Annotated in this window: 40 protein-coding genes and 1 tRNA gene; 29 read left to right on the top strand and 12 right to left on the bottom strand. The window is 47.5% G+C overall.

The annotated features are described in order from the left end of the window. Positions 1-415 precede the first annotated feature (415 nt). The 3 genes from EKM89_RS09115 to gnd form a co-directional block, all read right to left on the bottom strand. Entirely contained in the window at positions 416-1,774 is a 1,359-nt protein-coding gene (locus EKM89_RS09115; protein ID WP_125687842.1) for a gluconate:H+ symporter, read from the bottom strand. A gap of 169 nt (positions 1,775-1,943) precedes the next feature. After that, positions 1,944-3,494 (bottom strand): gluconokinase, encoded by a 1,551-nt coding sequence (gene gntK / locus EKM89_RS09110; protein ID WP_125687840.1) that lies wholly within the window; start codon positions 3,492-3,494, stop codon positions 1,944-1,946. Positions 3,495-3,543: 49 nt separating this feature from the next. Then, positions 3,544-4,449 (bottom strand): phosphogluconate dehydrogenase (NAD(+)-dependent, decarboxylating), encoded by a 906-nt coding sequence (gnd, locus tag EKM89_RS09105; protein ID WP_125687838.1) that lies wholly within the window; start codon positions 4,447-4,449, stop codon positions 3,544-3,546. 147 nt (positions 4,450-4,596) lie between these two features. On the opposite strand from gnd, the gene EKM89_RS09100 reads away from it, so the two are divergent. Both EKM89_RS09100 and EKM89_RS09095 read left to right on the top strand, forming a co-directional pair. Next, a complete protein-coding gene (locus EKM89_RS09100; protein WP_125687836.1) occupies positions 4,597-5,457 on the top strand; it encodes a MurR/RpiR family transcriptional regulator in 861 nt (286 codons plus the stop codon). A gap of 79 nt (positions 5,458-5,536) precedes the next feature. Then, entirely contained in the window at positions 5,537-6,295 is a 759-nt protein-coding gene (locus tag EKM89_RS09095; protein ID WP_125687834.1) for a GH25 family lysozyme, read from the top strand. A gap of 500 nt (positions 6,296-6,795) precedes the next feature. On the opposite strand, the gene EKM89_RS09090 is transcribed toward EKM89_RS09095, so the two are convergent. Then, positions 6,796-7,167 (bottom strand): DUF4828 domain-containing protein, encoded by a 372-nt coding sequence (locus EKM89_RS09090; protein ID WP_125687832.1) that lies wholly within the window; start codon positions 7,165-7,167, stop codon positions 6,796-6,798. A gap of 431 nt (positions 7,168-7,598) precedes the next feature. Between EKM89_RS09090 and EKM89_RS09085 the strand changes: the two genes are divergently transcribed. From EKM89_RS09085 to EKM89_RS09065, 5 genes are all read left to right on the top strand, one after another. Then, a complete protein-coding gene (locus EKM89_RS09085) occupies positions 7,599-8,600 on the top strand; it encodes a Gfo/Idh/MocA family protein (RefSeq protein WP_125687830.1) in 1,002 nt (333 codons plus the stop codon). Between the two features lie 15 nt (positions 8,601-8,615). Further along, positions 8,616-9,974, top strand: a complete 1,359-nt coding sequence (locus EKM89_RS09080) for a DEAD/DEAH box helicase (protein ID WP_125687828.1) — start codon at positions 8,616-8,618, stop codon at positions 9,972-9,974. A gap of 51 nt (positions 9,975-10,025) precedes the next feature. Continuing rightward, a tRNA-Arg gene (locus EKM89_RS09075) sits at positions 10,026-10,098 on the top strand. Between the two features lie 307 nt (positions 10,099-10,405). Then, positions 10,406-10,858, top strand: coding sequence for a universal stress protein (locus EKM89_RS09070; RefSeq protein WP_125687826.1), 453 nt, complete (start codon positions 10,406-10,408; stop codon positions 10,856-10,858). Between the two features lie 159 nt (positions 10,859-11,017). After that, the gene (locus tag EKM89_RS09065) at positions 11,018-12,373 is read left to right on the top strand and encodes a gluconate:H+ symporter (RefSeq protein ID WP_125687824.1); all 1,356 of its coding nucleotides are present in this window, start codon (positions 11,018-11,020) and stop codon (positions 12,371-12,373) included. Between the two features lie 126 nt (positions 12,374-12,499). Here the strand turns inward: EKM89_RS09065 and EKM89_RS09060 are convergent, their stop codons facing one another. After that, positions 12,500-13,441 carry a glycosyltransferase family 2 protein gene (locus EKM89_RS09060; RefSeq protein ID WP_125687822.1) on the bottom strand — a complete coding sequence of 314 codons (942 nt, stop codon included), beginning with the start codon at positions 13,439-13,441 and terminating at the stop codon, positions 12,500-12,502. A gap of 689 nt (positions 13,442-14,130) precedes the next feature. Here EKM89_RS09060 and wecB point away from each other — a divergent pair. Genes wecB through EKM89_RS09045 form a run of 3 tightly spaced genes read left to right on the top strand, consistent with a single transcriptional unit; the run spans position 14,131 to position 17,029 of the window. Further along, positions 14,131-15,261, top strand: coding sequence for a non-hydrolyzing UDP-N-acetylglucosamine 2-epimerase (gene wecB / locus EKM89_RS09055; RefSeq protein ID WP_125687820.1), 1,131 nt, complete (start codon positions 14,131-14,133; stop codon positions 15,259-15,261). Continuing rightward, positions 15,254-16,111: a nuclease-related domain-containing protein gene (locus tag EKM89_RS09050; RefSeq protein ID WP_125687818.1), complete on the top strand. Its 858-nt coding sequence runs from the start codon at positions 15,254-15,256 to the stop codon at positions 16,109-16,111. The genes wecB and EKM89_RS09050 overlap by 8 nt, the downstream gene beginning before the upstream one ends. A gap of 21 nt (positions 16,112-16,132) precedes the next feature. Then, positions 16,133-17,029: a YihY/virulence factor BrkB family protein gene (locus EKM89_RS09045; protein ID WP_125687816.1), complete on the top strand. Its 897-nt coding sequence runs from the start codon at positions 16,133-16,135 to the stop codon at positions 17,027-17,029. Between the two features lie 117 nt (positions 17,030-17,146). Here the strand turns inward: EKM89_RS09045 and EKM89_RS09040 are convergent, their stop codons facing one another. After that, positions 17,147-17,611, bottom strand: coding sequence for a flavodoxin (locus EKM89_RS09040; RefSeq protein WP_125687814.1), 465 nt, complete (start codon positions 17,609-17,611; stop codon positions 17,147-17,149). A 415-nt stretch (positions 17,612-18,026) separates the two neighbouring features. Here EKM89_RS09040 and recX point away from each other — a divergent pair, with 415 nt between their 5' ends. Beyond that, positions 18,027-18,824, top strand: a complete 798-nt coding sequence (gene recX / locus EKM89_RS09035; RefSeq protein WP_125687813.1) for a recombination regulator RecX — start codon at positions 18,027-18,029, stop codon at positions 18,822-18,824. Positions 18,825-18,852: 28 nt separating this feature from the next. Then, on the top strand, positions 18,853-20,031 hold the full coding sequence (locus tag EKM89_RS09030; RefSeq protein ID WP_125687811.1) for a serine hydrolase domain-containing protein: 1,179 nt from the start codon (positions 18,853-18,855) through the stop codon (positions 20,029-20,031). Between the two features lie 99 nt (positions 20,032-20,130). Here EKM89_RS09030 and EKM89_RS09025 read toward each other — a convergent pair whose 3' ends face one another. Beyond that, a complete protein-coding gene (locus EKM89_RS09025) occupies positions 20,131-20,376 on the bottom strand; it encodes a YdeI/OmpD-associated family protein (RefSeq protein WP_125687809.1) in 246 nt (81 codons plus the stop codon). A gap of 545 nt (positions 20,377-20,921) precedes the next feature. On the opposite strand from EKM89_RS09025, the gene ntdP reads away from it, so the two are divergent. From ntdP to EKM89_RS09000, 5 genes are all read left to right on the top strand, one after another. Then, positions 20,922-21,479 (top strand): nucleoside tri-diphosphate phosphatase, encoded by a 558-nt coding sequence (gene ntdP / locus EKM89_RS09020; protein WP_125687807.1) that lies wholly within the window; start codon positions 20,922-20,924, stop codon positions 21,477-21,479. Positions 21,480-21,814: 335 nt separating this feature from the next. Then, positions 21,815-22,957, top strand: a complete 1,143-nt coding sequence (locus tag EKM89_RS09015; protein WP_125687805.1) for an AI-2E family transporter — start codon at positions 21,815-21,817, stop codon at positions 22,955-22,957. Between the two features lie 124 nt (positions 22,958-23,081). Further along, entirely contained in the window at positions 23,082-23,498 is a 417-nt protein-coding gene (gene tagD / locus EKM89_RS09010) for a glycerol-3-phosphate cytidylyltransferase (protein WP_048735721.1), read from the top strand. 64 nt (positions 23,499-23,562) lie between these two features. After that, positions 23,563-24,450: a hypothetical protein gene (locus EKM89_RS09005; protein ID WP_125687803.1), complete on the top strand. Its 888-nt coding sequence runs from the start codon at positions 23,563-23,565 to the stop codon at positions 24,448-24,450. 14 nt (positions 24,451-24,464) lie between these two features. After that, positions 24,465-26,489 carry a CDP-glycerol glycerophosphotransferase family protein gene (locus EKM89_RS09000; RefSeq protein WP_125687801.1) on the top strand — a complete coding sequence of 675 codons (2,025 nt, stop codon included), beginning with the start codon at positions 24,465-24,467 and terminating at the stop codon, positions 26,487-26,489. Positions 26,490-26,622: 133 nt separating this feature from the next. Here the strand turns inward: EKM89_RS09000 and EKM89_RS08995 are convergent, their stop codons facing one another. After that, positions 26,623-27,183 carry a hypothetical protein gene (locus EKM89_RS08995; protein WP_125687799.1) on the bottom strand — a complete coding sequence of 187 codons (561 nt, stop codon included), beginning with the start codon at positions 27,181-27,183 and terminating at the stop codon, positions 26,623-26,625. Positions 27,184-27,461: 278 nt separating this feature from the next. On the opposite strand from EKM89_RS08995, the gene EKM89_RS08990 reads away from it, so the two are divergent. Both EKM89_RS08990 and EKM89_RS08985 read left to right on the top strand, forming a co-directional pair. Then, positions 27,462-29,039 carry a peptide chain release factor 3 gene (locus EKM89_RS08990; RefSeq protein ID WP_125687797.1) on the top strand — a complete coding sequence of 526 codons (1,578 nt, stop codon included), beginning with the start codon at positions 27,462-27,464 and terminating at the stop codon, positions 29,037-29,039. 486 nt (positions 29,040-29,525) lie between these two features. Beyond that, positions 29,526-31,652, top strand: a complete 2,127-nt coding sequence (locus EKM89_RS08985) for a lectin-like domain-containing protein (protein WP_125687795.1) — start codon at positions 29,526-29,528, stop codon at positions 31,650-31,652. Positions 31,653-32,475: 823 nt separating this feature from the next. Here the strand turns inward: EKM89_RS08985 and EKM89_RS08980 are convergent. Beyond that, on the bottom strand, positions 32,476-33,834 hold the full coding sequence (locus EKM89_RS08980; protein WP_125687793.1) for an FAD-dependent oxidoreductase: 1,359 nt from the start codon (positions 33,832-33,834) through the stop codon (positions 32,476-32,478). A gap of 343 nt (positions 33,835-34,177) precedes the next feature. Between EKM89_RS08980 and EKM89_RS08975 the strand changes: the two genes are divergently transcribed. Beyond that, positions 34,178-35,611 carry a C69 family dipeptidase gene (locus EKM89_RS08975; RefSeq protein WP_125687791.1) on the top strand — a complete coding sequence of 478 codons (1,434 nt, stop codon included), beginning with the start codon at positions 34,178-34,180 and terminating at the stop codon, positions 35,609-35,611. A 442-nt stretch (positions 35,612-36,053) separates the two neighbouring features. Further along, entirely contained in the window at positions 36,054-38,657 is a 2,604-nt protein-coding gene (locus EKM89_RS08970) for a cation-translocating P-type ATPase (RefSeq protein ID WP_125687789.1), read from the top strand. Between the two features lie 88 nt (positions 38,658-38,745). Here EKM89_RS08970 and EKM89_RS08965 read toward each other — a convergent pair whose 3' ends face one another. The 3 genes from EKM89_RS08965 to EKM89_RS08955 form a co-directional block, all read right to left on the bottom strand. Next, on the bottom strand, positions 38,746-39,819 hold the full coding sequence (locus EKM89_RS08965) for a MucBP domain-containing protein (protein ID WP_125687787.1): 1,074 nt from the start codon (positions 39,817-39,819) through the stop codon (positions 38,746-38,748). A 268-nt stretch (positions 39,820-40,087) separates the two neighbouring features. Then, the gene (locus EKM89_RS08960; protein WP_125687785.1) at positions 40,088-42,322 is read right to left on the bottom strand and encodes an ATP-dependent Clp protease ATP-binding subunit; all 2,235 of its coding nucleotides are present in this window, start codon (positions 42,320-42,322) and stop codon (positions 40,088-40,090) included. Between the two features lie 172 nt (positions 42,323-42,494). Next, positions 42,495-42,677, bottom strand: coding sequence for a hypothetical protein (locus EKM89_RS08955; protein ID WP_164510559.1), 183 nt, complete (start codon positions 42,675-42,677; stop codon positions 42,495-42,497). 225 nt (positions 42,678-42,902) lie between these two features. Here EKM89_RS08955 and EKM89_RS08950 point away from each other — a divergent pair, with 225 nt between their 5' ends. From EKM89_RS08950 to EKM89_RS08915, 8 genes are all read left to right on the top strand, one after another. Next, a complete protein-coding gene (locus tag EKM89_RS08950) occupies positions 42,903-43,103 on the top strand; it encodes a hypothetical protein (RefSeq protein ID WP_125687781.1) in 201 nt (66 codons plus the stop codon). A 169-nt stretch (positions 43,104-43,272) separates the two neighbouring features. Next, positions 43,273-43,539, top strand: a complete 267-nt coding sequence (locus tag EKM89_RS08945) for a phosphocarrier protein HPr (RefSeq protein WP_011668257.1) — start codon at positions 43,273-43,275, stop codon at positions 43,537-43,539. Continuing rightward, positions 43,539-45,272, top strand: coding sequence for a phosphoenolpyruvate--protein phosphotransferase (gene ptsP, locus EKM89_RS08940; RefSeq protein WP_125687779.1), 1,734 nt, complete (start codon positions 43,539-43,541; stop codon positions 45,270-45,272). Before EKM89_RS08945 ends, ptsP begins: the two co-directional genes overlap by 1 nt. Before the next feature lie 267 nt (positions 45,273-45,539). Continuing rightward, a complete protein-coding gene (locus tag EKM89_RS08935) occupies positions 45,540-46,718 on the top strand; it encodes a glycosyltransferase family 4 protein (protein ID WP_125687777.1) in 1,179 nt (392 codons plus the stop codon). A gap of 12 nt (positions 46,719-46,730) precedes the next feature. After that, complete coding sequence (locus EKM89_RS08930) at positions 46,731-47,753, top strand: glycosyltransferase family 4 protein (protein WP_125687775.1); 1,023 nt, start codon at positions 46,731-46,733, stop codon at positions 47,751-47,753. Between the two features lie 4 nt (positions 47,754-47,757). Next, on the top strand, positions 47,758-48,792 hold the full coding sequence (locus EKM89_RS08925; RefSeq protein WP_125687773.1) for a lysylphosphatidylglycerol synthase transmembrane domain-containing protein: 1,035 nt from the start codon (positions 47,758-47,760) through the stop codon (positions 48,790-48,792). Positions 48,793-48,869: 77 nt separating this feature from the next. Continuing rightward, entirely contained in the window at positions 48,870-49,106 is a 237-nt protein-coding gene (locus tag EKM89_RS08920; protein ID WP_048735739.1) for a YkuJ family protein, read from the top strand. Positions 49,107-49,244: 138 nt separating this feature from the next. Continuing rightward, positions 49,245-51,308 carry an LTA synthase family protein gene (locus EKM89_RS08915; RefSeq protein WP_125687771.1) on the top strand — a complete coding sequence of 688 codons (2,064 nt, stop codon included), beginning with the start codon at positions 49,245-49,247 and terminating at the stop codon, positions 51,306-51,308. The last annotated feature ends 778 nt before the right edge of the window (positions 51,309-52,086 follow it).

Genomic DNA, 52,086 nt, shown 5'->3' with positions numbered 1-52,086 from the left:
ACCCCAGTCGAGTATTGTCAGAAGATGCTAGTTGCCTAGGTTAGAAAAGTGTCTAACATTTTGCTTGCACTTCAAAACGCCGACTAACATTGTCGACACGGCTAGCTGCATCCCTGGCCGCCTCCGGTTTTGATTGTGCGCGTCAACTCCAATCACTGAATCCCAAGTGGCGGCTAAAGTTTAAGCATAATTCAACAGCGTTCCTAGCGACATGATCCATGTTACTCAGACTAACTACATCTGCCGGCCGGTAAGGCGATGGTTGGACAACATTGCCTAATTTTAGACCCAGTGTCGTTGTGACAACAGTCATAATGAGTGTTTTGGGACTTTCAACCTTCAGAGACAATAAAAAAAGGTCAGGACCTTTGTCCCAACCCTCATAAACTCGAATTGATTTGTCAGAAATTAGAATTTAATGGAATGCCATGTTCAACAGCAGCACAATCAGTATCCCGACGATGGAAATCACGGTTTCCAGTACCGTCCAAATGCTCAGCGTTTGCTTAACAGTTAAATCAAAATATTCTCTAAACATCCAGAACCCAGCATCGTTTACGTGAGATGCGGCCAAGGAACCAGCACCAATGGCAAGAACCATTAGGGCAGGGTCAACGCCGGACTGTGCCATCAATGGGGCCACAATTCCGGCAGCGGTCAAAGCGGAAACAGTTGCGGAACCCAAGGCAATCCGGAGAACCACAGCGACCAACCACCCTAAGATCAGTGGAGACATGTTGGAGTCGATGAAGAGCTTAGCAACTTCTTTACCAACACCACCGTCGATGAGGACTTGTTTGAAGGCGCCACCACCACCGATAACTAACAGCAGCATCGCGATTGACTTGACGGCATTTTCCAAAGTAGCCATGATGTCTGCAGTCTTCCGATTCCGCCCCCAGCCCATGGTAAACATGGCAACGAGTAATGAAATCAACATCGCAATGGCGGGATCACCAATCAAGGCAACGATTTGGTCTAACAGTGAGGCGTTCTTAGTTGGTGTTGCCCCACCATCGACCGTCATCTTGTAGATGGTCGTGATGGCCATCAAGATAACGGGGAAGAGGGAAGTCAGAACGGACAGACCAAAGCTAGGTGCTTCGGAAGGCTTGAAGGTCTTAACTTCACCCAATGAAGATAAGTTTCCTTTACGTTCAAATGCGGCCGGCGCAAATTTCTGCGCAAGTTTCGTGAACATGGGTCCGGCAACGATAGCTGCAGGAATCGCAACAACTAAACCAAACAGAAGCACCTTCCCATCATTAGCGCCCAGGACTTGTGCAATGGCAACAGGTGCCGGGTGAGGTGGCAAGAAGCCATGGGTAACGGACAAAGCAGCCGCCATGGAAATCCCCAAGTAAAGAATTGGGACTTCAGCTTCAACGGCAATGGCGAAGACGATAGGGATCAACAGAACCATCCCAACTTCGAAGAACAAAGCAATCCCGAGAATGAATGATGCTAACATAATGGCTAATTGCAAACGTTGTTTCCCGAATTTATCAATCAGTGTCGTCGCAATAACGTAGGCCCCACCGGCATCGGCAACTAACCGACCCAGCATGGCACCGAATCCAAAGACTAAGGATAGTTCGCCAAGTTGGCTCCCAATCCCAGCCTCAATCGTCGTGGCAATCTTGGTTAGGTCCATCCCTAACAGCATGGCTGTCAGAACGGAGGTAAGAATCAGGGAAACGAAAGTATTGATCTTGAATTTGATAATGAGGACCAATAAGAAGATAACCCCAATTAAAAGTGCTATAAGCTCCATTTTAAGTAAGCCCTTTCATTGAATGAATTTTGAAAAGCCAGTGTGAAAACACTGGCTTCTCAATGTGATTAAACACATTGTACTTGATTCCTAAAGATTTGTATACGATTTAGTTTCAAAATCCCTAAATTTAACGGGTTAGTTTTCTGAAAGTACTAAGTCCACAGAACTATTTCTTGTCTGATTTGTGAACGTACTTACGCTGATAGTCAGCGATGTTCTTGTATTCAGACTGTAACTGTCGACTTAAGCGAATGTAGATTGGCACCAAGGCCCGGTATGCGGGGAAGGTTTCTGGATTAGGGTGGTGAACGTTAGCCACACCGATGAAGTTCTTCACGGCGGACAAGTCATCGATCATCCCTAAAGCATACATGCCTAACGTGGCAGCACCCAGAGCAGTTCCTTCGGGACTCTCTGGAATCGTAACGTCTTGTTCGAAGATGTCGGCTAACATCTGCCGCCAAAGCGCAGAGCGGGCGAACCCGCCGGTTGCTTGGATGCTAGATGGCTTACCAACGACTTCTTCGAGGGCCAACATCACGGTGTACAGGTTGTAGACGATTCCTTCAAGTGCGGCACGAACCATGTGGGCCCGTGAATGGGTCCGGGTCAAACCGAAGAAGGAACCACGAGCATTGGCGTCCCAGATTGGGGCCCGTTCGCCACCTAAGAATGGGTGGAAAATGAGACCGTCGGAACCAGCAGGAATCTTGGCTGCAATCTCAGTTAAGAGGTCGTAGGAGTCAATTTGCATTTGTTCCGCCGTCAGCTTTTCGGGAGCGAAGAGTTGGTCACGGACCCAACGAAAGACAATTCCACCGTTGTTGACCGGTCCACCAACGACCCAATGATCTTTAGACAGGTAGTAGCAGAAGACCCGGCCCTTAGGATCAATCTTCGGCTTGTCGGTAACGACTCGGACGGCACCGGAAGTCCCAATAGTGACAGCAACGACACCAGGATCGATGGCGTTGACACCCAGGTTGGCCAGGGGACCATCGGAGGCACCCATGATAAATGGCGTTTGGGGGTCGATGCCGATTACACCGGCATAGTCGGTCTTCATCCCAGTAATCTGATCAGTCGTATCAACTAGCTTAGGCAATTGGTCACGGGTAATCCCAGCGACTTCGAGGGCTTGGTCATCCCAGTCCATGCTGAAGATGTTGAACAGCCCAGTTGCGTTGGCAATTGAGTAGTCTTCTTGTAAGACACCAAACAACTTGTAAATAACGTATTCCTTGATACCAACGAACCAACGTGCTTGGTTGAACAGGTCTGGTTGTTCATTACGTAGCCAGATTAATTTGCTCAATGGCGTCATTGGATGAATTGGTGTCCCGGTCTTTTCGTAAAGTTGTTTGCCGACGCCATTTTCGCGCAGTTCATCCGCGTATTTAACAGCTCGGTTGTCGGCCCAAGTGATTGCACGGGTCAAAGGCTTATGATCATCATCTAATAAGATCAAGCTGTGCATGGCAGCAGAGAAAGAAACGCCGTGTAACGTGCCGTTCTTCAAGTCTGCTTTGCGCATTACCGTGGTCATCCCATCGATAATGGCGGAGAAGATTTCATCTGGATCTTCTTCAGCCATGTCGGGCACATCTTGATAGAGGGGATACAGGTTGTTTGAATAGCCTTGCATCTTACCCGCAGTATCGTAAAGTACGGTCTTGACACTGGTTGTCCCAATATCGACCCCAATCATGTAGTCCATAATGCTCTTCCTTTCATGTTACAAGTTACAAGTGGTTTCGTTTAAAGGCTTACTTGTCAGCCTTGTCCATGGCGTGACCACCAAAACCGTTACGTAAAGCAGAAACGACTTTACCGGTGAAGGTGTCATCTTGCATAGAACGGTAACGCATCATTAATGACAAAGCGATAACTGGTGTTGGGACGTGGCTGTCCAAACCTTCTTGAACAGTCCATTGACCTTCACCAGAAGCGTGCATACGACCAGCAATCTTGTCTAACTCTGGGTCGTCAGCGAAGGCTTCTTCGGCAAGTTCCATGAGCCAACCGCGGATAACTGAACCGTGACTCCAAACCTTAGCAACGGCTTCGTTGTCGTAGTCAAAGTCGGAAGCTTCGAGAACTTCGAAACCTTCGGCGATGGCTTGCATTTCACCGTATTCGATCCCGTTGTGGACCATCTTCAAGTAGTGACCGGAACCGGCCTTACCAGTGTAAAGGTAACCATCGGCTTCAGAAATGTCTTCGTATAATGGACGAATCGTTTCGAAGGCTTCTTTACTGTCGCCACCGATCATGAAGTTCCCGTGTGAACGAGCGCCTTCCATACCACCTGAAGTACCACAGTCGAAGAAGTCGATGCCCTTAGCTTTGAGGATTTCATTGTGACGCAGTGAATCCTTGTAGTAGGAGTTCCCACCATCGATTAAAATGTCGCCCTTACTCAGCAAGTTGCTCAATGATTCAATTGTTGCATCAGTAGGCTTGCCGGCAGGTACCATTACCCAAACAATCTTTGGAGAAGGCAACTTAGCAACCATTTCTTCCAAACTGTTGGCACCTTCAGCACCAGCAGCAACAGCTTTGTCAACAAAGTCCTTGTTTAAGTCAAAGCCGACAACTTCGTGCTTGTGGTCCATTGCGTTTTCTGCAAGGCTAAGCCCCATTTTACCTAATCCAATCAATCCGAGTTTCATGAAATTAATCTCCTTTGCAAGATGCGAAATTTTTCTGACAGGGAATATTATATGTAAAAAAGTTTCACATTTCAAGTCATATGATGTAAAATGTTTACAAAAGCTAAAATAAATTGAAATTTAATCTGGAGAAAGGGGGCGGCGACCATCGCACGCTCAACAACGGGGAAGATTCGCGGAACGTATGATCAGTTGTCCCGCACAGAAAAAAAGGTGGCCCAGCTGGCTTTAGACAATCCGGCACTGGTCAGTGAAATGACGATCAAGGAGCTCGCTAGCGCAACCGGGGTGTCTACAGCGACCATTTCAAGGTTCGTTAAACGGATGAACTACGCTAACTACCGGGAGTTTACCATGGCATTGGCGCATACGGCAACCGAGGAGACTCCACAACAACCTAGTTCGTTTCCAGAACTTGCTGAAGGGGATTCACTGGCAACGATTGCGAACAAAACTTTCGGATTTTCTATTAGTTCTTTGCGGGCTACTAATGAAGCTTTGAGCGAGAAAGATCTTGCTCGAGCAGTCTTGAAATTGATCAACTCCCGTAATGTGGCCTTCTTTGGGCTAGGCGGGTCATCTGTGGCAGCTTTGGATGGCTACCATAAGTTTATTCGAACGTCATTAAACGTCATGTATCATCCGGATTATGACATTCAGTTGATGCAAGCCGCTAAAATGACTGATGCCGATTGCGCGATTGTGATTTCCCATTCAGGTCGGAATCGTGAAACACTACATATTGTTAAGGAGCTTCAGCACAGTGGCGTGACAATTATTGCAATTACTAGTTACAGTGGATCTCCGCTAGCCCAGGCCGCAGATGTGACTTTTCTTTCATTAACGGATGAAGTGAAGTACCGTTCGGAAGGCATGTATTCGTTGATTTCACAGTTGACAATCCTCGACAGTCTTTTTATGATGACTATCTTGCGCATTTCTTCACGGACTGACAAGGTCATGACACGGGTCCGCGACGTAATCGAACAGACCCGCCACGAATCCTAATCGGCATGGTATAATGGAAATATTCCGCTATCCGGAGAATGTTGGATGGCAAGCTAGATTAGGGGAACGGTGATCGACGGTGAAACGACGCGACTATCAACCAATATATGAGAACACCTTCCGCCGGCACCATCGACGTCGATGGTGGGCTTTATGCGCTTTCGTCATTGTTTTGCTGGTGGCTGGTTTTGGCTGGTTTCAGTGGCAGGCGCACCAGAAACAACAATTAGCCAATTATCCGGTCCGGGGGGTCATCGTAAATCAAGATAGCGGTTATCTTGATTTTCAGCAGCTGGCCAAGCATCATCAGTTTGTTTACTTGCAAGCAACTTCTGGAGCAACTTATACGGACGATGATTTTAGCGACAACTATTCACGGTCACAGGGGGCCGACATTAAAGTCGGCGTCGTGCATACGTTTAGTTTTACGACGACAGCACAGCATCAGTTCGACCATGTCGTTGAGACGGTTGGGACAAATTCTGGGTCGCTGCCAATTGCCATCAACGTGAGCTACTATGGCGACTATAACAGTGGAAACACGACGATGGCGGCTCAGGGACAGAAGCTAAAGCGACTGGTTACCTTGCTGCAGCAGCACTACCAGCAGGGAATTGTCATCTTGGCTAATCGTCAGGTGTTAAACCAATTCGTCAAACCGGTTTTGCCGCAGCAAGACTACTGGATTGCTGGTGGTCACTTGGTTGGTCATGCGGCTCAGATTCGCTTCATCGAGTACGATCCCAACGCGTCAATCACTCAGAACGGTCAGGAACATGCAGTGGCCGTCTCTGTGTTTAACGGCACCCACCAAAGTTGGTCGAAATATTCGGAATAATTTAATAAATGTAAATGAGGAGAGTGGGACATCAGGCGGTTAGTTTGCGAGCATTAACGTGATAGCAGGGATTATGCCCGATTCTGGCATAGCTTTTGCTATCGGAGTAAGCGCAATAAACTACCTTGTGTCCCACGTTTCGGCACCATAGGGGCGTAAATAAAAGTTGCTTCTTTCAGAATCTAATAATTCTGAAAGAAGCAACTTTTTGAGTTATGTCCCACACGCTTCCTACCTCTAGTCAAGTTGATGTGGCTGAAGCATGAGTTAAAAGGACAATTTAGTCCAATCAGCGCCTTACCAGTCGGTAGATATGGGCTAGAGAACGGTGCGAACACAGGTTGAAGTCTCGAAATTTCCGAGCCTGAGCCCATATCCGCCTTTTATTCCATTCTTCATTTTTGCATGATTGTGAGTTGAAATTTTTGATTGCGCTGTAAGTCGGAGCACAATCATTCAAATTACGCTCAAAATAAAAAAGTTAGAGCATAAGACCCTAACTAATCGTTCTTGTCAGTCAGTGGCTTGACGGCGTAAGTGCAGTCGTCGGCTTCATCGAAGAAAGAAATTGGTTGGCGCTCGTTGGCGTGAATCGTCAAGTGATAGCCAAATTTATCTTGAAATGTCAGCTGTTGCTCGTTAAGGTCTTGAACCCGCACCTGTAACGGATGATCATCGATCTGCACGTCAAGATTAGGACTGATTGCTAACCGGTGACGCCGTTGATTGTGGGGGTCAACAAACTGCCACGTGCCCACATAGAATAGCGGTGACTCGCTTGGCTGTGGCTGTTTCTTTTTCCGTAACGAAAAGCCGCCCGTTAAGCCAGCGACGAGTGAAATGCCAAATAGTGCGATTTCCCGACCTTTCACCGGTAATCCCTCCCTTGAATAGATTTCCACCTTCAATATACCATTTTTAGCTGCGAATGCCTTAACAATTACCCCGGTTTAGCGGAAAATTAATTCTAGAGCTATCGCGACGCCGGTGTGACTGTTAAAATAGAAAAAGACAACTGGTTTTGTGGTTGGTTAGGTTAGTAACTGAAGATTGCAGATTCCAAAACACCGGTTATGACCGTTGTAACAGCGATATTGGGACGAAATTAGGGAATTTAGATCAATCATTGACTTATCAGTCACCAGATATAAGCTGGAACGGGGTGCCCCCAATTCGAGGCCTCGAAAATGTCGAGTCGCCAAGCTTGTTTTTCTATGTAAGCTCGTTGGGAAACCCCGCACTGATCAATGGATGAACTTAAGAAACGTTTATTAAAACAATAATCAATTCTGGAGGGATTATGATGATTCGAATTGGAACGGTAGGAACTAACTGGATTACACAACAATTAGTTGAGGCGTTGGCTTTATCTCAGCAGTTCACGCTAGCGGGCATCTATTCGCGCCACCCGGAGACAGCGGCAGCATTTGCTACCAAGAATCATGCGGAAACTGGCTACACAGATTACAATGAGATGTTGACGCAGGCCAACCTAGACGTCGTGTACATTGCCTCACCAAATAGTCTGCATTTTAACCAAGCCATGGCTGCAATTGCTGAAGATATTTCGGTCATCGTTGAAAAGCCAGCATTCAGCAATCAACGTGAAATGATCGCCTTTAAGGCGGCATTGGCAAAGCATCCAGGTGTGAGATTCTTTGAAGCGGCACGGCACGTGCACACGCCAAATTTCAAGGCAATTGAAACGGCGTTATCAGGATTACCGACCATTCAGGGAGCCAATTTTACCTACATGAAGTATTCTTCACGCTATGACAAGGTTTTAGCGGGCGAGCGGCCAAATATCTTTACTCGAGAATTTTCTGCGGGTGCCTTACAGGATGTTGGGGTTTACCCTATCTACGTGGCGGTGGCCTTGTTTGGTCAGCCAAGTCATGTCGAGCTTTTCCCCACGCTAGTTGAGACTGGTGCGGACGGTAAGGGTATTGCAGTTCTCCGGTACGGCGACTTCGATGTGACCGTCAGCTTTGGGAAGACCAGTAATGCGTACGGCCTTTCTGAAATCTACGGTTTGAAAGAAACCATCACCATTGATAGCGCTGGTGAACTGACGCACGTCGAACAACGTGCTGCGGATGGGCAGGCAAAGGATTTGAGTCAAGGCGACTTGGCCAACCCAATGCTACCAGAGGTCATGGACTTTGCACGGGTCTTAAAGGCCCCAACTGAGCCGCAAAACGCGCGCGACTATCAACGCTGGTTACAGTGGAGTTTGACTGTCAATCAGGTACTTTACAGCTTGCGTGTCTCAGCTAACCTGAGCTTTCCAGCCGATGCGCACTAACAGAAAGGAAACTGTATGTTAAAACAATTTGAAGCTCATTTTAAAGATTTGGGCTACACGGAACAAACGGCCATTCAAGCCGCAGTTTACGAACCAATGGTCGGTGATCACAATGTCTTGGGGTTAGCCCCAACGGGTTCTGGTAAGACCGTAGCGTTTACTTTACCGGCACTAGCGAATCTTTTACCCGGTGATGGGACCCAATTGATCGTATTGGAACCTTCACAGGAATTAGCGATTCAAACTAGCCGAGTCATGCGTGACTGGGCCAAATTATTAGATTTACAGGTGCTTGCCCTAACTGGTGGTGCCAACGTTAAGCGGCAAACGGAGCGGCTGAAAAAGCGGCCAGAAGTCATCGTCGGGACACCCGGTCGGGTCCTAAACCTAGTGAGTGACCGGAAATTGAAGCTCCATTTAGTTTCCTTACTCATCATTGATGAAGCCGACGACTTATTAACGGGTGATACGTTAGACACGGTTCGGTCGATTGCGCAGGCCGCACCGGCGGAAGTGCAGTTGGGCTTCTTCTCAGCCACTGACACGCCAATTTTACACGAACTCGATCAGTGGTTTGGCCAGACTGTGGAACGCATTGACGTTCGGCAACAAGACCAGACGCAGGGAGTCGTTCGTCACGGCCTACTCGAGGTTGGGATGGGCAAACGGAATCAAATGTTAAAGCGGATGTTGGCCATGCCAAATTTCCGGGCGTTGGTCTTCTTCAAGCAGGCGAACACCTTACGACAAACGGCAACGCGTTTTTATCACGAACACATGTCAGCGGCCAGTTTAACCAGCGACCTGCGACAAGTGCAACGGGAAAAGGCGTTACAGGACTTTCGCTTGGGTCGCATTCGGTTGTTATTGACCACCGATGTTGCGGCACGGGGATTGGATATTCCCAAGTTACCAGCCGTGATCAACTATGATTTACCTAGTTCGGTTAACGAATACGTTCACCGGGTCGGCCGGACGGGACGGATGGGTGAGCCGGGTCAGGTTATCAGTTTAGGTGATGACCATGACCTGCGAGACCTGAAGAAAATGTTGAAGGACACGGACTATGAATTAGTTCCCGTCTATTTCAGCGGGCGGACGTTAACGACGGAGCGACCAACGGCACCAGTTAAAGCGCCAGTGGCAACGCAAGCCCCGAGTCAAGAAGGTGTACCGGTAATTTCGAAGAAGGATGACGCAACGGTGCCAGTAGCGATGCAACCGACGGATCAGCCAGCTGCGAAGAAGGCCGCCAAGCCGGTTAAGGACGTTGTCAGCAATCCTAGTAAGAAAAAGAAACATAAAAATCGGCACACTAAAAACAAGGGAATGCGAAAGAAGTGGCGGGACCACGACGAACAGAATCAGAAGTAGTCCTTTACAATTTGAAAGATCCGTGTGAAAATTAGTAGCGGATCTTTTTATGGCCCTATAGCACAACTGGATAGGGCACTCGCCTCCTAAGCGAATGATCCCGGTTCGAGTCCGGGTGGGGCCAATTTTATATGATTTATTCGGTTGAAAAGAGTCTGGGAAACCTCCCAGGCTCTTTTGTTAGTCAATTTTACATGCCCGAAACGTGCGTCAAAAGAGTAGTCGGTGGTGGTCAGGGATGACGTCAACCGTAAAAAAGCCTGAACTTTAGGCGGAAGTGTTCCCACAGCAGGTGTAACCTTTATCAGCTACAGGTCGAAAAGCTTTTAGTCAATCCAACTTTGAAATGTGTCTTTCCAGTATTCAGCTCCCCAATGGAATCGTTTTCCGTTATAATGAAAGTAGTCAAATAAGTGAGGAGGAGTTTCTTAATGGATAACACAGAATCAATGAATCCAAAGAAGTTTACCCGTATCCTAGTTGGGGTGGATGATTCACCTGATGCCCAATTGGCTTTTCGTTATGCGATGAACCGGGCAAAATTTGATGATGCCGACTTGGTCATCTGTTCGATTTTGGAATCGGACAACATGAACATTTATCAGGCGTTGAGTAAGGATTACGTGCATGGACAGCGTGCCGACATGCAGCATCACCTGCAGCAGTACCAAAAGTTGGCCGAACGTTTCGGCATCAATAAGGTTAAGATTATTATTGGTGAGGGGGACCCTGGTGAGACCATTGTTAAAAAGATTATTCCAGAAGTTAAGCCAGACTTATTAGTCGTTGGGTCACTGTCACAATCAGGTGTTCGTAAATATTTTGGGAGCCAGGCGGCCTACATGGCAAAATATTCTCCAATTTCCGTAATGATTGTCCGTTAGCGGTTTCACAACGATTTGACGAACTTATATGAAAATAATGTTCAATTGGCCACTTGCAAGTTGAAAATATTTTTCATACAATGGTTCTTATGCGAGTTGCTAGTTTTGCTACGGCAGGCAAGATTAGTTAGAATCAGCATAAGAAAAGAGAGAATAAGAATGCAGTTCGTGATTTTGTTGTTGGGTATTTTACTATTGCTCTTCTTGATTATCCGAGTGAAGTTAAATACCTTCGTTTCGCTGATTGCTACGTCTATTTTAGTAGCACTTGGTTTAGGCATGAACCCCGCAAACATTGCGGATTCCATCAAAAACGGGATCGGTAGCTCCATGGGCGAACTGATTATCGTCTTTGGCTTTGGAGCGATGATTGGCCGGTTGGTTTCTGACGCCGGTGGATCGTACCGAATTGCCCGGACCTTGATCAGTATCTTTGGGAAGAAACGGTTGCAGGTGGCCATTGTGGTGGCATCCTTCTTAATCGGGATCTCCCTGTTGTTTGAAGTGGGACTGGTTTTGGTGACACCAATCGTGTTCGCGGTTGCTCTGGAAGCCGAAGTACCTTTCCTCTATCTGGGAATCTCAATGGCGGCCGCACTGTCGGCTACACAAGGATTCCTGCCACCCCAACCCTCCCCAACCGCCGTTGCGACCGCTTTGGGCGCTAATGTCGGTGAAATGTTGATGGTCGGGGTTATCGTAGCCATTCCGTGTGTGATCGTTGCTGGTCCAATTTGGACGCGGGTCATTCGTCGGTTTAACCCAGATCTCTTTGTCATTAAGAAGTCCTTACCCGCCTTTGGTGAAGTGAAGGAATTTGACTTAAAGGAAACGCCAGGCTTTGGCTTAGCCGTTTTCACGTCATTATTTCCAGTTGTTTTCATGATCCTGGCAACGATTTATCAAATGGTCGTTAACGGGGGGACTGCGCCGAAAAATCCGCATGGTCTAGATGCCGTGATCACGATGCTGGGGAATCCAGTCATCGCCATGGTCATTGCGTTACTCTTTGCCATTTGGTCCATGGGTTTCCATCGTGGTCGGAGTATGAAGGAAATCAGTGCGACGTTGGAAGATGCCATCAAGTCGATTGCGATGCTGTTAATGGTCATCGCTGGGGGCTCTGCATTTAAGCAGGTCTTGATCGATGGTGGGGTTGGTAAAGCGGTGCAAGAGATGATGATGCATTCCAAGTTCTCACCAATTCTGTTGGCTTGGTTGATCACCGTTATTCTGCGGATCTCATTGGGGTCGGCTACGGTTTCTGGGATGACGGCTTCCGGACTGATTACGCCGTTGATGCATACGTTAGGTGCTGACCCCGTTATGATTGCTTTAGCAATTGGTGCGGGTTCCTTAGCTGCTTCTCACGTGAACGATGCTGGTTTCTGGATGTTCTCCGAGTACTTTGACCTGAGCGTCAAGCAAACGTTCCAAGTTTGGACGACGCTGGAAACGGTTATCTCGGTAGTAGGTCTGCTCATGGTCTTATTAATGAACATGATTATCCACTAATTTAGATGTTTTATTGAAATCATTAGATATTATTACGCACTAAGATTAATTTGGTGCCTAAAAATAGAGCGCTGTGTCCGTTCTCCGATTGGGAGAAGGTGCACGGCGCTCTTTATTTGGTGAGCCTTATTTTTCTTCACGGATGATAAACTTCGGTCGATGCTTGGTTTCGAGGTAGATCTTATTGATATACTGGCCGAGAATTCCCAGGCAAAAAAGCTGGATACCGCCAATCAAAAGCAAGATGACCACCAGAGACGGCCAGCCGGCAACGGCACCACCTACTGTCAGCGCCCGTACGAAGACAAAGATCATGCCAATCAATGACAGAACAAATGAAATGCCGCCGACCCAAGTTGCTAGCCGCAATGGCGCACTTGAAAAGTCGATAATGCCTTCAATCGAATACGAGAATAACTGACGCAGGTTCCAATGCGTCTTGCCAGCCGCTCGGGGCTGACTCTCATAGGTGAGGTAGGTCGTCTTGAAGCCGACCCAACTGAAGATTCCCTTAGAGAAACGGTTGAACTCTGGCAGAGACAGCACCGTGTTGACAAACTGACGCGTCATTAGCCGGTAGTCGCGGGCATTAGGCTCGATGCGGACATCGGATAGCCAGTTGATGACCCGATAAAAACTGGATGACAGAAACGCCCGAATGCGGCTTTGACCGCGGCGTTCCTTTTGAATTGTGCCCACACAGTCATAACCGTCCTGTTCAATCAAGGTGAACATTTTTGGTAAGAGCTCAGGTGGATCTTGTAAATCGACGTCCATGACTGCCACCACGTCCCCAGTCGTGGCTTGCAAGCCGGCAGCGAGCGCCGATTCCTTCCCAAAGTTTCTGGAGAAGGACCGATAATGGACCGTCTCCGAAAACTGTTGATGTAAGGCTTTCATTTCTTCAAGGGTGCGGTCATCAGAGCCGTCATCCACGAAGATATACTCCGGTGTTACCGTCGGGGTAGGGGTGTTCATAGAATCGATCACCTTGCTAACGGTTCGGTAAAACAGTGGAATTGATTCCTCCTCGTTATAGCAAGGAACGACCAGACTAATTTTTTTCATCACAGACATTCCTTTCACAACGGTACTATCTTACCGCATTTTTTGGGAGCTGGCTATTAAGTTCCCCCTATGGTCTGGATGGGATTAACGGTGCGAACACAGTTTGAATCCGTGAAAATACCGAGTCTCCAAGCTTGGTTTTCTACTGAACCAGCAGGGAAAGTTACCCATCAACTAAGCATAACGACGCGCCTGAGGCCATAGTTGCCGACCTCTCGGCTTACATGGGCATATAGATTATGTCTGTAGAAACATTATCGGTTTATACATAAACCGGATTAACTACATGGAATTCAGTGCTTGAAATTGACGGGCACAATCGGAATCGGAGCACGGCCATGGCCATTAATTTCGTAGTGGCAATCTTCACTAGCACAAGAGTCATGTGGACAATTTGGCTTTTAACCACTGGCTTGGTTTGCTTCTATGGATATCCTGGTGACCGTAGGAAAATAGAATTAAGTATACTTGAAATTTAGCATAACCCTCAGAAATGATAACGGGTAAAGTACCCGCCACAATTAGTTAAGGAGGTGGCCTTAGCATGCCACCAGCTATTGTTGGGGACAACTATTTAAGAACGGAAAAGCAAGCGGGGTTATTTTAGGGGATGGATCGGATAGCGTAACACTCGGCGGCGGTATCTGCTATAATTGACCTTAATTAGCATCATCATTGGAGGGAAAATTGTGACGAAACCAATTAAAGTCATGACCATTTTCGGAACACGGCCCGAGGCAATTAAGATGGCCCCGATTATTTTAGCGATGCAACAACGACCGAGTGAATTTACACCGATTACGGTTGTGACGGCGCAGCACCGCGAAATGTTAGACCAAGTGTTGGAAATTTTCCATATTACACCCGATTATGATTTGAATATTATGAAACCTAAACAGACGTTGAGTGAAATTACCACGCGGGTCTTAACGCATTTAGATAGCGTGTTGACTGAGGCCCATCCCGATATTATTTTGGTCCATGGGGATACGACCACGACCTTTGCCGCTAGTGTCAGTGCCTTTTACCACCAAACGCTGCTAGGTCACGTGGAGGCTGGTTTACGGACCTGGGATAAGTACTCGCCCTATCCAGAGGAAATGAACCGACAATTGACGGACATTTTAAGTGATCTATACTTTGCCCCCACGGAATTATCGCGTGCCAACCTGTTGAAGCAGGCACATCCAGACGAGCAGATCTATGTGACGGGAAATACAGCAATCGATGCCTTGAAGCAAACGGTCGATGCAAACTATCATCATGCGGTCTTGGACCAAGTGAAAGCGGGACACCGTTTGATTCTGCTGACCATGCACCGACGCGAGAATCAAGGGGCACCAATGCATGCCGTGTTACACGCTGTGCGGCAAGTGGTAGAGGCTCATCCCGACGTGGAAGTTATTTATCCCGTACACTTGAGTCCGGCTGTCCAGAGCGTAGCCCACGAGGAGCTGGATGGTATGGATCGTATTCACTTGATCGACCCACTGGATGTGGTTGATTTTCATAACCTGTCAGCCCGGAGTTACTTTATCATGACCGACTCCGGTGGTGTGCAGGAAGAAGCCCCGTCATTAAACAAACCAGTCTTGGTTTTACGGGACACCACGGAACGGCCTGAGGGGGTCGACAATGGCACCCTAAAGTTAGTTGGGACCGACCCAAAGCAAGTTACAGCGGCTATGGAAAGTTTACTGACTGATCAGGTAGCCTATGATAAAATGGCGCAAGCCAAGAACCCATATGGTGACGGGCACGCGGCGGAATATATTTTGGATGCGATTCAGAAGACAATTGGAGGCAATGCTAATGGCTGAGACGGCGTATGACCGGGCCGAAATTAAGACCACTGAACAATTATCAGAAATTATGCGAGATATTCATTTGGACGCACAGAAAAAGAACGAACGGTTTGACTATCAGATTCTTCGAAATGTTCACTTTGCCAATAAGGTAAAGAATCCCGTTACCCAGGAGATGAACGATGGGGATTCTTGGCGGGTGATGCAGATCGACAATTTGTTGGTCACCTCATTTGGCGTCATCAACGTGGAAAGCAAGTATTGGCGGGGAATGATCTTCCATGATCTATCGGAAGAGATGTTCTCGTCTAGCTTGGATGATTTTTCTGCGGTGAATTTATCCTCACGAGAGAAGGAGAAGGAAACGTCACAGATGCTCACGAATCGACTGGACCGCTTCTTCCTACCGAATTTATCCGAAGAAAATGAATCTTTAACGCAGGGATACACGATGAGCTTGGAGCAGGAGGGCCGTGGGCAACGGACGATTACCATGCACACAGGGATCAGTAATCCTGCAACCCAGGCCGAGTTATCGTCGAAGCTGTTAGTGCGCTACATTAACAGTGAAATTACGATGCACAAGCAGTTGGAAAATAAAAATGATCGAATCATCGACTTTGTGAAGCCATTGGTTTACTATAATTATTACGACCGTTACGACCATAGCAACTCGTTGGTAGTTGGGAATAAGACGAAATTGAACGCCAGTGACGCTTACAACTGCACGGCGGTTGCCAATTATGAAGACCTAAAGACCTTCATTGAGGCCTTTCGTCAGGCCAAACGGGTCCGCTTCAGCCGAAAAACACTCGAAAAAATGATTGGCACGTTAAAGTTCGCGGAGGACTACGGGTCATTTTAATATGAAAGGAGCCAGATGATCGTGACTAGTCAGTGGCGCAAACGCTTTGCCCCCATCGTGCGGGTGATTCAAACCATCGCTAAGCACTTTCAAATGGCGAATGTTTCTGACTCAGCCGTCGTCTTGGCCTACTATGTCTTGATGTCGCTGTTTCCGGCGTTACTGGTCTTGGCCAGTCTGCTCCCATTTCTACACATTGATACGACGTCCGTCCTCAATAGCATTGAACCAATTGTGCCTGAGAGCATTTTTACCATGTTGAAGCCGATTATCCACTCGTTTTTGAACAATAAGAGTGGGAGTGTCTTGTCCATCGGGGTAATCGTCTCCCTGTGGTCCTCATCACGGGCCGTTGCGGCGTTCCAACGGACGGTCAACGGCGCGTATGGTGTTTCCAAGCAAAATGCTCTTGTTAGTCGTGTGGTGGCATTCTTCTGGATGGTCGCACTGATTGTGTTGCTCTTCGCCCTCATGCTGTTCTTTAGTTTTGGGCAGATTGTTTTGGAACAGTTGACACCATTGCTGCATCTATCAACGCGACTGATTTCTTACGTCAATGCCATCAAATGGCCAGTGACATTTCTGGTCACGTTCTTTGTCTTGATGATTCTGTTTTACTTCGTGCCCAGTGCTAAAATTAAATGGCGCTACGTCTGGCCTGGGGCGTTAACGGCAACGTTGGGTTGGCTGTTCTTATCGCAAGCCTTCTCACTGTACGTGAAGTATTTCGTCCATAACATTGACAGTTATAAGACCATTGGAACTTTTATCGTGTTAATGTTCTGGCTGTATTTTACCGGGATGATCCTGATGTTTGGTGCCGTATTGAACGCAGCTATTCAGGAACTCTGGGAGGGGGACATTGCGGAGCAGTCTGCAATCCCACAATTACTCAAGTATCGAATTAAGAAAAAATAGGCGAACATTTTAGGCTACAGTCTTTAGCTAACGCATTAAAAAACGCACGCAGTCAACTTTGACTGCGTGCGTTGGTGACTCCAGGTAATTTCAATCCTTATTGGTTTAAACGGTTGCTTACTTTTCAGACGATTGTTTTTGAAACGTGGTGACCAGGCCCTGAGCAAATTGATCGAGTTGGTCAATTGCTTCTTGATCGGGTTCCAAATTGATTTTCACGTTGGTCGCGCCACGGGTGGCACCAGTCATTTGGAAGACGTGGTCAAAGTGGTCGACGGTGGTGTTATAGTATTCCCCGTAGAAGGTATCACCGGATCCCGCAACGCCGTAAACTTTACCGGCTAAGTCGAGTTCCTGTAGGTCTTCGTAAAAGTCCATCCCTTCATCGGGGAGGGACCCTTCGTCATAGGTGTACGCGCAAACAACGCAGATGTCGGCGCTTTCAAATTCCGCTGCATCGGTTTGCGAGATCTCCGTTTCGGTGACCTGACAACCCAGATCCTCTAATTTTTCCGTGACAATATCTGCCACATCTTCATTGTTGCCCGTAATTGTGGCAAATACTACGTGTGCCGTTGCCAATTTGACCACTCCCTTGTCAGTATGCCGTTAATTATAGCAGGTTGACCGCTTGGTGGCTAGGCGCCGTGACGACCACACACGATGTGGCTAGGGAAAAGATGATGGCTTAACTAATTACCCGTTAAGTTCAGCATCGCATCTAGAGAACTGGTAAAATAGTTGCGAAGCTTGATTGAAAGCTAGAAACGGTTTTCGTGTAAAATGCTTGCACTGTGGCTGCCAGAAGATGTGACCGTTTTGGAGAGCGCTCCGGACTAAGGAACGACCTGTCAACTAATCGTGTTGGCACAGCTAGCTACAGCTCAGGTCGCCGCTGACTTAGCGTTAGCTAGTCAGGTGAATGAGTATAAGATTGTCAGTATGGTTGATGTTCCATTCAATTTCCATTAAAAAATAACGTAAAGGATGTGACTGCATGGCTGAAATTACCATGATTGAAGCACAAAAGCGCAGTGGCCGGTTTAATATTTACGTTGACGGGCACTATGCTTTTCCAGTCAGTGAGAGCGTGCTGGTCGACTTCCGGCTCTTTAAGGGCATGGAGGTCGATAAAGACCTCGAAAGCCAATTAGCGACTGCTGATGATGTTTCTAAGGCTTATAATCGGGCACTAGATTATTTATCCAACCAGCTACGAACGGAAAAAGAAGTTCGTGATAAATTGGGAACGTTGGAGATTCCACCCGAAACGATTGATCAGACACTCGAGAAGTTGCGAGAAATGTCGCTAGTAGACGATAGTCAGTATGCAGGTAGCTATGTGCGAACTATGATGGCGACCAGTGATAAGGGACCACGCGTGATTCGACAGAACTTGCGCCAAAAGGGTGTGGGTGAGCAAGTCATCGACGACGCGCTAAAGCAATACACGCCAGCAGAACGCATGACCGTGGGGACGGCCATTGCGGAGAAACTAGCTAGACGTTATCACCGTCAGGCTTTTGGCACACAACAGCAGAAAATTCGTCAGGGACTGATGACGCGTGGATTTAACAGTGATGAAGCTGGTGCCATGTTGGCAGCATTAGAATTGACGCCAGACGTTGATGAGCAACAGGACCTGTTGGCTAAGCAGGGTGAAAAAATGTGGCACCGTTATCGCGCGTTGGCTGCATCGGAACGGGCCTACAAAACGAAGCAAGCCTTGTATCGCAAAGGTTTTAAACTCGATGATATTAGTCGTTGGCTGGCCGATTTTGGGGAATCGGATTAAAAATTAAATCAGGTAGGGGGCACCTGTTATGAAAAAAAGAGTATGGGGTACTGTCATTGCAATGGGGATGATTGTGGGCATCGCACTGGGTCTAGCTTGGTGGTTCAACAACCAAACACAGTCACAGGCAGAACAGGAGTCATCATCTAGCAGCAGTTCAGTGGTCAAGCCCAAGCCTAAGCGCGTGGTGACACCGAAGAAAAAGAAGGCGGTCACGCCTAAGTCGACAGCGGCAACGCGAGAGGTCGATGCTATTCTACGGGCTAACCGGTTCGTGGGGACGGCCCTAGTCGTTCACAAGGACAAGGTCATTTATCAAAAGGGCATGGGGTACGCGGATGCGGCGTTGCAAAAGAGAAACGGTGTGAACAGCGTCTATCAACTGGCCTCGGTTCAAAAATCTTTTACTGCTGGTTTGATTATGAAGTTGGCAGCCGAACAGAAGTTGTCTTTGGGAGACACGTTGGCGCAGTACTACCCGCAGATTACTGGGGCAAAGGACATCACGTTACGTGATATGCTGGATATGAAGAGTGGGCTCACGCTAGAGGCCTTTCCGAACAAGCTGAATTCTGAGAATGGCATGTTGAAATTTATCCTGAAGAACGTCATTAGTCGACCGAGTCAAATTGGTAAGTGGGATTACTCGCCGGTCAACTTCATGCTGTTGGCGGGAATCATCCAGCAAGTGACAGGGGAGAGTTACCGTCAGTATTTCACGGAAAATATTATCCAACCGTGGGGGCTGAAACACACGGGCTTTGTCTTCAAAATGGCGCATAGTAAGACTTACTCGCAAGGCTATCAAAATAACAACGACAATAACGTGGCAGCAGACTATACGAGTCGGTATCCAGAGTCACGGGCGTCCATGTATTATCAGTTTGGGACTGGTCAAGTCTACATGTCAGCGCATGACCTCTACGTTGGGGAGCGCAATATGTTATTAGGAAAGTTGTATCCACAAAGTGATGTCAACGTGCTGCTGACACCTGGGTCCTCGTCCATGTATGGTGGTGGTGCGTACGTTTACCCGAACTACATCCGCGTTCACGGATTGGCGTACGGTTATGAGGCTACGGCCATGTTGACTAAGAATGGTCAGGATGGGGTTATCCTGTTGACCAACTATTACCGACCCAACCAATTGGCCCAAACCGCGGCCGTCCAGATTTGGAATCTGTTGATAGCTGGGGAATTGAAATAAAGAGCGTGTGTCCAAAGACACTTAACTCAAATTAAAAACACGTGATCCAGTCACTCCCCAATGAGAGTTGATTGGATCACGTGTTTTTTAGGGCTTCGATTACTTATTAGGTCGACTGCCGTAAGCCCGTTTAGACTTGTAACCAGCTGCTAGGATCTGCCGCATGTCGACGATATGGCGTTGCTTGGTGTCTTCAGCCTTAGCACCGAATATGTAGCGGGCCCACTCCCGTTGATAGCCCACGGTCAAATCGTTAAAGAAGGCCAGCAACGTAGCATCATCAGCCAGCAGCTCGGCCACTTGGGGAATCATTGGTTCAAAGGTACTTAAAGGAGTTTGTGTCATAATTTATTCACCTCATTAGTTAATCTATTGCGTAAATATTGAAAAAATCCGAACTTCCTGTCAGGCTTAGCGGTAGTAGGATTAGACGAACAAGAGGATTGAAAGTTTCCACCCCCTTGTTATCCCTGCTGTAACGGCAATATTGAGGCTGAAGTTAGTTAGGTGGCTTAGTCCAGCCAACGCCTTAACAGCCGACAAATAGGGGCTGGAACCAGGGCAAACATAACTTGAAGCTGCGAGAATGCCAAGTCTACGGGGTGGGTTTTCTACTAAGTCAGTGGAAAGAGTCCTCACTGACAAGTCAGGGCGTTTCCGGTTTTAACGCGCAGTGTTGGCCGCCTTCAATCAAAAGCAAAGCCCGGCCCCTTTTAGCAAGCCGGGTCATACGAAGCAAGGATACAACCTATACTTTACCTTAAGTTTTGTTACAGACCTAGTACTTTGTTGAGGAATCGGTCTGAACCTATTCATTAATAGCGCCTAATCTGGTATAATATTGAGTGAATTTTTATAGTTACCCGTTACTTAGAAAGTAGGGTTTATACATGACGCGCGAAGCTAGAGGACCTAAGGAAGGCGACTTCATTACGATCAAAAGCTACAAGCACGACGGAAGTTTGCATCGAACTTGGCGCGACACTATGGTACTCAAAACAAGCGAAAACGCCCTCATCGGCGTCAATGACCACACATTGGTCACCGAAGACGATGGACGGCGGTGGGTGACTCGTGAGCCCGCAATCGTTTATTTTCATAAGCATTATTGGTTCAACATTGTTGCGATGATTCGAGACAATGGGGTCAGCTATTACTGTAATCTGGCTTCTCCCTATGTTTTGGATAAGGAAGCACTCAAGTATATTGATTATGATCTCGACGTGAAGGTCTTTCCGGATGGTGAAAAACGCCTGCTCGACGTTGACGAATATGAAGATTTCAGTCAACGGTGGCACTATGGCCCAGAAACCGACCGGATATTGAAGGCCAACGTGTTAACCCTCGTCGATTGGATTAACCATAAAAAGGGTCCCTTTTCTCAAGCCTATGTTGACCTCTGGTATCAACGGTATCAGGAGTTACTGCGGCGCTCGAATGATCAGTAAGAGTTGTCTTCCGCACCACCAGGAGCAAGTCCATTCGTGGCTGGCTCCTTTTTTTAAAATCATATGGGGGAGTAAATGACCGTATATGAAATGATGACATGCGGCTTCAGGCTGTATTCGTCCCGTTTCCAGCCCCTGTCTGCTGGCCGGTAAGGCGATGATTGGCCAATGTTGCCTAATTTTAGTCTTAGTATTGTTGCCACATCAATCATAAACTCAATTTTTAGCTGACAACCAAACAAGCCAGGTGCGGACTTATTTGGTTGTTAGGATTAATGTCAATCGCCGCTTAGTGTACGCTTAAAACGTTGCAAGCAAAGAAGGGGGAAGTGCCGATGAAATGGGTTGCCAATTCGCGCGTCATGTTCTGGTCACTGGAACTGTTGATTGTTGCTGGCTTGATTTGGGTTTGTACGCAAATTAGTTTCTTATTTTCACCGATTGGGGTGTTTCTTTCTACGATTTTTGCGCCACTGTTACTCTCAGGAGTCTTGTTCTATCTGTTGAACCCCATCGTGAAGTTACTAGAGAAGGTTCGTTGGAAAAAGTTTCACATCAACCGGACGGCGGCCGTGGCCATCGTCTTTCTCTTGTTGATCGTTCTCCTGGTTGCTGGTGGCATGTGGCTCGTGCCGCGGTTGATAACGCAGGTCTCTAACTTGATCGGTAACATTCCGGACTTCGCTAAGTCTAGTGAAGCCGTATTAGCCAAGCTGATTAACCATCCAATCTTTAAGGATATTGATTTTTCCAAGTACCTAACCCAGATTCAGAGTGCCTTTTCCAAGTATGCCGAGAGCTTCATGAGCGGTTTGACTAGTGGAATCGGCACCGTCATTGGTACTGTGACGACGGTAACCGTAACGGCTGTGACCGTTCCCGTGATGTTATTCTACATGTTAAAGGATGGCGAACGATTCATGCCGGCCGTTCGCCGGTGGTTGCCCGAGAAACATGGCGCCCAGACAGCGGAACTGTTGAGCCGAATGAACAGCACGATTGCACGTTACGTGGGTGGTCAGATTCTCGAATGCCTGTTTGTGGGGACGTTTACGGCGGTCGGCTACATGGTGATCGGTGAGAAATACGCACTGTTACTCGGCGTCTTTGCCGGTCTGTGCAACCTAATTCCTTACGTTGGCCCTTACATTGGGATTCTGCCCGCAATGATCGTGGCCTTTACCATCAGTACGAACATGGTTATCTATGTGATCATCGTGGTCGTTGTCGTTCAACAGATTGATGGCAACTTGGTTTATCCAAACATCATTGGCAAGAGCTTACAGATTCATCCCCTGACCATCATTATTATTTTGTTGGCGGCCGGAAATATTGCCGGACTATTGGGGATGATCTTAGCGGTACCGTTGTATGCTGTGGTTAAGACGGTGGTGCAGTACTTGTACAGCATTTGGCAGTTGGAACATCCAGATAAACCAACCCCCAAATTGGACTCAAATTTATCAAGAAAAGACTAACGTTTGCGGTTTGAAGTTGACGTGACCGCTGAATATGCTACTATTTAGATTGTTATTGGATTTTTTAGCGCCCCTGACTGGAAGACGGTGGGGGAAATTAACCAGATAAAGTAGGAGATTCTACATGAAAAAAGTAATTACGTACGGGACGTTTGACCTGTTACATAAAGGTCACATCCGGTTATTAAAGCGGGCTAAGGCCTTGGGTGACGATTTGACGGTTTGTGTTTCCTCCGACGAATTCAACGCCGAAAAGGGAAAGCGGGCTTACACGTCTTACGAAGATCGAAAGTACATTTTGGAAGCCATTAAATATGTGGATCACGTGATTCCCGAAACGACTTGGGACCAAAAGATTCGTGACGTCCAAGAAAACGACATCGATATCTTTGTGATGGGTGATGACTGGAAGGGCAAGTTTGACTTCTTGAAGGATTACTGTGAAGTTATTTACTTACCACGGACTGAAGGTATTTCCACGACCAAAATCAAGCACGACCTCGGCCTGTCAGAAGAAGACGACTGGAAGGAAGAAGAGTAGTGTTGGCAATGATCCTTAGTCGCAGACTAGGGATTTTTTTTAGAGCGGAGACGGAGGCAAACGCATGCAGCAACAGATTATTTTCTTAGTGACGTCCTTAGACGGGATGCACAAGCCCAATTTTTCGACCCAATTGATTAAAGCTTTACGGCAAGGCCATCGCGTGAGCGTGTTGGTTGCTATGGTGAACTTTGAAGCGGTGTGGACGGTGCGTGAGTACCTTAATCGGCTTGCTGAGAAGGAGGACCGCGTGGCAAACTTAAACCTCGTTACGTTGGCGGATCTCTTTGAAGAGGAATCCGGGTTGGCACTGACTGAAGATGAACGCCATGCTGTTGATCTAACGCAGTTTGATGAGCGCTTATTCGCTGACAACCAAGAGCAGGTCAAACGTTATTTAGATGCCGGCCACCTGGTGGCTGAACTACGGCAATTAGACGATGAAACGCCTATGGTTTTGCGTCAGTATCATAGTGACCAATTGGCCCAGGTCGATACCTATGGGTTGAATGGCCAGGTCGTTAGCGTGGCAAAGATTCAGGGTGAAGTCGCCCAGACCAGTTATCTCTTGAATAAAAAAGGGGAAGCCGTCTTGCGTTTTGTCCGTCACGAACGGCCGATTGAACAAGTCTTGAACCTAAGCACCTCATCGGCCATGATTGCGACGAAATTTGCCGACGCCAAGCTGAGTGCTGAGGCCGCTAATATGACCAAACGAGAACTCACCAAGGCTGAAGCAGCTGCAGTTGATCACACGCAAATCGTGACAACGACAGAAACTTACTATGGTGTGCTGGCGTATTCCAACTACCGCCGTTTCGATGACGTGTATGCCTTCTATCAGGCCGTCATTGGTCGGTTGTTGACCCCTGACACACGTCTTTACGTGGATTTGGCGGTCAATGCCGTCTTTTCACCACAAATGCCGAACCAGCTGATTTTTAACTACTAAGGAGTTTTTCCATCGTGCGTGCGATTTTATCTGGATTACATCATAAAAAGAATTTACAAGAACTCGAACTCGAATTGATCGACGTGCCGGAACCGTTTGACGATTTAGCGGTCACCTTCCTGGAAAAACAGACGAAGGCGTCATTGACGGTCCCGATTAGCAAGGTCGTCAGCTCAGAGGTTGTCCGGTTACGTATTAATGCCGCCGACCTGCAGTTTGCTGCGGAAGGCCAGAGCGAGTTTAGCTGGGAACTTTACTTAAATATTCAGCAACAGACTACCCGGGGCCTCATTCAGGTTGAAAGTGAATACTTGAGTGATCGGCACCAGTTCACGTTGACTAGTTACTATCAGTTAAACAGCGATGCGAATGGCATGGCGCTTTTCAATATGCATACGCAACAGGCTGAAGACGAGTTCTCAATCAATGCAATTAACTTGCAGGACGACCAATTACAGATCATTGGGCCAAGTCACATTAATAATCAGCCCATCACTAATCAACGACTGGTTTTGAAAAATGTCACGGAAGATAGTTCTGCGGAGTGGCCCATCACTAAAATGAGCCTCCACGGCTTGTTCACGGCGGCGATTCCACTATCCGATTTGGCGGCCAATACGACGCAGCAACTCTTCATTCGCTCAACCGTTGCGGATGAGGAACTCGAACAGCGCGTGGTCTTGTCGAAATCATTGGCTGGTCAAGTAACACAAGCCGTTACTGGCAATCACCGGCTGATTTTAATTGAAAAACGGTTCGACAACGGAATCCGAGTTCAAGAAATGGCAGCGCCAACCTTACCACAACGCTTAGCTGGTGTTCCGGCCAAGTTGGGAAGTGCATCTAAGCTGGTTAGCTTGCTGATGGATAAGATCAACCTGGTCTACATGCGGCGGCTATTTAAGCGCGGGCACCGGCCATTTGAACAGCCAACGCTGATTTTTGAAAGTTTTGGTGGGCGGCAAGTCAGTGATTCTCCGTATGCGATTTACCAGTTGTTTACGCAACTCTACCCCGGGTTTACTTTTATTTGGTCGATCGACCGGTCACAGAAGAGATTCTGTAAGGAAAACGGAATTCCGTTTGTTGTGCGTCGAACGGCTAAGTGGGTTCGGACGTTGGAAAAGGCTAGTTTCTGGATCAGTAATGCGCGGTTCCCTGCTTGGGTTCGCAAGCCAAATTACGTGACTTATATTCAGACTTGGCACGGGACACCGCTGAAGAAGCTGGGTCTGGACATTGAAAATGTCTCCATGCCTGGAACGACGACGGTCAAGTATCACGCCAACTTCGTCAAGGAAGCCAATCGCTGGGATGCGTTGGTTTCGCCTAACGATTACTCCACACGGATCTTCCGGTCGGCCTTTGGCTTTAACAATCAGATTCTGAAGGTTGGTTACCCCCGGAACGACGAACTGCTCAATAGTACGCCGGACGACATTGTGACCTTGAAGCAGCAATTGGGAATTCCGTTGGACAAGAAGGTCGTTTTGTACGCGCCGACTTATCGGGATAATCAGTTTGCCGAGAAGGGAAAGTATACCTTCGAACTGCCATTCTCACTGGATGAATTCCGAGAAAAATTCGGTCAGGATGCCGTGCTGGTCTTACGGATGCATTACTTGATCTCCAATGCGTTGGATATCAGTGGGTATGAAGGGGTCGTCTTTGACTTCTCCAACCATCCCAATATTTCGGATCTGTACCTGATCAGTGACATGCTGATTACGGACTATTCCTCCGTCTTCTTCGACTTTGCCTACCTCAAGCGGCCAATTCTGTTCTATCCGTACGATTACCACATGTACAAGGACGAACTGCGGGGTTTCTACCTCGACTACGAGAAGGACTTACCAGGCGAGATTGCGCATAACGAGCAGCAACTGTTAGAACAAATTGGCGAAAAGCTACAGACACCAGATATGAGCGACAACCAGAAGTTCATGGACTTCTATCGACGTTTTTGTGCGATCGACGATGGGCTGAGTTCTTTGAAAATCGTGAACTATGTGGTTCAACAGATTGAGAAGAATGGGTAGCATAAAATTATGGCACTATGGTTGGTCATACCTGGCCACCGTTAAGGCGTAAGAAATCTCAAAATTCAAGAAGCAGCTACTAATCAAAAACAGGTTTTGCCGTCGTCCCGTACTGGGAAACGGCAAAACCTGTTTATTTTGTAAGGCTGTAAGTGGTGACTTGGTGGTAGGCGTGTTGACTCACACGCTGAGCCGTTGCCGGTTGGCGGATAATGCCCGCAAAGTAACCGGTTAAGATTAGTCGATAGTTGCGGCGAACTAACTTTAAATCGGGTTGCTTTTGCGTGGTCAGTTCGTGTTGTGCCACCTGGGCGCGCTTGACCGCTATCTTGGATTGGTTCAGATGCTTGATCAGGTAAGTCACGTTCTTACTGGCCTTCTTGGACTGCGTGCTGACCGGCTGATTGGCTGTGCGACTGCTAGCCAGTGAGGCCCGCATGTTAGTGGTCAGACTGGTGGCCTCATAATACTGGTTCTTCTTCACGCGGACATGATCGTAAGTTTTAAACACCAAAACGTTCAGGAGAATTGCAATAATGACCAGTCCCGCACCACACAGGACGACGGTCATCGCGGGGCGCATCGATTGGTGGTGGCGCTTCATGACCACCAGACTAAGCAGACCACCAATTACAATTAGCGCTCCTAGACCGAACACAATTTCAATTAAAATGGCTTCAGTAGACGCCGACATAGTTTCACCCGTTTCCAAATCATCGGGTAGCCATAATGAGTCACCCGATTTAAAGTTCTATTTTATTATCATACCACGAAATGCCCCGGGTGCGAACAAACCGTGAATTGTCGACGTAGATGTGTTAAAATTTAATCGCTATGAAAAAAAGACGAAATAAATTGTAACTAAGAACAGAAACCGCTATGAGCGCTAGGATATGTTAAAATCTAAAGGTTACGTTTAAAAACGATAGAGACTGTTACTTAAACTAAAAATGAAATTTGTGAGGAAACCATATGAGTGAAAAAAATTTAGCTGACGCCGTTTCTAAGCGTCGAACGTTTGCCATCATCTCTCACCCCGATGCCGGGAAGACGACGATCACCGAACAGCTCCTGTTATTTGGGGGTGTTGTGCGTGAGGCCGGGACGGTTAAGGCGCGGAAGAGCGGCAACTTCGCCAAGTCCGACTGGATGGAAATCGAACAAAAGCGGGGAATATCCGTGACGAGTTCCGTGATGCAGTTCAATTATCAGGGCAAGCGGATCAACATTTTGGATACGCCAGGCCATGAGGATTTCTCTGAAGATACGTACCGGACATTGATGGCGGTTGACTCCGCCGTCATGGTCATTGACTCCGCTAAGGGGATCGAACCTCAGACCAAGAAGCTGTTCCAAATCTGTAAGATGCGGGGCATTCCTATCTTTACGTTCATGAACAAGTTAGACCGAGATGGCCGTGATCCAATGGACCTCATCGCTGAACTGGAAGATGTCTTGGGCATTGAAGGCTACCCGATGAACTGGCCAATTGGGATGGGCAAGGAATTGAAGGGTCTCTACGACCGTTACCACCAACGTGTGGCTCTATTCCGGCCCGAAGATGAGGATCACCGTTACTTGCCATTGAATGACGATGGGGACTTAGTTGAGCCCAACGCCATTCAAGACGACGATTGGTATCGGGATGCACGTGACAACATGGAGTTGATCGGTGAAGCCGGCAACCAATTTGACGAAGCAAAAATTGCCAGCGGAGATCAAACCCCAGTGTTTTTCGGTTCAGCCTTGGCCAACTTTGGGGTACAAACGTTCCTTGAAACGTATCTCCAATATGCGCCAGAACCTGCTAGTCATCATACCGAAGAAGATATTGATGTGGCGCCAACTGATCCAGAATTCTCTGGTTTCGTTTTCAAAATTCAAGCCAACATGAACCCGAATCACCGTGACCGAATTGCCTTTGTGCGAATCTGTTCCGGCGAATTTGATCGGGGAATGGACGTTATTCAGGAGCGAACGGGCAAAAAGCTTCGGCTCTCAAACGTGACGGAATTCATGGCCGATACACGGGAAACGGTGGAAACTGCCGTTGCCGGAGATATCATCGGTTTGTACGATACTGGTAATTTCCAAATTGGGGATGCGATTTACACGGGTAAGTCCAAAATCAAGTTTGAAAAATTACCGCAATTTACGCCGGAACTCTTCGTACGGGTCGCGGCTAAAAACGTCATGAAGCAGAAGTCCTTCCACAAGGGAATCAATCAGCTGGTGCAAGAAGGGGCCGTACAACTGTACACGTCCTACTCGACCGGGGACTACATTCTTGGTGCTGTGGGTCAACTACAGTTCGAAGTCTTCCAATTCCGGATGCAAAACGAATACAATTCTGAAGTGATCATGGAACCGATGGGCAAGAAGACCGCGCGGTGGATCGATCCAGATCAGTTGGATGAACGCATGTCGTCGTCTCGAAATCTCTTGGTCAAAGACAGCCATGGCGAACCACTATTCCTATTTGAAAACCGATTTGCAGAACGCTGGTTCCAGGACAAGTATCCTGACGTTACGCTAACGTCGAAGCTATAAGCTTAAACTGAAGGTTGAAAATTCTACGATATCACTTATGACTGTTGTAATAACGAGACTGAGCCTAAAATTAGGTAATGCCGGTCAATCATCGCCTTGCTGGTTGGCAGTTATGGGCTGGAACGGGGCAAACACAACTGTAAGCTGCGAGAGTTGAGTCTTCAAGCTTAATTTTCTACTAAGCCAGTGGGAAAGTTACCGTCCTGGTAGCCGAGGTGCGGCAATTGTCATAAGAGTAAAGTGAACATTTTGATTTTCAACTTTTGTTTTTAATCTGCAGGCTTAAATTCAATTCAAAAAGGTCTCAACCCGATCGAATGACTTGGGTGAGGCCTTTTTTCGGTCAAATTTCGAATCGCTCCCGTTATTTTTTGCCTAATTATCATGTGATAGATTAAAGCATGATACGCTAATGCTGAAAAAGAGTTCTAGTCAACGTGATTAAGGGCCAATATTATTTTTGGGGCAGGAGAGGAGCGGATATCGATGAAATTGAAGGTATGGTTGGGACTATTAGTGAGTTTGGGTGTACTGAATATAGAGGCGGTCGGCCGCGCCGATGCGGACTACGACCAGGCGTTGAAAACCGCACCACAGGGGATTTCCTTGGCACAGATCTTTACGCCGGGAACCACCGCTAATAATTCTGCCACCGTGGTTACAACGACGAATCCAAACATTACGGGGACACAGGTAGCACGGATCAATAATGGCAAAAAACAATTTGGTGCGCTCTGGTCGACGAATGAGAACACGTTTGATCTCAATCAAGACCAGGCAGCCTCTATGTGGCTTTACTTCGGGAATGCCGGGAAGAAAGCGGCGGATGGCATGGCCTTTGTGTTGCAAAATGATGACCGTAAGCTTGCGGCCACGCCGACCTTTGGCAAGACGGTTTCCGGTGAAACGCTCGGCGTCTGGGGTGTCGATACCGATAAGCGGCAGACGACACCGACTAAAGTTGCGGAGTCGGCCATTCAGAATAGTTGGGCGCTGGAGTTTGATACGCATCTGAATACGTCGACAAGCTATGGCAATGCGGGCGACGCCGATTCATTTGATGTGGGGCTGAATGGTCCGCACCTAGCAACCAATTACCCAGGTGAAGCAAGCACTTACGAAATGGTGCGAGCGGTCACTTATTTCCCGATTTATAGCTCAGGCTACTACGCCACACAACGACATGAGGGCGTCATCAGTGGAGGAAATACATTCTTGGCAAACGGGACGTGGCACCATTTATCACTTGATTGGGATGCCGGCGCACAGAAAATGACGTATTTGTTTGACGATAAGGACGCTGCTACTGGTGTCGAGCTACCAGGAAATCAAGCAACGGTTGATGTGGATGTAACGAAAATCGATCCGCAGAAGACTGGGCAGGTTCGTTGGGGGTTTACGGGGGCCACCGGTGACAGCTATGAGAACAATTTAGTCGTGATGGAAGAGGTTCCCGGGTTGGTGGATGTCACCGCGCAGACTAAGCTGACCAATCAACGTACGGGTGAGGTCGTGACTGACGGCGACAACTTAAAGGGACGTGATCCTTTTCAACTGGATTATCAGCTCAGTTATGTGGCCGGAAAACAGGATTGGCAGGACGTGACCGCGCAACTAAATCTACCAGAACAACTGGACTATCAGGAGGCGTGGGTGACTTATGCCGATGGTAGTCGTCAGACGATCGACCTGCGAGAATTGGTAGACAATCAGCTCGATGTGGCGTTAAACCAGGGGTTGTCAAAGGAAAATTCGACGGCGACCATTTCTCTCATGGGAGAAACGGCAGATGTAAAATCGCCGGTGATGGTATCCGCAAGTGGGAGTACGTTTAGCGCCGTTAACGGTGTAGTCACTGCAGATACGATAGCTTTTACGATAAACCCAACGTTGGCGTTGCACTTGCTGTCTTTGTCGGGAAGCGGCACGACGGTTAAACCAAATGAAAGCGCTACGATGAAAGGGTTAGTCGTCGTTCCAGACGGTGTTGATTTAGACAACAGCGACATTCAAATTCAACCGCAACTAAATGGAACGGTATTACCCGAATTTACGATTCCAGATGATGGCGATAATAACAGCGGGCAGTTTACGGTGCAGATTCCAGCAGAGAAATTACAGGCGGGCGAAAATAGCTTGACTGTCACGGCGCGTGATCCGTATGGCAATGTCTCTAATCAGGTGAAATTTATAATCACGGTGACACGGCAGTTGACTTTCCACACGGTCGCGGAGAAGAGTTCGTTCGCCCCAACAGTCTTAACGGGGACTACGCAACGGATCAAACGGAAGGCGGATTGGCAACTAAAGGTATTAGATACCCGAGAAGCGGGCGCCAAGTGGTCGTTGCAGGTCACTGGGACCCCGTTTGTATCCACTAAGGGTCAGCAACTGACTGGTGGCGTCTATTACCATAATGGCGACGACCGGACACTCATTTCGAGCACGCCGATTGCGATTCATCAGGGTGAGGCGACGGATGAAGATCAACTAACGGATGTGGTGGATACCTGGGCAGATAACACCGGCTTACTACTTGAGGTAGGTGGCGGTACGGTTGCAGGGACGTATGAAGGGACCCTGACCTGGACATTGAATGATGTTCCGGCGTAGGGAAAAGCTTTTCTGTAAAAAATCAGAGCGGGACATAAAGCGGTTAGTTTGCGAGCATTAACGTGATAGCAGAAATTATGCCTGATTCTGACATGATTTTTGTTATTGGGTTAAGCGTAATAAACTGCCTTATGGCACACGTTTCGGCACCATAGTGGCGTAAACTGAAGGTTGAAAGTCCCGAAACACACATTATGACCGTTGTCACAACGATACTGGGTCTAAAATTAGGCAACGCTGTCCAACTATCGCCTTACCGGCCGGCAGATATGGGCTGGATCGGTGCGAACACAGCTTGAAGCCTCGAAAAGACCGAGGCTCCAAGCTTGGTTTTCTACTAAGCCGGCAGGGAACCCACCTGCTGACTAAGTAGAACGACGCGCCTGAGCCCATATCTGCCGACCTCTCGGCTGACGTAGTTGGTTTGAGGCAACGTGGATTATGCCTACAGAAGCGTTATTGTTTTACGTTTAAACCCTAACAACTACCTGGATTCAATGATTGAAATTGACGAGCACAATCAAAGCCGGAGTGCGGCTGTTTTCACTAATCTAGCCGTGATAATCCCTACTGTCGCAAGAGTAACGCAAACATTTTGGCTTTCAATCTTTAAGCGTAAATAAAAAGTTGCTCCTTTCAGAATCGTTAGACTCTGAAAGAAGCAACTTTTTGAGTTATGTCCCAGCCACATTTTTAAGTTGGTTTGAATGAGATTGAAAATTGAAGGTTACAAAGCACCTAGTATGACTGTTATAGTAACGATACCGTGACAAAAGTTAGGCATCCTAATCTCGCCATCGCCTTAGCGGTTGGCAGATAGGGACTAAGCTTTAACACCAGTTAAACTGTCAGCCTTAGCTTGTGCAGCTTGAGCTAAAATATTGAGATAGTTGAATGGCCGGTCGAAGTTAGGCTGGAATAGCATGTCGACCATAGCTAAATCGTCAATCGTGTTTTCGTTTTGGATGCAAACGGAAAGGGTGTTGGCGGATTGGGACACGTCGTATTTGCTCATCAATGCGCCTCCTAAAATCCGCCGGGTGGTTGGATCAAAGACCAGTGACATCAGGACGGGTTCCGTGGTTGGCATGAACTCTGGCCGGTAGTTGTCCTTGACGATAACTTGTTCGGCGTTGATGCCTTGTTGCTGAGCGGCAGCCAGGGTCAATCCGGTCGAGACAATGGTCCTGCCGTACAGGGCTAAGCCAGAAGAGGATTGTGTACCCATGTACTTAGTGGTTGGTTTAACCAAGTTTTTGCCCACTAGAATACCTTGCCGAACGGCGTTGGTTGCCAACGGAATGTAGGCGTTTTTGTGCGTTGGGTTATAGTGAACGGCGGCACTGTCACCAGCTGCAAAGATGTCGGGGTTGGATGACCGCATGTAATCATCCGTAATGATAGCGCCGTTCTTGGCCATATCGACTTTGCCCTTGAGTAGTGCCGTGTTTGGCCGGAAGCCAATGCACAGAATGGCAAGGTCAGTTTCGTAGTGTCCCTTGTCGGTCGTAATCGTTAAGGCGTCACCACTTTGGTCAAAACTTTGAACGGTTTCACCCATGGCCAATTTGACACCGTTATCACGGTAGTCTTGTTCAATCACATCCGTGAATTCGGCATCAAAGTATTTTGGCATGACCCGATCCATAGCATCGATCAACGTCACGTCGTGGCCAGTTGTAGAGTAGGCTTCGGCCAGTTCAGCGCCGATATAGCCAGCGCCAATGACTGTGATACGCTTGGCACCCTTGGCTTCTTCAATCAGCGTTTGGGCGTGATTCCAGTTTTTGCAGAGCTTGACCTTATCGCCATCGATACCAGGAATCTTGGGGATGATGGGCCAAGAACCAGAAGTCATGACGAGTTTATCGTAGGATTTCGTTACTTGTTCATGAGTAGACAAGTCCGCAACCGTGACCGTCTTTTGGTCAGGGTCGACTGCCAAGACGTTGTGCCCCATTTGAACGTCGGCGCCAAGACGCTTTAATTCCTCAGGACTGGAGTAGAAGAGACCTTGGGGGTCAGCAACTTTGCCACCGAGATAAAGGGCGATCCCACAAGATAGGAACGAGATATTATCATTCTTTTCATAGACGGTGACCTCGGCGTCTGGATGTTCTGCTAAGATTTGTTTAATGGCAAAGGTCCCTGCGTGTGTACAACCAACAACTGTAACTTTCATGGTGTAGCCTCCCAAAACAAGTTTTTAACACATGCTGATGTTTTCACAAATATGAACATGTGAAAAACATCTTAATTGATTACAACTCTATTTTACACAACCTCAGTGGAATGTCAACACATTCGTGAAAGTGTTACCATTGGCCACTGGCTAGGCCAATAGCCTCGGACTAGTGTTTGCAGGCTGAAAGGGGTACACTAATGTTTATAGTCTCTGTACACGGGACGGTTCGTTCATTTTGTTCAGGTCAAAATCTACCTTCGCAAAATAGGGTGAGGGGGATACTGATTAAATGATGAAGCGGACCATTAGCAGATGAATCAATTAAGGAGTGGTTTTAGTTATGAAAGCAGCAAAACACTTATCCGCTTGCACGACCGTTTTAGTCGGCAAGCTAGCAACAGTCGATGGCTCGACCCTCATCGCTAGAAATGACGATACCTTCTTACCCTTGACCCCACAACGGTTCTATGTTCATCCGGCGGAACATGACCAGCCAGAACGGACCTGGACTTCGAATCAAAACGGGTTCACGGCGCCAATTCCTAGCGACGGGTACCGCTACTCAGCAACCCCCAACGTGGAAGTCGACAAGGAAGGCGTTTATGCCGAAAGTGGCTTTAACGAAAAGAACGTGGCGATGAGTGCTACCGAAAGTGTTTATGGTAATCCTGATGCTCTGGCCTTTGACCCGCTAGTTGCTAATGGTCTGGCCGAAGACTCACTTCAAACGATGGTTTTACCATATATTAACTCCGCCCGTGATGGGGTTCGTTACCTGGGTAACTTGATCAAACAATATGGTTCCCCTGAAGGCAATGGGGTGCTGTTCTCCGATCACGACGAGGTTTGGTATATGGAAATCGTCACGGGTCACCATTGGGTGGCACAGCGCATTCCAGATGACGCCTATGCGGTCGCTGCGAACCAGGTCGCCATTCAACAGGTCACGTTCGATGACCCTGACAATTTCATGTACTCCGAAGGAATTCAAGAATTTGTAACCGAAAATCACTTGAATCCCGACCAAAATGGTTGGAATTTCCGCCATATCTTTGGGACCAGTACCGAAAAGGATCGGCATTACAACACGCCACGGGTCTGGTTTGGACAACGCGTTTTGAATCCAGAAATTGAACAAGATCCCCAGTCTAGTGAATTGCCATTTATTTGCCGGACCAGTCACAAAATCAGTGTGGAAGATGTCGAATATATTTTGAGTTCCCACTATAATGAGACCAAGTACGATCCGTTAGGCCAGGGTGCCGATGCAGACCGACTGAAGTTCCGGCCAATTTCAATGAATCGGACGCAAAACTCACATGTATTGCAGATCAGAAACGATGTGCCAGCAGAAAGTTCTGCCATTTTCTGGTTGTGCTTCGGGGTACCAGCCTTCAGTCCATACGTTCCGTTCTTTGCTAACGCCACGGATACCGATGACGCTTACAGTGAAACGCCAGTTCATCTGGACGATAAGAGTGCCTACTGGATGTACCGAAAGCTGTCGATGATTGTTGAATCCCACTACCAAAACTTTATTGAGTTGGATGTGGACTATGTGACGGCGGCTAAGCAAAATCTGCGAACACACGTGGCTAACACGTTGGCCCATGCCAAGAACCTGTCCGGGAATGACCTGACGGCTTACCTGACCGATCAAAATCATAAAGTGGTTGCTGACATGCGGACCAAGACCACGAAGTTTACGAATGACTTGATTGAAAAAGGGTTAACATTATCTAAATTGACTTTTAACATGGATCGTAATCTTTAATCATCCTTTGCGGTGGATAAAAAAACTGTCCCTTCTTGCATATGACGTAAGGCATGTAAAAATAGACTTTAAATGAGAATAGCTGGCATTATCTGATAACCCAGATTGTGCGAGCTATTTTTGTTTGGCCGAATGGTTGAGAATTGTGGAATGAATTTTTATGGCGAATTTTATCGCACTAGGACTAAAGAAAACTCTAAAATACCTAGTATGACTGTTGTAACAGCAATATTGAGATCAAAACTAGGCAACATTGACCAGTCAGCACCTTACTAACCGGCAGAATCGCTGGTCGTCGCAGTTCAGCAGTACGCGCATGAATTAATTTTTTCAGTTTTCCAAGAATCTTCACAATTCTGCCACAGTCTATACAAAACTTTTAGTAATAATAAGATTATAGTAATTGATATGATAATTCATTTATACAGTGGAGGATACGAAGATGACAAGAAAAGAGATGAAAAACGTAACGTTAACGGCCCAAACGGGGTTAACGACACAACAAGCGACGGACCGGTTGGCCCAGCATGGGACGAACGAATTAGTAGCAGCTAAGAAGCCTGCGTTATGGCGACAAGTGGTTCGCCATTTGAGCGACGTGTCTTCAATGGTCCTATTGTTCGCGGTTGGTTTGGCGAGCTACATGGCGTTATTTCAGGGTGGGGGCTGGACAAAGTCAATTGTGATTGGGTCAATCCTAGTCATCAACGTGGTGATTGGCATGTACCAGGAAGCCTCAGCCGAAAAGGCGCTGGCAGCCCTGCAATCGATGAGCCTGCCTACGACAACGGTTCGGCGTGAGGATATCGCCCAAGAAATCAAGGCCAAAGATATCGTGCCGGGCGACCTGGTCTTACTTAAGGCCGGCGACCAAGTTCCGGCTGACGGTATTGTGTTGGAAAGTACAAACTTGTCGGTCGATGAAGCCGTTTTGACCGGGGAAAGCGTGCCGGTAAACAAAGAAAAGGTGACGGCTCTCGACAAGCTAGCGGACGACCAACAAGTCTTCTCCGGTACGGCGGTGACCGCTGGAACGGCCGTGATGCAGGTCATCACGACGGGGATGGCAACGGAACTGGGGCAGATTGCGGGTCTGTTGAACAAGACCAAGAAACGGGCAACGCCGTTACAGGGACGCTTAAACCGTCTTTCTGGCTGGTTGACGACGTTTGCTGTTATCGGGGGTCTGGCCATCTTCGCCCTCAGCATCTGGATGCAAAACCAGGGACTTGCGGACAGCCTCATGATCGGTATCTCATTGGCGGTGGCGGCGGTTCCAGAAACGTTACCAATTATCGTAACAATCAGTTTGGCCCACGGGGTCAAGCGGATGGCGAAGCGCAATGCCATTATGCGACGGGTAAACGCCGTAGAAACAATCGGTGGCGTCGACGTAATTGCATCCGACAAGACTGGGACGTTAACGCAAAACAAAATGACGATTACGCGTTACTGGACGCCGGGTGACCAACCGGTGGCCGCAGAAAAGATGACGCCGGCTGGCAAACAACTGATGCGTTACCTGGGCTTGGCGACGAACGCCGAGATCAAATTGACTGATGGTGAGGAAAAGACGGTTGGGGACCCAACGGAACTCGCAATCGTACGCTGGTTAGGCCAGCACGAGCTGAGTCGGGCACAGTTTGAACAACAGGCACCACGGGTAGCCGAAGATCCATTTGACTCAACGAAAAAGACGATGGCAACGATTCACCGGCTCAAGGACGGTCAGCAGTTAGTTATTGTGAAGGGGGCCTTTGATCGGCTACCCGTGACCTGGACGGCGACAGAACAAGCGGCTGCGAAGCAAGTTCATGATGAGTTTGGTCGTAACGCGCTGCGGGTCCTCTCGGTAGGTTATAAGGTGGTCGGGCCAACGGCAACTGTCGATTGGGACGCGTTAGCAACGGGGTTAACTTTTGCCGGACTGGTGGGAATTATTGACCCACCGCGGCCAGAAGTGATTCCAGCCATTCGTGAGGCTAAACGAGCGGGTATCAAGCCAGTGATGATCACGGGTGACCACATGGTGACGGCAGAGGCCATCGCCAAGGAAATCGGCTTGCTGACACCGGGACAACTGGTGATGTCTGGTGACGAATTACGGACGCTGACGGACGCAGAATTGACGGCGCAGATCGAAAACATTGCGGTCTATGCGCGGGTTTCCCCAGCAGACAAAATTCGAATCGTTCAGGCCTGGCAAAAGCTAGGCAAGACGGTGGCTATGACGGGTGATGGCGTGAACGATGCGCCAGCCTTAAAGGCGGCCGACGTGGGGATTGCCATGGGTATCACGGGGACTGAAGTTTCTAAAGGTGCCGCAGACATGATCTTAACGGATGATAACTTTGCCACAATTATTGCGGCGGTTCGTGAAGGTCGGACGGTTTACCAAAATATTTTAAAAGCAGTAGAGTTTTTAGTGGGTGTCAACTTTGCCCAGATCTTCTTGATGGTGGGAGCGGTCCTCATGGGTTGGGGTGCGCCACTATTGGCAGAACAACTTCTGTTGATCAACGTGTTAGCCGATGGAATTCCAGGCTTCTACATTAGCCGTGAGCCAGGCGAAAAGGAAGCGATGGCGCAACCACCAGTGGCCAACGATGAAAGTTTATTTGCCAGAGGGCTCGGTGGTCGCTTAGCGATTCGTGCCGTGACATTTACGGGACTCACGTTGGGAATTTACGCACTGGGCCGGTTTAGCTTATCAGCTGGTCAGGCGACGGTTGGGATGACGATGGTCTTCTTAGTTCTCGCGATGGGGTCCATGATCGACATTTACGCCATCAAAGACCGCCAGCCACTGACGCTGATGAGTCTAAAACGTAATCCCGTGTTAAATGGGGCAATGTTGTTGGCCATCGGTTTAGTTTTACTGATTGCCATGGTACCGGGAATTCAAGGTATGTTTGGTCTTGTAGCCTTGCCGGCAGTAGCTTGGCTGATTGTGATTCCAGCAGTCTTTGTGCCAACGCTAGTTCTCGAAGTTGCCAAACGCTGGCAGCAACGCGGAACACAGCAATTGATCGGCGAGTTGGACTAAGTATTTCCGCAACGAAAAGAACCGCAACTGGCTATCCCTTGGAGGAGGGAGTCAGCTGCGGTTCTTTGTTTCGTTAAAAGTGATAGGATTAAGCGGATGCGATAGGGACTAATCGGACATAATTAGCATTAATGTAGGCATCGGGGCCAATTTGATACCAGACCAATTGTTGGTCGTCCACGATGCGTCCGCGAACATCTAGTGGTTCACCATGTTCAAGTTGGCCAATGCTCTCGCCATACGGTTCTTTAAAAATCGTCACGGCGGCATGCGGGACATAGTCAACGCTGCCTAGTCGTTCAAATGGCTGGACCGACCACTGATGTCGTTGTGGTAAGGCAGTTGGAAGCGGGTGGTCACGTAAGGCAGTTTCGGTGGCCACAAGCCACTGTTCACCACCGAGGTTGTACCAAACAGTGCCATCGGTCCGAGTTACGACAACGAACAATCGCCAGAGTGAATGTGCTGGGAATTGATAGCCATAGGGTTGCCCCGCTGGCTGATCTAAAACTTGATGGTCCGTCGTAAGCAGGACGTACTGGTGGACGCGCTGGACAGTTTGCCAAGCCTCTCGACGGTAGAAATAAATGACGCGTTGGGCAAGCTGTGAAAACTGACCGCGTTGCGCACCCTGTGCTTGAAAAATGCGATAGTTGGGAACTTCCGGTGGGGTTAAGTGATAGCGCCCGTCGAGACGTCCACGGTGAATTGTCGGTAAGGTTAAAAGCTGACCGTTGTCGAAATCAATCAAATAGGTAACGACAGGTTGGCCCCATTGTCGTTGATAGGTGAGGGTCGTTAACCCATATTCGGTGATGAAATCCTGCGTAAAACCGTGCGTATGGGTCAGCACGTAACCCGGAATTTCTGGAAAGCGGAAGCGAACAGCGTGATTCAGCTGTCCCGTTAAAATTAGAGCGGGCTGCAGGGGATGATTGCTTTCATCGACGAGTCGAACCACTAGGGTAGCGGCTGGGGCAGAAACTGATGGTTTTTCTACGGCAGTCGTTACCGGTGAGACAGTAGCGGTTGGTGCTGGTTGTGGGCGGTCGGAAATGGCAGGTGTCACTTTAGACGGCGTGGGTGTTCGATGCATTGCATGTTTAGGCCCGCGCCGGGGAGTTGGCTCAATCAAGCGTCGCAACCAGTCAAAAAATGCCATTTCGTCTCACCTCCATAAGTTTCCTTTTAAAACCTAGTATACCGCATTCACTGCACCCGTGGCAGGCAATTTTGAAGTGCTAGGTACGTCAAGAGCGTTCTGCGAGAAATGTAAGGGTGATTGTTGGCGGCAATCGTACCGATTCAACCCATATTTGCCGACCGGTAAGGCAATGCCTGGACGACGTAGCCTCATTTAGTCATAAACTTTCTTCAGAAGGGACCATAAAAAAGTGGCCGCACCAACAGGCACGACCACTCAGAAAAAACTAGTTATTATCAGAATCAGGAGTTGCCTTTGACGCAGCATTAGCTTCGGTGTCGGCAGCTAAGACGATCTTACCGTCTTCAATCTTGGCTACGAGGTTCTTAACGTCCGCGTGATCAAGGTAGAAGTCGGCAATCCGGTCTTCAATCTCTTCTTGAATGACTCGTCGTAGCGGCCGCGCACCCATCGCAGGGTTGTAGCCCTTAGTGACAAGCTGTTCTTCAACGGGTTCCGTAACGTGGATGTGGAGACCTTGGCCTGCCAACATCTGGTTAACATCGCCAATCATCAAGTCAACGATCTTCATCAAGTTTTCCTTGGTGAGGGAGTTGAATTCGAGAATATCGTCAAATCGGTTCAGAAATTCTGGCTTGAAGTAGTTGGTTAAGTTACCCAGAACGGAGTGAGTCTTCCCTTCTGCGGCAGCACCAAAGCCAACGTTGGCCTCAGCGTCACCGGTACCGGCGTTACTGGTCATAATGATCAGTGTATCCTTGAAGGACACCGTACGACCCTGTGAATCGGTTAAACGACCGTCGTCAAGAATCTGTAAGAACATATTCATGACGTCGGGGTGAGCTTTTTCAATTTCGTCCAGTAAAATCAGGGTGTAAGGGTGGCGCCGAACTTGTTCGGTCAATTGGCCAGCTTCTTCATAGCCAACATAGCCAGGTGGTGACCCGATCAACTTAGAAATTGAATGCGGCTCCATGTACTCAGACATGTCAAACCGAATCATGGCTTCTTGGGAACCAAAGAGTTCGTTTGCTAATTGCTTAGCCAATTCCGTCTTCCCAACACCAGTAGGACCGACGAAGAGGAAGGAGCCAATTGGACGACCAGTGCCGTTCAAACCAATCCGATTACGGCGAATTGCGCGGGCAACCTTATCAACGGCTTCGTTTTGACCAATAACGTGACCTTCAAGATCACTAGCTAAACTCTGGAGTTGATGTTGTTCCTTAGCTTGTAATTCACCAACTGGAATGTTGGTCTTTTCTTCGACGATGTCTTGCATGTCCTTGACCGTGACTTCAGCCGATTGATTTTGATCGGCGTTTGTGGCAGACGCCTTGGATTTCTCCAATTTCGTCACCTGGTCGCGGTAGTAGGCGGCTTTTTCATAGTCTTCCTGCTTTAGGGCAGCTTGTTTCTGTGTTTCGGCCGACTTGATTTTTTCATCAATGGCCTTAGGATCAGCCACGTTGATTGTTAAATTCTTCCGTGAACCGGCCTCATCCAACAGGTCAATGGCCTTGTCAGGTAAGAAGCGGTCTTGAATGTAACGGTCAGATAACCGAACGGCAGCCTCGATGGCGTCGTCAGTGTAGTGAACGTGGTGGTAATCCTCATACTTCTTTTGAATCCCTTTCAGGATCTCAATGGCTTCATCAGCACTCGGTTCATCAACCGTAACGGGTTGGAACCGTCGAGCTAGGGCTTGGTCCTTTTCAATATCTCTGTATTCATTTAAAGTCGTGGCCCCAATCAGCTGGAAGTCACCTCGGGCTAAAGCTGGTTTTAACACATTACCAGCGTCCATACCACCCTCAGCATTACCGGCACCCATGATTTCATGGATTTCGTCAATGAACAGGATGATGTCTGGACTAGACTGAACTTCCTTCATCAGTTGTTGCATCCGTTGCTCAAATTGACCACGGATACCGGTTCCTTGAACCAGTGAAACAACATCCAACCGAATGATTTGCTTGTTTGTTAACTTCTCGGGAACGTTACCTTCAACTATCCGTTCCGCGAGTCCTTCGACGACCGCCGTCTTCCCAACACCGGCTTCCCCGATTAAAACGGGGTTGTTCTTAGTCCGGCGGTTGAGGATTTCGATGACTTGAGCCGTCTCTTTGTCCCGCCCAATGACGGGATCAATCTTACCATCCTTAGCCAACTGGGTGAGGTTCAGTCCGTACTGATTGAGCAGTCCGTTGCCGGAACCTTGATTGCCAGCTGGTTGTGTTGGTCGATTTTGCTGTGCGGCAGCTTGCCGGTAGTCACCTTGATTGGCGTTACCGTCTTGCATTGCCCGGAAAATATCATCCAGGTTGCCAAAGCCGAATGGATCTTGTGCCATACGGCCACCTCCATTTCCAGAATCGTTTTGTTGCTGCTTAAGCAGTTGGTAACAATTTTGGCATAGGTCAACTTGTTGCCGCTGCCCGTTTACACTCATATATAGGTGTATCGTTGCTTCATTGCGGTGGCAATTTTGACATAGCATCTTGTCGTCTCCTTTCTTGCCTGGATTTCTCGTGAGAGGTCCCACGTGGTCTGTCCGAAAAGGTTTGACCTTTCTTGACCATTGACCACATTATACCGCGTTCCCTTCACCGTGCAAGTATTTTGTTTGGTGATGAAAGTCCCGTGTGTCAGGGGCTCTCTAGCGAACGACTTCATTTTAGCACTCCCGCATAGAGAATGCTAAAATGACTCCCTGAAATAATCAACTTTTTTAATTTTTGGTGGGTGTCATTCTTTGGCCAGTAGATGTAGAAGATCGTGTAGGTATTTTTCGCCTTATCGGTCGGCCGGTAAGGCGAAAATTGACCGCCGCTGTCCAATTTCAGTCTCTGCATCGCTGTGACACCAGTCATAATAGATGTTTTGAGTCGTTCAATCCTTGGTTCTGATCTGAGATTAATCTCTCAGGTGAAGTTTGCTGGCGTGTTTTTAGTGAAAATCTTTTGTATAATGGGTGAGTTAGCTCACTGACGACTAGTACGATGCATGCAGCGTGACGCCATCGTGGCTGGACGTCGTTACTAGCAAAGTGTCATGAACAGTCATGAGGGGGTGAAGAGGTGGCGAAAGACTTTACGGACCTGATGAATCAGTTAAAGGATAAGAAAATTGAGAAGTTTGAAGTGACTCCGGAAGATTTTCCGGCCTTTCAAAAGGCCTTTATGTTGTTTGACACGCGGAAACGGGTGGTTGGTCAAGCCAATAAGAATGGGCAATTGATTTACCACTACGATCACGATGCCGGAAATGACGGCGAATAGGGCTATTTTGATGAAAGCGGTTCACATAGAACTTGTAATTTATCGGCTAGATTGATATTCTTAGTAGGTAGACGTTATTCGTAAAAATGGTTGTTTGGCCAATGCGCAGGTCAAGACGAATGACGTTCAGTAAGGAAATCAACCTAAGCTTAAAGGAGATCGATCAATTATGGAAAAACGCGAATTTCATGTTACAGCAGAAACTGGTATCCACGCACGTCCCGCTACTTTATTAGTACAGGCCGCAAGTAAGTTTAACTCAGAAGTTAGCTTACAGTACCAAGACAAGTCCGTTAACTTAAAGTCTATCATGGGTGTGATGTCATTAGGTGTTGGTCAAAACGCTGAAATCACGATCACAACTGATGGTGACGACGAAGCCGACGCGATGAACGCTGTTGCTGAAACTTTGAAAAAAGAGGGTTTATCTGACTAATGAGGGCGATGCTCAAGGGAATTGCCGCCAGTGATGGTGTGGTTTGCGGTCAGGCTTACCGCCTGGTTGAACCAAATCTGAACGTTGAACGACGGTCAATCACAAATCTTGATTCCGAATTAAATCGATTCCATCAGGCCCTTGAAGCAGCCGTCTCAGACATTGAGACGATTAAAACTCGTGCAACTAAAAACCTGGGCGCTGACAGTGCTCAGGTTTTTAGTGCGCACATTGCGATGCTTCAGGACCCAGAATTGATTGCGGCAGTTGAAGCAAACATTAAAGATAAACGCATCAATGCCGAGTCAGCTTTAGCGGATGTCGCGACCGGGTACGAAACCACCCTGCAGGGACTGACCGATAATCCCTACATGCAAGAACGAATTACAGACTTGCATGACGTGACGAAACGACTGACTGGTCATTTGCTAGGGATCACGTTACCCGACTTGGCCTTGGTCGATCATCCAGTTGTTGTGGTGACACACGACCTAGTTCCCAGTGATACGGTTTCCGTGAATACCAAGTACATCTTGGGATTCATTACGGACGTTGGTGGGCGGACGTCTCACTCCTCAATCTTGGCGCGAAATTTAAACCTACCAGCCGTGGTGGGTACTCAAAATGCGACCGAGCAAATTCCAGATGGCGGAACGGTGATCTTAAATGGCACACGGGGAAACGTAATTGTTCAACCAACGGTAGATGAACTGGCTGCGGCCCGTCGAGACATGCAGGAGCGGGTGGCTAATCAGCAACGGTTAGCGACATTACGGCATCACGAGACGACTTCTAAAGATGGTGTCGGGGTTATGCTGGCGGCTAATATCGGAACGGCCAGTGATTTACCGTCAGTGATAGAAAATGGTGCGGAGGCAATCGGACTCATGCGGACCGAGTTTTTGTATATGGATGCTGATCAGTTGCCAACGGAAGACGAACAGTTTAACGTTTATCGCCAAGTTGTCCAATCCATGGCACCGCGGCCGGTGGTCATTCGGACTCTCGATATTGGCGGGGATAAGCCATTGCCTTATTTAAAGACTAAGCATGAAGACAATCCCTTCATGGGTGAACGCGCCATTCGGCAGAGCTTAGCACATCAGGATATTTTTCGTAGTCAATTGCGGGCCTTGTTACGGGCCTCGGCATTTGGCCATCTACGGATCATGTTTCCTATGATTGCAACATTAGATGAGTTCCGTCAGGCCAAGGCCATTTACGATGATGAGCGGTCGAAACTTACTACCGCGCAGGTCCCAATGGGGAAAGTCAAAGTGGGAATGATGGTCGAGGTACCCGCAGCGGCCATGTTGGCCGATCGATTTGCTCAAGAGGTCGACTTCATGAGTGTGGGGACCAACGACTTGATCGGCTATACTATGGCTGCCGATCGAACCAATCAAGACGTGGCTTATCTGTACCAACCGTATCATCCGGCTATTTTGCGGCTGGTCGATCGAATTATTCACGCCGGTCACGCAGCAGGGATTCCCGTTGCCATGTGTGGTGAAATGGCTGGTGATCCAATCGCTGTGCCCCTCTTGTTAGGCATGGGTTTGGATGAATTCTCGATGAGTGCGGGTGCCGTGTTAAAGACGCGTGAGCTGATCAGTCAGCTCAACGCTCACGATCTCCAGTCGTTGGTTGAAACAGCATTGAACTCGGCTAGCACCAGTCAAGAGGTCATCACTATGGTTCAAGCGGCAGTTCCAGGCGTTCTGCAGAAGTAACCAAAAGATTGGGTTAAATAGAAATTGAATGGCACTAGGAACGGGGATGGACCTGTTGCTGGTGCTTTTTGGGTGTCTAAAATAGAGTCTGATTTTGAAAATAGAGTTATGCTATCATTTAAAACTATTGGCCCAAGAAGTGGACTATTTTTCACCAGTAGCTGGTTGTGGTTTGCAATCACCTAGCCAAACCCATATAATTGTGGTGACTGTACAAAGCGTTATTCCAGAGAACCTAGCCAAACACAGACGCAAGGGGGATTGGCAATGAACATTGGCTTATTTACAGATACCTATTTCCCTCAAGTAAGTGGGGTCGCAACGTCGATTAAGACGCTGCGAGATCAATTAGAAAAACAAGGCCATCAGGTCTATATTTTTACGACGACTGATCCGCACGTTGAACGTAACGTTTACGAGCGGAACGTCTTTCGTTTTTCAAGTATTCCATTCGTTTCGTTTACGGAACGACGGATTGCTGTGCGGGGACTTTTTCAAGCCTACCAAATTGCGAAGGAATTAAATTTAGACATTGTCCACACGCAAACGGAGTTCTCGATGGGGTGGATCGGTAAGTTTGTGGCGCGTAACTTGGAAATTCCGTGCCTGCATACTTATCACACCATGTACGAGGATTATTTACACTATGTGGCTAACGGTAAAATTTTGAAGCCGGTCCACGTGAAGCAGGCGACCTTAGCGTTTTGTTATCACATGACGGGTGTTGTTGCGCCCAGTGATCGCGTGTTAACGACCTTAACGGATTATGGGGTTAAGACCCCTATCCGCGTGATTCCAACTGGCGTCAATTTACATCAATATGAGCAGCCGGACACGGCTAATTTACGGCGGAAGTTGGGTTATCAGCCCGATACCCCCGTCATTCTTTCGCTGAGTCGCTTGGCCTACGAAAAAAACATCAAGGAGAGCATTGCAGCTATGCCACAGATTTTGGCACAGGTGCCCGCAGCGCAACTCTTAATTGTCGGAGATGGTCCAGCACGAGAAGATCTGGAACAACAGGTGAAGGATGCTGGGTTAACGGATCACGTGTCATTTACCGGTGAAGTGAGCAACGATGAAGTCTTCCGATACTATCACATGGCAAATGTCTTTCTATCCTCGTCAGATTCGGAATCACAAGGATTGACCTACATTGAAGCCATGGCGGCTGGAACAAAAATCGTTGTTATGACCAGTCCCTATACCGATGACCTATTGTCGAGTCGGACCTTGGGGGTCACCTTTAAGGAGCCAGCTAAGATGATTGAAAACGTGGTTGATTATCTGCGGCATGGAGACGAAGAGCAGGACCCGGACTTATTAGCAAAAAAATTAGCTGACATTTCTGCCGATACCTTTGGTCAACGTATCATTGGCTTTTATCAGGATGCACAGGCAAACTATGAAGCTGCTCACGAGGATACCCCGGATTTTAGCAATTAGAGGAGTTATTGGATGTTAAAAATCAACATGTTTTCCGCTGCTGATTCTGTCAAAGGACAGGGTGTCGGCAGTGCTTACAATGAGCTCATGAATCTGATGCGCACCCGTCTAGGCGATGATTTTCAGGTGACGGTCAATAAGTATGGTCGCGCGGATTTGACGCATTATCATACGATTAATTTTTCCTATTACTTATCAACATTCTTACCTGGACGCGGCCGAAAAATTGGCTACGTTCATTTCTTGCCGGAAACTTTAGAGGGAAGCTTGAAGATTCCCCAACCCTTCCGGTCGATTTTTTATAAATACGTGATTGCCTTTTATAAGCGGATGGATCACATCGTAGTGGTCAACCCGACGTTTATTCCAAAGCTAGTGGCTTACGGGATTCCTGAAGATAAGGTGACATACATTCCGAATTTTGTGAGTCGTAAGGAATTCTATCCCGTGACAGCTGACAAAAAGCAGGCTTTACGGGATCAGTACGGTTATGACCGGCAAAAGTTTACGGTACTCGGGATTGGTCAGATTCAAGAACGAAAAGGCTTGTTTGACTTTATCAAACTGGCACGGCATAATCCGCAACTTCAGTTTATTTGGGCTGGTGGATTCTCCTTTGGCCGGATGACGGATGGTTATGCTGCCTTGAAGAAAGTCGTTGATAATCCTCCCGCTAATTTGAGCTTCCCTGGGATTGTGGATCGTGAGCGATTAGTTGACTACTACAACCTGACAGACTTATTCTTATTACCATCATTTAACGAGTTGTTTCCAATGTCCGTTCTGGAGGCCTTTAGTACCGGAACACCGGTATTGTTGCGTGATTTAGACCTGTATCAGGCCATCATTGCCGGGGATTATCAACCAGCAAAGGACTATGCGGAAATGAACCAGCAACTTCAGCAATTACCACAGGAGCCAGAAGCCATGGAACACTGGCATCAACAGAGTTTGGCGGCTGCTGAGCGCTACTCTGAAGAACACTTGACCACAATTTGGCGGGCGTTCTATCAGCAACAAGCAAAAGAGGGGTAAGTGCATGTCACGTCGAAATAAATGGGTACTCACTTTAATGCTGCTTTTGGGGATTGCAATTTTTGCCTTTTCGCTACGTGACATTAAATTTTCGGTTTTAATCAATGACTTCGTGCACATTAATTTTTGGTGGTTTGGGGTCGCTATTTTGTGTATGGTGTTATATCTCGGCTTGGAAGCTGTTATCGTCAAAGTCTTTATTTCGGATCGAATCGAAGGCTTTACGTTCAAGGATGCCTTACGAATTCCGATGGTGGAACAGCTGTTTAATGGGATCACACCGTTTTCTTCCGGTGGACAACCGGCACAGTTAATTGCGTTGATGCAGACAGGGGTCGATGCCGGTAAGGCCAGTTCGGTACTCCTAATGAAGTTCGTGGTCTACCAATCGATGATTGTGATTAACTTTTTAATTGCTTTGGTCATCGGATTTAACGACATTCAGGATAAACTGCACGCCTTAGTTTGGTTAGTCGTGTTTGGGTTTACGATTCATTTAGCCGTCATTGTTGGTCTGCTGATGGTGATGTTCTGGCATGCTTTCACGAAAAAAATGGTGGGGATCGTTCTGTATCCCTGTCGGTGGTTTATGAAAAAAGACCGCTTCACCCGAATGGAGAGCAATATTAACGGCAAAATCGATTCGTTTTACCATGAAAGTGTCCGGATCAGTGGACAGGGAAAATTGATGTTTAAGATCTTTGTGATCACTTTTTTCCAACTGATGTTTTATTATTTGATCCCGTACTTTATCATGTTAGCGCTGGGATATACGACGGCCAATATTGTTATGGTGACTAGTCTACATGTACTGATTGTCATGGTGATTTCACTGTTTCCTATTCCAGGTGGGTCCGGGGGGGCCGAGTATAGCTTTGAAATGATCTTCCGGAGTTATATTTCATCAAATAGCAAATTAGTTTTAGCAATGATTCTATGGCGCTTACTGACCTATTACTTTGGCATGCTGACGGGGTTAGTTGCGATGGTAATTCCCCCAGATAAGGTCATTGAAAAAAAGGATTTGCCAAATGAGTGAGTTTTTCTGCATTAGGGCGTGCCATACCGCCTCAAGTTTGGTAAAATCATTAGTGAAAGCTAGAAAGGGGACCAACCATGGAAGAATCTCAATTGATTGGCATTATCAATCGCTTAAAGGCGATGCAAGAGGATGCCACCGACGAGCCACAACCCCGTCGATTTGAAAAGGAAGGCGTTGAGCAGGCAACGGTTGTTTACAACCAGTTGAGCCACACCTACACCTTAACCGAACACAACCCGGAAACGACTTTTGAGTTTGATAACATCGATTTAGTAGCTATCGAATTGTTTGATTTGTTGACGGATAACTAACAAAACTATGGGTGCCATAGTTTTGTTTTTTTATACCGGGAAAAAGTTGCATTTTTCCAAAGGTTATGGAATCACATTGATTACCCGTTAATATCAGCTATACTATAGTGATGTTAATTATTTTGTGGAGGCAATCGCATGGCGAACTTTTTTAAGCGGAAGACGAACTGGGTAAACAGCCGAATGGGCTTTTTCCTGTTGATCGTCGTTTTATTTTGGGTAAAAACTTACATTGCCTATCAGACCGAATTTACTTTGGGGGCTAAGGGGAATGTTCAACAGTTCTTATTGTTGATTAATCCGATTCCAGCTGCCTTACTAGTATTCGGTATTGCGCTCTATTTCCGCGGGCGGTTAGCTTATTGGCTGATGTTGATTATTGATGTATTAGAGTCCACATGGATTTTTGCGAATGTACTCTATTACCGAGAGTTCTCTGACTTCCTCTCATTTGGGATTATGAAGGGCTCTAGTGACGTGGGGAATAATCTGGGGAAGAGTTTGGCTCAGATTACGCACGTCTATGATTTCTTTGTTTATATTGATATCGTGATTCTGATCATTTTATTGGTCACCCACGTGATTCGAATCGATGCACGACCGTTCAAACGGCGGTACGCGTTCTCCATTACAGTGTTGTCGTTTGGCCTGATGTTTGCCGAGTTCGGGATGGCCAATGCGGATCGCTCTGGGTTACTGACCCGGACGTTTGACAATAATTATATTGTGAAATACTTGGGACTTAATGAGTACGCTGCCTTCAACGCCTATCAGACGCAGAAGGAAAGTGCGACCCGGGCGAGTGCCAACGCTAGCGATATGAAGAGTGTTTTAAAATACCTGAAACAAAATCGGGTAAGTCCAAACGTTTCCTACTTTGGTAAAGAGAAGGGAAAAAATGTTTTCATTATTCACTTGGAAAGCTTCCAGCAATTTTTGATTGATTATAAGGTGGATGGTAAGGAAGTAACACCAACACTGAATAAGTTCTATCATAGCAAGAATACCTTGGCTTATAAGAACTTCTATAATCAGGTTGCCCAGGGGAAGACCTCTGATGCCGAAATGATGCTGGAAAACTCGTTATTTGGGTTACCACAGGGGTCAGCTATGACGACCTATGGGACACAGAACACGTTCCAAGCGGCACCGGCTATTTTGAGCCAAGAAGCCGGATATACCACGGCAGCATTCCATGGGGATGTGCCTAGCTTCTGGAACCGAGATAATACGTATAAGTCATGGGGCTACCAGTACTTCTTTAGTTCCAGCTACTATACAGAGAAGTCGGGCTATAGTATTGGTTATGGCCTGAAGGACAAGATCTTCTTCAAGCAGTCAGCTAAGTACATCGAACAGTTACCGCAACCCTTCTATGCGAAGCTGATTACGTTGACGAACCATTATCCTTATGAGCTGGATAAGAAGAACACAGACTTCCCAGCAACCAAGACTGGGGACAAGACCGTCGATCCTTACGTGCAGACGGCACATTACTTGGATCAGGCATTTGGTGAGTTCATCAGTTACCTGAAGAAGGCGGGACTCTATAAGAATAGTGTTATTGTGGCCTATGGGGATCACTATGGAATTTCAAATAACCACCGGCCAGCGATTGCACAGTTATTGGGCAAGAGTAAAGTGACCAACTACGATCTCGCCCAGTTCCAGAAGGTGCCGTTTATGATTCATGCGACGGGTCTTAAGGGGGGCATTCAATCAACCTATGGTGGGGAGATTGATGTGCTCCCAACGTTGCTGGACCTCTTAGGGGTTAAGAATACAGATACGATTCAGTTTGGCCAAGACCTATTGGCTAAAAATCGCAATCAGACCGTGGCCTTTCGGAATGGGAACTTTGTTTCGCCAAAGTATACCAAGATTGGTGGGACCGTTTATGATACCAAGACGGGAGATGCACTGACCTTGACGGCGGCGCAGAAGAAGGACGTCGCTAAGCTACAAAATCACGTTACAACTGAACTCTCATTGTCTGATCGGGTAATTTACGGGGATCTGCTGCGGTTCTATACACCAAAGAACTTTACAAAGGTCAATAAGACGGACTTTACGTATAAGCTGAAGCCAGCAATGGAACAGTTAGCGGAAGCTGAGGAAAAGGAAAAGACGAGTGTGCTTGCTAAGCATGATGGTAAGAGTACCGTTTCCGATTACAAGACTGATGCACCTGAATTAAAATAGAATATTAGTTCTATATGAAAGAAGTCAATCACGATAGCAGGTGATTGACTTTTTTTTTGAGTGAGGGGGGATTCTAGATGTTTGAAAATAGGTGTTATCGGAGGACAATCAAAAGGCCAGTGAAATCCGCGGATGAAAAATGTGGGCAATAGTATTACCTAGTTTGACTTATCCATTTGAGACGAGAGAGGCGGTAGGACACTTAGTGGTACCATAAGTGGAGTGCGTGATTATGCAGCCGGCACTTCGAGATGAAGTAGACCAGTTTTTGTGGTTTAGTGGTGGTTTGATGTCCTATTTTCAGGGAATAGAGAGGATGGCTGAAATTAATTTCAGTAAATATTCATTTTCCCCTTGACCGTTGCGGCAGATATTGGTAAACTATTTTCTGTTGTCATTTATGTGTGCAAACATTGTGACAGCAACGAGAAGTTGCTTCCTCAATAATTTAAAAAAAGGCTTGACGGTCTGGTTGATTATTGATATAGTAGTAAACGTTGTTGAGAATATTTATTCAACTTGGTTCGGAAACATCAATATTTATTCAAAAAGATGTTTAAAAAGTTGTTGACAGGTATTTGACGACATGATATACTTTAAAAGTTGTCACGGAGCACTTGTTTCTCTGATAACTTGGTAGACCTTTGAAAACTGAACATTGTTTCGACAAACCAAATATGTGTAGGGCGGTTTGATACTTGGTATCAAACCCAAAATATTTATTTGCGAAGTCAATTCGCTTTAAAAAATGTAACAACAATCGATGAGCTATTCAAGC

Origin of the sequence: Levilactobacillus fujinensis, assembly GCF_003946335.1 — a bacterium.
GTDB classification, from domain to species: Bacteria; Bacillota; Bacilli; order Lactobacillales; family Lactobacillaceae; genus Levilactobacillus; species Levilactobacillus fujinensis.
The sequence above is the reverse complement of the archived record's forward strand: the minus strand, read 5'-3'. Positions and strand labels throughout refer to the sequence as shown.

Excerpts from the sequence above, each read along its gene's own strand:
- EKM89_RS09115 (WP_125687842.1), bottom strand. The coding sequence starts at position 1,774 with ATGGAGCTTATAGCACTTTTAATTGGGGTTATCTTCTTATTGGTCCTC.
- EKM89_RS08935 (WP_125687777.1), top strand. The coding sequence starts at position 45,540 with ATGAACATTGGCTTATTTACAGATACCTATTTCCCTCAAGTAAGTGGG.
- EKM89_RS08975 (WP_125687791.1), top strand. The coding sequence starts at position 34,178 with ATGAAAGCAGCAAAACACTTATCCGCTTGCACGACCGTTTTAGTCGGC.
- recX (WP_125687813.1), top strand. The coding sequence starts at position 18,027 with ATGGCTGAAATTACCATGATTGAAGCACAAAAGCGCAGTGGCCGGTTT.
- EKM89_RS08925 (WP_125687773.1), top strand. The coding sequence starts at position 47,758 with ATGTCACGTCGAAATAAATGGGTACTCACTTTAATGCTGCTTTTGGGG.
- EKM89_RS09060 (WP_125687822.1), bottom strand. The coding sequence starts at position 13,441 with ATGAAAAAAATTAGTCTGGTCGTTCCTTGCTATAACGAGGAGGAATCA.
- ntdP (WP_125687807.1), top strand. The coding sequence starts at position 20,922 with ATGACGCGCGAAGCTAGAGGACCTAAGGAAGGCGACTTCATTACGATC.
- EKM89_RS08985 (WP_125687795.1), top strand. The coding sequence starts at position 29,526 with ATGAAATTGAAGGTATGGTTGGGACTATTAGTGAGTTTGGGTGTACTG.
- EKM89_RS08990 (WP_125687797.1), top strand. The coding sequence starts at position 27,462 with ATGAGTGAAAAAAATTTAGCTGACGCCGTTTCTAAGCGTCGAACGTTT.
- EKM89_RS08955 (WP_164510559.1), bottom strand. The coding sequence starts at position 42,677 with ATGCAGAGACTGAAATTGGACAGCGGCGGTCAATTTTCGCCTTACCGG.
- EKM89_RS09080 (WP_125687828.1), top strand. The coding sequence starts at position 8,616 with ATGTTAAAACAATTTGAAGCTCATTTTAAAGATTTGGGCTACACGGAA.
- EKM89_RS08945 (WP_011668257.1), top strand. The coding sequence starts at position 43,273 with ATGGAAAAACGCGAATTTCATGTTACAGCAGAAACTGGTATCCACGCA.
- gnd (WP_125687838.1), bottom strand. The coding sequence starts at position 4,449 with ATGAAACTCGGATTGATTGGATTAGGTAAAATGGGGCTTAGCCTTGCA.
- EKM89_RS09005 (WP_125687803.1), top strand. The coding sequence starts at position 23,563 with ATGCAGCAACAGATTATTTTCTTAGTGACGTCCTTAGACGGGATGCAC.
- EKM89_RS08970 (WP_125687789.1), top strand. The coding sequence starts at position 36,054 with ATGACAAGAAAAGAGATGAAAAACGTAACGTTAACGGCCCAAACGGGG.
- EKM89_RS09025 (WP_125687809.1), bottom strand. The coding sequence starts at position 20,376 with ATGACACAAACTCCTTTAAGTACCTTTGAACCAATGATTCCCCAAGTG.
- EKM89_RS08915 (WP_125687771.1), top strand. The coding sequence starts at position 49,245 with ATGGCGAACTTTTTTAAGCGGAAGACGAACTGGGTAAACAGCCGAATG.
- EKM89_RS09050 (WP_125687818.1), top strand. The coding sequence starts at position 15,254 with ATGGCTGAGACGGCGTATGACCGGGCCGAAATTAAGACCACTGAACAA.
- tagD (WP_048735721.1), top strand. The coding sequence starts at position 23,082 with ATGAAAAAAGTAATTACGTACGGGACGTTTGACCTGTTACATAAAGGT.
- EKM89_RS08930 (WP_125687775.1), top strand. The coding sequence starts at position 46,731 with ATGTTAAAAATCAACATGTTTTCCGCTGCTGATTCTGTCAAAGGACAG.
- EKM89_RS08965 (WP_125687787.1), bottom strand. The coding sequence starts at position 39,819 with ATGGCATTTTTTGACTGGTTGCGACGCTTGATTGAGCCAACTCCCCGG.
- EKM89_RS09070 (WP_125687826.1), top strand. The coding sequence starts at position 10,406 with ATGGATAACACAGAATCAATGAATCCAAAGAAGTTTACCCGTATCCTA.
- ptsP (WP_125687779.1), top strand. The coding sequence starts at position 43,539 with ATGAGGGCGATGCTCAAGGGAATTGCCGCCAGTGATGGTGTGGTTTGC.
- EKM89_RS08960 (WP_125687785.1), bottom strand. The coding sequence starts at position 42,322 with ATGCTATGTCAAAATTGCCACCGCAATGAAGCAACGATACACCTATAT.
- EKM89_RS08980 (WP_125687793.1), bottom strand. The coding sequence starts at position 33,834 with ATGAAAGTTACAGTTGTTGGTTGTACACACGCAGGGACCTTTGCCATT.
- gntK (WP_125687840.1), bottom strand. The coding sequence starts at position 3,494 with ATGGACTACATGATTGGGGTCGATATTGGGACAACCAGTGTCAAGACC.
- EKM89_RS09015 (WP_125687805.1), top strand. The coding sequence starts at position 21,815 with ATGAAATGGGTTGCCAATTCGCGCGTCATGTTCTGGTCACTGGAACTG.
- EKM89_RS09085 (WP_125687830.1), top strand. The coding sequence starts at position 7,599 with ATGATTCGAATTGGAACGGTAGGAACTAACTGGATTACACAACAATTA.
- EKM89_RS08995 (WP_125687799.1), bottom strand. The coding sequence starts at position 27,183 with ATGTCGGCGTCTACTGAAGCCATTTTAATTGAAATTGTGTTCGGTCTA.
- EKM89_RS08920 (WP_048735739.1), top strand. The coding sequence starts at position 48,870 with ATGGAAGAATCTCAATTGATTGGCATTATCAATCGCTTAAAGGCGATG.
- EKM89_RS09065 (WP_125687824.1), top strand. The coding sequence starts at position 11,018 with ATGCAGTTCGTGATTTTGTTGTTGGGTATTTTACTATTGCTCTTCTTG.
- EKM89_RS09030 (WP_125687811.1), top strand. The coding sequence starts at position 18,853 with ATGAAAAAAAGAGTATGGGGTACTGTCATTGCAATGGGGATGATTGTG.